At 45.4% G+C, this 42,995-nt stretch carries 45 protein-coding genes (1 of these 45 cut by a window edge); 27 read left to right on the top strand and 18 right to left on the bottom strand.

Annotated elements, in window-relative coordinates; genetic code table 11:
* Window positions 1-254 precede the first annotated feature (254 nt).
* A complete protein-coding gene (gene prmB, locus BMX05_RS02320) occupies window positions 255-1,190 on the bottom strand; it encodes a 50S ribosomal protein L3 N(5)-glutamine methyltransferase (protein ID WP_093308327.1) in 936 nt (311 codons plus the stop codon).
* A gap of 162 nt (window positions 1,191-1,352) precedes the next feature.
* Between prmB and BMX05_RS02315 the strand changes: the two genes are divergently transcribed.
* The 4 genes from BMX05_RS02315 to BMX05_RS02300 all read left to right on the top strand — a co-directional run bounded on the left by BMX05_RS02315 (window position 1,353) and on the right by BMX05_RS02300 (window position 5,440).
* Window positions 1,353-1,976, top strand: coding sequence for a Smr/MutS family protein (locus tag BMX05_RS02315; protein WP_093308326.1), 624 nt, complete (start codon window positions 1,353-1,355; stop codon window positions 1,974-1,976).
* 12 nt (window positions 1,977-1,988) lie between these two features.
* Window positions 1,989-2,831, top strand: coding sequence for an AAA family ATPase (locus BMX05_RS02310; protein ID WP_093308325.1), 843 nt, complete (start codon window positions 1,989-1,991; stop codon window positions 2,829-2,831).
* A gap of 56 nt (window positions 2,832-2,887) precedes the next feature.
* Entirely contained in the window at window positions 2,888-4,063 is a 1,176-nt protein-coding gene (locus BMX05_RS02305; RefSeq protein ID WP_093308324.1) for a vWA domain-containing protein, read from the top strand.
* Window positions 4,064-4,252: 189 nt separating this feature from the next.
* On the top strand, window positions 4,253-5,440 hold the full coding sequence (locus BMX05_RS02300; RefSeq protein WP_177166748.1) for a 7TMR-DISM family protein: 1,188 nt from the start codon (window positions 4,253-4,255) through the stop codon (window positions 5,438-5,440).
* Window positions 5,441-5,588: 148 nt separating this feature from the next.
* Here BMX05_RS02300 and purH read toward each other — a convergent pair whose 3' ends face one another.
* From purH to aroQ, 8 genes are all read right to left on the bottom strand, one after another.
* Entirely contained in the window at window positions 5,589-7,202 is a 1,614-nt protein-coding gene (gene purH / locus BMX05_RS02295; protein WP_177166747.1) for a bifunctional phosphoribosylaminoimidazolecarboxamide formyltransferase/IMP cyclohydrolase, read from the bottom strand.
* Between the two features lie 74 nt (window positions 7,203-7,276).
* The gene (gene fis, locus BMX05_RS02290) at window positions 7,277-7,534 is read right to left on the bottom strand and encodes a DNA-binding transcriptional regulator Fis (RefSeq protein ID WP_093308322.1); all 258 of its coding nucleotides are present in this window, start codon (window positions 7,532-7,534) and stop codon (window positions 7,277-7,279) included.
* A 45-nt stretch (window positions 7,535-7,579) separates the two neighbouring features.
* Window positions 7,580-8,581 (bottom strand): tRNA dihydrouridine synthase DusB, encoded by a 1,002-nt coding sequence (gene dusB / locus BMX05_RS02285; RefSeq protein WP_093308321.1) that lies wholly within the window; start codon window positions 8,579-8,581, stop codon window positions 7,580-7,582.
* Between the two features lie 6 nt (window positions 8,582-8,587).
* Window positions 8,588-10,153, bottom strand: coding sequence for a DUF3426 domain-containing protein (locus tag BMX05_RS02280; protein WP_093308320.1), 1,566 nt, complete (start codon window positions 10,151-10,153; stop codon window positions 8,588-8,590).
* Window positions 10,154-10,294: 141 nt separating this feature from the next.
* Window positions 10,295-11,191 (bottom strand): 50S ribosomal protein L11 methyltransferase, encoded by an 897-nt coding sequence (prmA, locus tag BMX05_RS02275; RefSeq protein WP_093308319.1) that lies wholly within the window; start codon window positions 11,189-11,191, stop codon window positions 10,295-10,297.
* A 125-nt stretch (window positions 11,192-11,316) separates the two neighbouring features.
* Window positions 11,317-12,654 carry an acetyl-CoA carboxylase biotin carboxylase subunit gene (accC, locus tag BMX05_RS02270; protein WP_093308318.1) on the bottom strand — a complete coding sequence of 446 codons (1,338 nt, stop codon included), beginning with the start codon at window positions 12,652-12,654 and terminating at the stop codon, window positions 11,317-11,319.
* Window positions 12,655-12,713: 59 nt separating this feature from the next.
* Window positions 12,714-13,187, bottom strand: coding sequence for an acetyl-CoA carboxylase biotin carboxyl carrier protein (gene accB / locus BMX05_RS02265; RefSeq protein ID WP_093308317.1), 474 nt, complete (start codon window positions 13,185-13,187; stop codon window positions 12,714-12,716).
* A 156-nt stretch (window positions 13,188-13,343) separates the two neighbouring features.
* Window positions 13,344-13,811: a type II 3-dehydroquinate dehydratase gene (aroQ, locus tag BMX05_RS02260; protein WP_093308363.1), complete on the bottom strand. Its 468-nt coding sequence runs from the start codon at window positions 13,809-13,811 to the stop codon at window positions 13,344-13,346.
* Window positions 13,812-14,198: 387 nt separating this feature from the next.
* Here aroQ and BMX05_RS02255 point away from each other — a divergent pair, with 387 nt between their 5' ends.
* The 10 genes from BMX05_RS02255 (at window position 14,199) to sufT (ending at window position 23,288) form a co-directional block, all read left to right on the top strand.
* Window positions 14,199-14,900 carry an Hpt domain-containing protein gene (locus BMX05_RS02255; RefSeq protein WP_093308316.1) on the top strand — a complete coding sequence of 234 codons (702 nt, stop codon included), beginning with the start codon at window positions 14,199-14,201 and terminating at the stop codon, window positions 14,898-14,900.
* Window positions 14,901-14,935: 35 nt separating this feature from the next.
* Entirely contained in the window at window positions 14,936-16,120 is a 1,185-nt protein-coding gene (locus tag BMX05_RS02250) for a response regulator (RefSeq protein ID WP_093308315.1), read from the top strand.
* A gap of 206 nt (window positions 16,121-16,326) precedes the next feature.
* Window positions 16,327-16,881: a GTP cyclohydrolase I FolE gene (gene folE / locus BMX05_RS02245; protein ID WP_093308314.1), complete on the top strand. Its 555-nt coding sequence runs from the start codon at window positions 16,327-16,329 to the stop codon at window positions 16,879-16,881.
* Between the two features lie 20 nt (window positions 16,882-16,901).
* Entirely contained in the window at window positions 16,902-17,273 is a 372-nt protein-coding gene (gene folX / locus BMX05_RS02240; RefSeq protein ID WP_093308313.1) for a dihydroneopterin triphosphate 2'-epimerase, read from the top strand.
* A gap of 127 nt (window positions 17,274-17,400) precedes the next feature.
* Complete coding sequence (locus BMX05_RS02235) at window positions 17,401-17,853, top strand: SUF system Fe-S cluster assembly regulator (protein ID WP_093308312.1); 453 nt, start codon at window positions 17,401-17,403, stop codon at window positions 17,851-17,853.
* A gap of 91 nt (window positions 17,854-17,944) precedes the next feature.
* Complete coding sequence (gene sufB, locus BMX05_RS02230) at window positions 17,945-19,390, top strand: Fe-S cluster assembly protein SufB (RefSeq protein WP_093308311.1); 1,446 nt, start codon at window positions 17,945-17,947, stop codon at window positions 19,388-19,390.
* A gap of 30 nt (window positions 19,391-19,420) precedes the next feature.
* On the top strand, window positions 19,421-20,170 hold the full coding sequence (sufC, locus tag BMX05_RS02225) for a Fe-S cluster assembly ATPase SufC (protein WP_093308310.1): 750 nt from the start codon (window positions 19,421-19,423) through the stop codon (window positions 20,168-20,170).
* Window positions 20,170-21,489, top strand: coding sequence for a Fe-S cluster assembly protein SufD (sufD, locus tag BMX05_RS02220; RefSeq protein WP_093308309.1), 1,320 nt, complete (start codon window positions 20,170-20,172; stop codon window positions 21,487-21,489). The genes sufC and sufD overlap by 1 nt, the downstream gene beginning before the upstream one ends.
* Complete coding sequence (locus BMX05_RS02215; protein ID WP_093308308.1) at window positions 21,489-22,721, top strand: cysteine desulfurase; 1,233 nt, start codon at window positions 21,489-21,491, stop codon at window positions 22,719-22,721. Before sufD ends, BMX05_RS02215 begins: the two co-directional genes overlap by 1 nt.
* 3 nt (window positions 22,722-22,724) lie before the next feature.
* Window positions 22,725-23,288, top strand: a complete 564-nt coding sequence (sufT, locus tag BMX05_RS02210; protein ID WP_093308307.1) for a putative Fe-S cluster assembly protein SufT — start codon at window positions 22,725-22,727, stop codon at window positions 23,286-23,288.
* Window positions 23,289-23,513: 225 nt separating this feature from the next.
* Here the strand turns inward: sufT and BMX05_RS02205 are convergent, their stop codons facing one another.
* On the bottom strand, window positions 23,514-24,275 hold the full coding sequence (locus tag BMX05_RS02205; RefSeq protein ID WP_143051926.1) for a hypothetical protein: 762 nt from the start codon (window positions 24,273-24,275) through the stop codon (window positions 23,514-23,516).
* A gap of 289 nt (window positions 24,276-24,564) precedes the next feature.
* Between BMX05_RS02205 and BMX05_RS02200 the strand changes: the two genes are divergently transcribed.
* From BMX05_RS02200 to BMX05_RS02175, 6 genes are all read left to right on the top strand, one after another.
* Entirely contained in the window at window positions 24,565-26,184 is a 1,620-nt protein-coding gene (locus BMX05_RS02200; protein ID WP_093308305.1) for a methyl-accepting chemotaxis protein, read from the top strand.
* Between the two features lie 114 nt (window positions 26,185-26,298).
* Window positions 26,299-28,020: a bifunctional protein-serine/threonine kinase/phosphatase gene (locus tag BMX05_RS02195; protein ID WP_093308304.1), complete on the top strand. Its 1,722-nt coding sequence runs from the start codon at window positions 26,299-26,301 to the stop codon at window positions 28,018-28,020.
* A gap of 63 nt (window positions 28,021-28,083) precedes the next feature.
* The gene (locus tag BMX05_RS02190; RefSeq protein ID WP_093308303.1) at window positions 28,084-29,055 is read left to right on the top strand and encodes a hypothetical protein; all 972 of its coding nucleotides are present in this window, start codon (window positions 28,084-28,086) and stop codon (window positions 29,053-29,055) included.
* A gap of 18 nt (window positions 29,056-29,073) precedes the next feature.
* Entirely contained in the window at window positions 29,074-29,820 is a 747-nt protein-coding gene (locus BMX05_RS02185; protein WP_093308302.1) for a hypothetical protein, read from the top strand.
* Between the two features lie 27 nt (window positions 29,821-29,847).
* Window positions 29,848-30,588, top strand: a complete 741-nt coding sequence (locus tag BMX05_RS02180; protein ID WP_093308301.1) for a hypothetical protein — start codon at window positions 29,848-29,850, stop codon at window positions 30,586-30,588.
* Window positions 30,589-30,750: 162 nt separating this feature from the next.
* The gene (locus BMX05_RS02175; RefSeq protein WP_218138959.1) at window positions 30,751-31,449 is read left to right on the top strand and encodes a hypothetical protein; all 699 of its coding nucleotides are present in this window, start codon (window positions 30,751-30,753) and stop codon (window positions 31,447-31,449) included.
* A 691-nt stretch (window positions 31,450-32,140) separates the two neighbouring features.
* On the opposite strand, the gene BMX05_RS02160 is transcribed toward BMX05_RS02175, so the two are convergent.
* Window positions 32,141-32,410 (bottom strand): type II toxin-antitoxin system YafQ family toxin, encoded by a 270-nt coding sequence (locus BMX05_RS02160; protein ID WP_093308299.1) that lies wholly within the window; start codon window positions 32,408-32,410, stop codon window positions 32,141-32,143.
* Window positions 32,403-32,681, bottom strand: a complete 279-nt coding sequence (locus BMX05_RS02155) for a type II toxin-antitoxin system RelB/DinJ family antitoxin (protein WP_093308298.1) — start codon at window positions 32,679-32,681, stop codon at window positions 32,403-32,405. The genes BMX05_RS02160 and BMX05_RS02155 overlap by 8 nt, the downstream gene beginning before the upstream one ends.
* Window positions 32,682-33,014: 333 nt before the next feature.
* On the opposite strand from BMX05_RS02155, the gene BMX05_RS02150 reads away from it, so the two are divergent.
* The 3 genes from BMX05_RS02150 (at window position 33,015) to BMX05_RS02140 (ending at window position 36,117) form a co-directional block, all read left to right on the top strand.
* Entirely contained in the window at window positions 33,015-33,668 is a 654-nt protein-coding gene (locus tag BMX05_RS02150; protein WP_093308297.1) for a DCL family protein, read from the top strand.
* Window positions 33,669-33,733: 65 nt separating this feature from the next.
* Complete coding sequence (locus tag BMX05_RS02145) at window positions 33,734-34,153, top strand: GFA family protein (protein ID WP_093308296.1); 420 nt, start codon at window positions 33,734-33,736, stop codon at window positions 34,151-34,153.
* Window positions 34,154-34,311: 158 nt separating this feature from the next.
* Entirely contained in the window at window positions 34,312-36,117 is a 1,806-nt protein-coding gene (locus tag BMX05_RS02140; protein WP_093308295.1) for an acyl-CoA dehydrogenase C-terminal domain-containing protein, read from the top strand.
* Between the two features lie 64 nt (window positions 36,118-36,181).
* On the opposite strand, the gene tnpA is transcribed toward BMX05_RS02140, so the two are convergent.
* Entirely contained in the window at window positions 36,182-36,616 is a 435-nt protein-coding gene (gene tnpA, locus BMX05_RS02135) for an IS200/IS605 family transposase (RefSeq protein ID WP_093308294.1), read from the bottom strand.
* 55 nt (window positions 36,617-36,671) lie between these two features.
* Between tnpA and BMX05_RS12655 the strand changes: the two genes are divergently transcribed.
* Window positions 36,672-36,935 (top strand): helix-turn-helix domain-containing protein, encoded by a 264-nt coding sequence (locus BMX05_RS12655; RefSeq protein ID WP_245710374.1) that lies wholly within the window; start codon window positions 36,672-36,674, stop codon window positions 36,933-36,935.
* Entirely contained in the window at window positions 36,889-37,845 is a 957-nt protein-coding gene (locus BMX05_RS02130) for an RNA-guided endonuclease InsQ/TnpB family protein (protein WP_245710372.1), read from the top strand. The genes BMX05_RS12655 and BMX05_RS02130 overlap by 47 nt, the downstream gene beginning before the upstream one ends.
* 95 nt (window positions 37,846-37,940) lie before the next feature.
* Here the strand turns inward: BMX05_RS02130 and BMX05_RS02125 are convergent, their stop codons facing one another.
* From BMX05_RS02125 to BMX05_RS02115, 3 genes are read right to left on the bottom strand one after another with little or no spacing between them, the layout of a single operon-like run.
* On the bottom strand, window positions 37,941-38,381 hold the full coding sequence (locus BMX05_RS02125) for a DUF411 domain-containing protein (protein ID WP_093308293.1): 441 nt from the start codon (window positions 38,379-38,381) through the stop codon (window positions 37,941-37,943).
* 23 nt (window positions 38,382-38,404) lie between these two features.
* Window positions 38,405-38,680: a hypothetical protein gene (locus BMX05_RS02120; protein WP_093308292.1), complete on the bottom strand. Its 276-nt coding sequence runs from the start codon at window positions 38,678-38,680 to the stop codon at window positions 38,405-38,407.
* Between the two features lie 19 nt (window positions 38,681-38,699).
* Window positions 38,700-39,407 carry a CBS domain-containing protein gene (locus tag BMX05_RS02115; protein ID WP_093308291.1) on the bottom strand — a complete coding sequence of 236 codons (708 nt, stop codon included), beginning with the start codon at window positions 39,405-39,407 and terminating at the stop codon, window positions 38,700-38,702.
* 316 nt (window positions 39,408-39,723) lie between these two features.
* On the opposite strand from BMX05_RS02115, the gene BMX05_RS12445 reads away from it, so the two are divergent.
* Window positions 39,724-39,864: a hypothetical protein gene (locus BMX05_RS12445; RefSeq protein WP_177166746.1), complete on the top strand. Its 141-nt coding sequence runs from the start codon at window positions 39,724-39,726 to the stop codon at window positions 39,862-39,864.
* Window positions 39,865-39,918: 54 nt separating this feature from the next.
* Here the strand turns inward: BMX05_RS12445 and BMX05_RS02110 are convergent, their stop codons facing one another.
* Window positions 39,919-40,455, bottom strand: coding sequence for a DUF2489 domain-containing protein (locus BMX05_RS02110; protein WP_177166745.1), 537 nt, complete (start codon window positions 40,453-40,455; stop codon window positions 39,919-39,921).
* 216 nt (window positions 40,456-40,671) lie between these two features.
* Between BMX05_RS02110 and BMX05_RS12440 the strand changes: the two genes are divergently transcribed.
* Complete coding sequence (locus BMX05_RS12440) at window positions 40,672-41,976, top strand: hypothetical protein (protein ID WP_093308289.1); 1,305 nt, start codon at window positions 40,672-40,674, stop codon at window positions 41,974-41,976.
* An 83-nt stretch (window positions 41,977-42,059) separates the two neighbouring features.
* On the opposite strand, the gene pmbA is transcribed toward BMX05_RS12440, so the two are convergent.
* On the bottom strand, window positions 42,060-42,995 hold the 3' portion of the coding sequence (gene pmbA, locus BMX05_RS02100; RefSeq protein WP_093308288.1) for a metalloprotease PmbA. The gene runs 444 nt beyond the window's last position; the window shows 936 of its 1,380 coding nt (coding positions 445-1,380); the start codon falls outside the window, past its right edge; its stop codon occupies window positions 42,060-42,062.

Genomic DNA, 42,995 nt, shown 5'->3' with positions numbered 1-42,995 from the left:
TGGGATAAAACCGCTCTTTGTAGGCTCGTTTTGTCATGCTGGATAAATTAGCAGCTCAGCGAGATCCTGGCAAGAGGGCACCGCTACGCGGTGCGCGCTTGTATCACCGCCCGATTGGGCGATGCTTTACGCGCTTTTTGGTAAACGGGGGAAGAAGCTTGTGTATACAGAAAGCGCTCCCTCCCCTAAGTTTAGTTAGTGGTACTTTATAGCCTCCCCCTTGGCAGGGGGAGGAAATTTCTTCTGTACTTAGGTTAGCCTTTTGCACCTTGGATAAAATCCGCTTGATAGGTGCGTACTTGCTCTGCGGTTAATAAGAAAACGCCCTGCCCCCCTTCAGCAAATTCTAGCCACAAGAAAGGCACTTCTGGATACGCGGCTTCTAAATGGCTTTCACTATTGCCTACTTCTACAATTAATAACCCTGTCTCGGTCAAGTGCTGACCTGCCTGTGCCAAAATAATGCGCACCAGATCCAGGCCATCCTCTCCAGCTGCCAGCGCAAGTTCGGGTTCTTGTTGGTATTCCATCGGCATAGTGGCTAAGTCATGTGTGTCCACATAGGGTGGATTACTGACAATCAAATCATATTTTTGTCCATCCAACCCAGCAAATAAATCCGCATGCAAAGCACGTACTCGGGTGCTGAGCCCATGACGCTCAATATTGGTTTGCGCAACTGCCAGAGCATCGGTTGAAATATCTGATAAATCCACTTGCGCACCTGAAAAGGCGTGCGCACAGGCAATTCCAATACAGCCACTGCCTGTACATAAATCCAAGATGCGCTGTGGTGGTTCAGTTAGCCAAGGTTGAAATCCTTCTTGGATCAATTCCCCAATGGGGGAGCGCGGAATGAGTACGCGTGGGTCCACATTAAAAGGTAAACCGGCAAACCAAGCCTCGCCTAGTAAATAGGGCAAGGGCATACGCTCTTCACAGCGCCGGCGAATTAATTGCACTATGCGTTCGCGTTCTTCTTGGGTCAAACGTGCATCCAACAAGGAAGCATCCGTATTCCACGGTAAATGCACGGCACCTAATACCAATTGAACGGCCTCATCCCAAGGGTTATCCGTCCCATGACCAAAGTACACTTGGTGTTTATTGAATTGGCTTAGTGTCCAACGAATGTAGTCTCGTAACGTGTGTAACTCTTGCACTAAAGCAGTTAAAGATTGATGTTTCACAGGCAAGAAACTCCCTCAAATCCTAAAATTTAGCAATTGCCGCAGCGGCTTTACTCTGGATTATGCGCATATTAACGCGCAGATGCGAGATTTTCCGTTATACTTCAGCGCCAACCAACTTGTATTGATTGATTTTCAAGTGATAGAAAGAGGCTTTTTTTGATGAAAACAAGCACTTCATCAACGAGCAAGCGCGCCTCGAAAGTGGCCACCTGTGATGAGTTGGCTTTATTTCGTCAAGCCTTGGATGGTGTGAAACCTCACAAGGAGACACGGGCCGATGTGCACTCACAGGGACGCGCGCGTGTCCAGCAGAAGCAACAAGACCCTAATTACCAGCAAAGACGCCAAGCAGCACAGGCAACTTTTGAGCAACAAGTACAAAGCCAACTCAATGAAGGCGAGGTCCCTGCGGTCACCCCAAGCGAATACCTTTCTTTTAGTGTGCCTGATTTACCCTATCGCACCCTACAGCAGCTTAAACGCGGGCAAATTGCTTGGGAGCAAGGGTTAGACTTACATGGTTACACCTTAGAAAGCGCACGCCAAGAAGTGGATGCTTTCTTGCAGGATGCCAAACGTTATAAATACCGCTGTGTTCTGATTGTGCATGGTAAATCTTATAGCGATGGCATGGAGCGTAGTCCGGTGATTAAAGCCCATGTGAATACTTGGTTACGCCAATGTCCACAAGTGTTAGCCTTCACCTCGGCACAAGCACGCGATGGCGGCACAGGTGCGGTTTATGTACTCTTACGGACTCGTCAAGATCAAACTCAGTATTAAAAGGTGATTTGTATGCAGTTTACTAGTACTCAAGAATATGTGGCGACCCAAGCCCTGCAAGTGGCTGTGAATGCTGCCATTCGCTTACAGCGTCCGCTATTAATTAAGGGGGAGCCAGGAACAGGTAAAACCATGCTGGCGGAGCAAGTCGCTGCAAGTTTAAATTTAAATTTAATTCCTTGGCATATTAAATCAACGACCAAAGCCCAACAGGGTTTATATGAATATGATGCAGTGTCACGCTTACGGGATTCTCAATTAGGAGATCCTAAAGTAAAAGACATCAGCAATTATATTATTAAAGGTAAATTGTGGGAGGCTTTCGAGTCTGAACAACCTGCAGTCTTGCTGATTGACGAAATTGATAAAGCAGATATTGAGTTTCCCAACGATTTATTATTAGAACTGGATCGGATGGAATTTTATGTTTACGAAACTCAACAACGGATTCAAGCGCGTCACCGTCCGATTATTATTATTACCTCTAATAATGAAAAAGAGCTCCCAGACGCCTTTTTGCGTCGTTGCTTCTTTCATTATATTAATTTCCCAGATAAAGGCACCATGCGCCAAATTATTGATGTCCATTTCCCTAATATCCAAAATGATTTGGTCATTCGCGCCCTCGAAGTATTTTACGAACTACGCACGGTGACAGGACTGAAGAAAAAGCCCTCGACCTCTGAACTAGTCGATTGGCTGAAATTATTAATGGCAGATGATATCTCGCGCGAACTTCTGTTAAATAAGGAAGCCCACGAAGCCATCCCACCTTTATGCGGTGCTTTAGTGAAAAACGAGCAAGACGCTTCCTTGCTAGAGCGCCTCGCGTTTATGCATCGCCGCAAAGCCTAATTCTTACCTCCACAGGCTCGCTCAGCACTGTGGAGTTTTTATCTCAAGGGGGCACTATGCTGATCGATTTTTTTAGCCAAGTCCGTGACGCCGGCGTGCCTGCCACGGTGCGCGAATTACTAGATCTTATTGCTGCTTTAAATCAGAATCTTGCCTTTGCTGATTGGGACGAATTTTATTTATTGGCGCGTACTTGTTTAGTGAAAGACGAAAAATATTATGATCGTTTTGATTTAGCTTTTAGCCATTATTTTCAAGGGGTTGCACAATTAGATGTTGCCCTTGATCAGTTGATTCCTGAAGACTGGTTGCGCCAAGAATTTGAACGCTTGCTTACCCCAGAAGAGCGCGAACAACTCAAAACGCTTGGCAGCTTGCAAGAACTGTTAGATACCTTACAAAAACGTCTGCAAGAACAAAAAGGCCGTCATGCAGGCGGCAGCAAATGGGTGGGTACGGGCGGGACCTCGCCTTTTGGGCATGGTGGTTATCATCCAGAGGGCATCCGTATTGGCGGCGAATCACGGCATAAACGTGCGGTGAAAGTGTGGGAAAAACGTGAATTTCGCAATCTTGATGATTCGGTGGAATTAGGCACCCGCAATATTAAGGTAGCACTTAAACGTTTACGCCAATTTGCCCGTACAGGTGCGCATCAGGAATTGGATCTTGATAGGACAATTCGTGCCACTGCGCGTAATGCTGGGCACCTAGATTTAAAGATGGTGCCCGAACGTCATAATGCAGTAAAAGTCCTTTTGTTTTTGGACGTGGGCGGTTCTATGGATCCCCATGTGCAAGTATGTGAGGAGCTTTTTTCTGCCTGCCGCAGTGAATTCAAACACCTAGAATATTTCTATTTTCACAATTTTGTTTATGAATCTGTCTGGCAAGACAATCTACGCCGCTATCAAGAACGTATCCCCACTTTGGAGGTATTGCATAAATATGGCGATGATTACAAAGTGATTTTTGTCGGTGATGCTTCTATGGCCCCTTATGAAATTGCCTTGGCTGGCGGCAGTGTTGAGCATTGGAACGAGGAAGCCGGTGCTGTGTGGATGCGACGGATTCGGCAAACATGGAAAAAAACCCTGTGGTTAAATCCAGTGGCACCCCGTTATTGGGATTACACCCATTCCATTCAGATGGTACGTGACTTGATGGAAGACCAAATGTATCCGATGACGTTAGAAGGGCTTGATCAAGCCATGCGCTGGCTAAGTAAATAAACGTGCTCTACTTGCACCAAGACATATGCCTGTAAACTTTGTTATCGCCTGCGCTTACTGGATACTAGGTATTCTTTGGGGTATCTCAGTTAGCGCAAGCAGTTCACCTGATGTATGTAACCCAAATCGATTTCACCGCTACCGCTTGCCTATCGCTTGAGAATTGACCAAAAACCGATGAAATATCCCTTGTTCTTATGGTTGACTTGGCTTCTGCCTTGTTACTTTTTACTAGGAACTCATGCAGCCTTAGCGGTCGAGACGGCATCTTTTAGCCTACAAGTGAAAGATCAAGCACAACAAAAGCTGACAGGTTATGTACTGGCCTGTGTCTCGTCGTCTTCTGTGTTGCCGCAAATTTCTGGCAAAGATTGCGACTATCAAAGGAGTCATACCCAAGCTTTATACCGTGGTTTTAGTCAGCAAACCCACTGGCTCCATGTACGCTTACACAATCCAAGTTCGCAGCCTTTGATGCGTTGGTTAGAGGTTGGGCATCCTAGAATGCAATTGGTACGCTTTTATCAGTGGGATGCACAGCAAGGCTGGCAAACTTTTGCGACCGGCCAAAGTATACCACCGCACGAACGACCATTAAGATCCTCACGCTTATTGCTACCGATTGAGCTACCTGCACAAACTGAAGTAGCTTTTTATCTACAAATTAACGCGCAAACCCATGTTGATCAAAGTATGACGCTCTGGCGGCCAGATGATTATGTTGTCCAGCAAAGCAAAAGTCAGATTATTCAAGCTTTGTCTATGGGGGGGCTTGTGTTGGCAGCTGTGTTTGCATCCATGCTATATCTACACCATCAAGCAATAACCAGCCTCTGGCTCAGCTTAACTTTTTTGTCTCAAGTCGTACTTGATGCCAGCTATACAGGCCTGCTCTCTGCCTATTTTTGGCCACCTGATCTTCCCTATAACATTCGCTTCCATGGCGTTCTAGTGGGATTAATGGTGCTGTTTTTTATGCAATTTGTACGCAGCTTTCTCAAGACCTCGGTAGAAACTCCCCCTTTAGCTTTTCTGATTCGAGTTGGGCAAATCGCTATTTTTCTTAATATGATAGCGCTTATATTCTGGCAATATGCGATTCCCATACGCACAATGAGCATTTTGGCATTAATTTTCATGCTGGTGAGTATCTGGCTGTTTTTTCGTGCTTGGCAACAAGGTTCTAATCCTGCAGGCTATTTGCTGATGAGTTATATTTTACTGCTACTCATGGTTGCCTATCGTGCTGCGAGTGCTTTTGGTTGGCTAGGACATGTTCCTTTACAAGAGTATGGCTTTTCTTGGTATTTCGTGCTGATTACGCCCACAAGCTTGCAAGCTGTATTGCGTCCTTCTAGTGCTCGAACATCGCATTGATAACAAGATAATTTTTGTGGGTAATGCGCCTATAGCGCCTGATGAAAAACGAACTAGATCACTTCCCACACGGTGGGTGTGCGGGAAGTATCCAGCAAGTGTATTTTGTTGGCAGGGGTATCAAAGACAAATATACCCAAGATGCAAATTAATGACGGAAATGACGCATTCCTGTAAAGACCATCGCCATGTGGTGTTCGTTTGCAGCAGCAATCACTTCATCATCGCGTACAGAACCGCCTGGCTGAATCACCGCGGTAATACCAGCCGCTGCGGCCGCATCAATCCCATCGCGGAAAGGGAAGAAGGCATCCGAGGCCATCACAGACCCTTGTACCTCTAAGTTTTCATCTGCAGCCTTAATGCCTGCAATTTTTGCTGAATATACTCGGCTCATCTGTCCTGCACCAACACCAATGGTCATGCCTGCTTGTGCGTACACAATGGCATTAGATTTCACATACTTAGCCACCTTCCATGCAAAGGCTAAATCTTTCAGCTCTTGCTCTGTGGGCACACGATCAGAAACGACTTTAAAATCATCACGTGTGACCATGCCAAGATCGCGTTCTTGGACTAAAAGGCCACCAGTGACACGTTTATAATCAAAGGCAAGCTCGCGCTCGCCTGGCCAAAAGTCGCCTACATCTAACAAGCGTACATTCTGCTTTTGTGCGATCACAGCTTGCGCTTGGGCACTGATGCCAGGGGCAATGATGACTTCTACGAACTGGCGCTCGATGATGGCTTGGGCAGTTGCGGCATCAAGCTCACGGTTGAAAGCGATAATCCCGCCAAAGGCGCTGGTTGGATCCGTTTGGTAGGCCTTGTTATAGGCTTCTAATAAGCTCGCACCTAAAGCAACTCCACAAGGGTTAGCATGTTTAACGATGACACAAGCTGGGGTACTAAAGGCTTTGACACATTCGAAGGCAGCATCCGTATCAGCCACATTATTATAAGATAGGGCTTTGCCTTGAAGCATACGTGCGGTGGCAACACTGGCTTCTTGTGTGTTGGCTTCTACATAAAAAGCCGCTTGCTGATGAGGGTTTTCCCCATAGCGCATATCCTGTTTTTTAATAAATTGGGTGTTGAATGTCCGTGGGAAGGTTTGAGGTTCAGCTTCTTCTTGCGCTGGAAGCTCGCTTGCTGCAACGCGGGCGCCTAAGTAATTGGCAATTGCTGCATCATAAGCTGCTGTGTGCTCAAAAGCTTTTACTGCTAGATCAAAACGCAATTCATAAGGAATGTGTTGTTCGTTAGTATCTAAGGCATTTAAAACACGCGCATAGTCCGCTGTATCCACGACAATACTGGTAAATGCATGATTTTTAGCACAAGAGCGTACCATAGTGGGGCCACCAATATCGATATTTTCGATGGCTAATTCCAGTGTGCAATCATCGCGAGCGACCGTTTGTGTAAAGGGGTAAAGATTGACCACCACCATATCAATGGCTTGAATGTGGTGTTCAGCCATGACGGCATCATCTTGACCACGACGACCTAAAATTCCGCCATGAATTTTAGGGTGTAAGGTTTTCACGCGGCCATCCATCATTTCTGGAAAGCCTGTGTAATCAGAAACCTCAGTCACAGGGATTTGGGCTTCCTGTAGTAGTTTATAAGTGCCTCCGGTTGATAAAAGTTCTACTCCGCGTTGTTGAAGTTCGCGGGCAAAATCAACAATACCGCTTTTATCAGACACACTGATAAGGGCGCGTTTCACTGGCATACAAGCTTGAACGGGCGCTGGCATAAGCATAAATACCTGGTTTATAAGGCCAATAAAAAGAGGCAAGTAGCAACTTGCCCAAGGTGAAAATACATGTCTTAGAGTTTAGTGTCATGCAGCAGGCCATACTGACGTAGTTTTTTACGTAGGGTGCCTCGGTTTAATCCCAAAATTTCTGATGCTTGGCTCTGGTTATTGTGTGTGTATTGCATCACAGTGGCTAACAAAGGCGCTTCTACTTCCTGCAATACCTTGTCATATAAGGCGGTGACAGGCTCACCTTCAAGATGGGCAAGATAGTGTTCTAAAGCGGCTTGTACGGTATCACGTAAGGAAGGAGGTAACTCAGGCTGCATAGAAGGATACTAATTCTCAAAGTAAGAGGTCACAATCTTGGGGTATTAGGCTGGTTGATGAAAGGCATGTAACCAGTCAAGTTGGGCTGCTGCATTTTCTAAATGATTGAAGGTCGCACGCGCTGCCTGCATTTGCTCAGTAGCATAGGTCTGCAAGTACCAACCCACATGTTTGCGTGCGATGCGTACACCAAGGTATTCACCATAGAAAGCATGCACCGCTTGTAAATGTTCGGTTATCCAAGTCCGTTTTTGCATTAAGCTAGGCTCGGTTAAGTGCTCACCTGTACGTAAAAAGTGGGCCATATTCTGGAAGATCCAGGGTTGCCCTTGGGCTGCACGTCCGATCATCAAAGCATCGGCTTGCGTGTATTGCAAAACTTCAGCCGCTTTATGGGCACAAGTAATATCACCATTAGCAATCACGGGAATTTGCAAGGCTTGCTTGACTTCGGCTAGGGTATCATATTCTGCCTGCCCTAAAAATTTATCTGCCCGAGTGCGTCCGTGAATAGTCAGTGCTTGGATACCAGCTTCTTGGGCGAGATACCCGATGCGGCGCGCATTGCGTGTTTGCGTGCACCAGCCTGTGCGTATTTTTAAGGTGACAGGGAGATCAACCGCTTGCACCACAGCTTCTAAAATCTGTGCAACCAAGGTTTCATCGCGTAATAACGCGGATCCTGCTGCTTTTTTACACACTTTTTTCGCAGGGCACCCCATATTAATATCAATGATTTGTGCACCTAAAGCCTGATTCGCTTGGGCCGCTTGGGCCATTTGTTGTGGATCAGCCCCAGCAATTTGCACCATTCTAGGCTCAGCTTCATCTTGGTGGATCAGGCGCTGTTGGGATTTACGCGTATGCCACAAAGAAAGATCAGAGGTGACCATTTCAGAAACCGCCAAGCCTGCGCCAAGTTTAAGGCAAAGTTGGCGAAAAGGGCGATCTGTGACGCCTGCCATAGGTGCAAGGACCAAAGGGGTCTGGATACAGTAGGGGCCAAGGTGTAATGGCTTAAACAAAGCAGCAGTTTTGGTATTCATGAGGATTTAAGGCGCCTTTATTGAAGCAGTGCTTAAACGAGCGCGATAACTGCCGACTAAAGCGCTTGGCTTAGGAACAGCGACCGTCAAGCTAATGCGCCCGTGTTCAGGAATAAATTTTTGCAAATGTGTAGGGAGATAATCCGTAGGAGCAAAGTAATAGGTATCTATCATGCGCTGGTTGAGATTAAATAAGATCACTTCCAAACGTGGTGCAGGCGCGATGCGTTCGGCGAGGTTTTGTAATTCTAACTCAACTAACAGTAAATTATCTTGGCTAGGGTGCTGGCCCAAAGCAACTTCTTTTACCACTAATGCCGTTTGACAACCGGCCCCTTGGCATTCTTGGCTAGGTTCTGGCCAAAACCAGATCACAAAGACTAAAAGTAACGAAATCAGGCTACCGGCAATTAAAGGCCACATTAACGTGCGCCACCAAGGCTGGGCTTCTTTCGTGCGTGGGCGCTTACGTGCTTGGCGTTGGGTTTTGGTTTTCAGCTGATTGTGACCTGATGCTTGAGCGCTGATGGCTTCCCATTCGGTGCCTTCTTCATCACGCCCTGCCACCAAAGGTTGCGGCGCGATTTGATCCTCGTCCACAGGTGATCCCAACATTTCTTCGACCGCCTCTTCTTCTAGGCGATACGCGCTAGGATGGCGATAGCTTTGGTCTTCAGCTCGTTGTTCTACATGTTGGTAGTAATCTTGTACATTCTGTGTATCAAGAGGATCCGGTGACCTTTTCGTTGGTACTTCATCAAATAAAGGATCTAAATCTGTATATTCAGGTGTTGGTGCAGATTCTAAAGGGGGCTTTTGTGCTTGATGACGCGCTGCCGCTAATGAGCGTGTTAGTTCAGCTTCTTGCCGAGATGCAGGCGCAGCATAGTCTACCTCAGTCGCGTCTATGGCCGTAGCTAAGGAATCCACAGGTGATTCTTGTTGTGGATAAGTATCTGGCGACACCTTTGGCAAAGACGCCGGAGGATCTTCTGCAAGTGGCTTAGGTGCTTGCTCTGTAATCGGTGCCCATTGAACGCTGGTATCTAGGGTTTTACGTGGTGGTGCTTGTGTTTGCGGTTCCTCTTCTTCCAAGGGCAGATCACGCCAAGATTCATCTGCCAAGGCAGCGTCTAAGCTCGCCTCATCTAAGGCTTGCTCATTAGCACGAATATTGTCTGGTAAATCATACCCTTCCACCTCAGTGCGTGCGTTTGGGTCCGGCGCAAGCCAATGCATCACTATTTTGTGATCATGGGTTTTGGTGGCGGGTTCTGCCGCAGGTTCTGTCACTGAAGGCGCTGGTGTTGTCGCCTCTGGTGTAGTTTTAGGGTCGGCAAGATCTTGCTTAGTTGACTGTTTGAGCGCCGGCGGCAAGGCATAAAAAGTACGTATGGTAGGGATAGGCGTTTCTTGATCCTGCGCGTGTTCTAACTCAAACAAGTGGTGTTTGGCATTGAAAATTTGCCCACAAAATCCACAACGCACCGCCCCATGACCTGAGTCTAACTCTTCCTCACTTAGCTCAAAGGAGGCTTGGCAGCGTGGACATCGGGTTAGCAATAAGCTCATCAGGGGCTCACTCACAAGATGGATTATTAGTTGGCCGGAAGTTTTCCGCTTCCAAGGTTACTGACTAGATTAAAGCACTTGCTTGGATCAAGAAGATGCGCCCAAGTTTAATGCAATTGGCTGAAAAAAACCAAAATCACCTCAGCGGGTTTTACGTGCACACAAGCGCACCCAGTCTTCTTGGATTGCTGGTGGCTCAAAATCAAACCAAGTCTGATAGGCTTGAATGACGGCGTGTGCCTGATGCTGTAAAATTCCAGAGAGCACCAAATGCCCTTGTGGCTTTACATAAGCAGCAATCTGTGGTGCTAAATCAATCAGAGGACCGGCCAAAATGTTAGCAAGTACAATATCAACTTCAACTTGAGGACAAGCATGCGGATAGTAAACAGGAAAACGTGCGGGATCTAGATGATTACGACGTGCATTTTCTTGGCTGGCTTGCAGAGCTTGTGGGTCTATATCTGTGCCCCAAGCTTGGCGTGCACCTAATAATAAAGCAGCAATCCCTAAAATACCTGAGCCACAACCGTAATCAATCACAGTGGCATCGGTTAAATCCATGCTATCAAGCCATTGTAAACATAAGGCAGTTGTAGGATGGGTTCCTGTACCGAAGGCCAATCCTGGATCTAAAGTCAAGTTAACCGCATCGGTTTGAGGTGCGCTGAGCCAAGAAGGGACGATCCATAGTCTTTGCCCCATACACAAAGGCTGAAAGCTGGCCATCCATTCGCGTACCCAGTCTTTATCTTCTAATATCTCCACTTTTACTGGTAGAGCCTGTGCTGCTGGGAAGGCTTGCTGCCATTGTTGTTGTAGAGCGATCAACATGCGATCAACATCCGCATGACCATCATAAAGACCTGTCAGCAAGGTATCTTGCCATAAAGGTGTTGTGCCACGAATCGGCTCAAAAACGGGTGTGTCTTGGGCATCCGTTAAGGTCAGGGCACAAGCGCCTAACTCCAGTAAAATGTCCTCTAAAAACTCAGCTTGTTCAGGGAGAACTGGAATTTTGATTTGCAACCAAGACATAACAGCAGTGCCTCTTTGACAAAATGAAAGAAGGGATAAACCCGAAAACAAAGCCCCTAACTGATCAGCTAGGGGCGGGCTGATATGTATATCAGCAAACGCTTGATTTAGAAAGCGGTGCCAGATTAGGCCAGCTTTTTCTCTAAATAGTGGATATTAATACCACCTTGTTGGAAATTAGTATCTCGGACTAAATCCTTGTGCAGGTCGATATTGGTCTTAATCCCTTCTACCAAGATTTCATCTAAGGCATTGCGCATTCTAGTCAGGGCAATTTCCCGATCACTACCATGCGTAATAAGTTTGCCAATCAGGGAATCATAATATGGCGGCACTGTGTAGCCACTATAAAGGTGTGAATCCATCCGCACTCCTAGCCCACCTGGCGCATGGAACATAGTAACCTGACCGGGAGAGGGCAAGAAGCTTTTCGGGTCTTCGGCATTAATGCGACACTCGAACGCGTGGCCACGTATTTGAATATCTTGCTGGCAGATAGATAAAGGCAAGCCAGAAGCAATACGAAGTTGCTCTTTCACAATATCAACACCTGTGACCATTTCTGTCACCGGGTGCTCGACCTGAACCCGAGTGTTCATTTCGATAAAATAAAAACCACCGTCTTCATACAAGAACTCGAAGGTGCCTGCACCACGATAGCCAATCTCGATACACGCATCGACGCAAGATTGTAGGACTTGCGCACGTGCTTCAGGATCTAGCAAGGGAGCGGGTGCTTCTTCTAGCACTTTTTGGTGACGGCGTTGTAAAGAACAGTCCCTATCATACAGGTGTACAGCGTTGCCTTGGCCATCGGCTAAGACTTGTACTTCCACATGGCGCGGGTTTTCTAGGAATTTTTCCATATAAACTGTATCGTCACCAAAGGCTGATTTGGCTTCAGATTTAGTCACATGGACGGCATTGAGCAAGTGGGCTTCTGAATGCACTACGCGCATACCGCGGCCACCACCGCCTGCAGCGGCTTTGATAATCACAGGAAAACCAATGCGGCGAGCCGTTGCGAGAATCTCGTCGCCATCTTCAGGTAAAGGGCCATCAGAACCTGGAACAGTAGGCACCCCTGCTTTTTTCATGGCAGCAATTGCAGAAACCTTGTCCCCCATTAAACGGATCACATCCGCTGTCGGACCGATAAAAATAAAGCCTGATTTTTCGGCTTGTTCTGCAAAATCAGCATTTTCTGCTAAAAAGCCATAGCCAGGGTGGATGCCTGTGGCATCTGTGACTTCAGCTGCAGAAATAATCGCAGGAATATTTAAATAACTTTGTCCAGAAGGTGCAGGGCCAATACAAACAGCTTCATCAGCAAGACGCACATGCATCAAATCACGGTCTGCTTTTGAGTGCACTGCCACTGTACCTAGGCCTAATTCTTTACAAGCGCGCAGGATGCGTAGTGCAATTTCGCCGCGGTTGGCAATAACAACTTTATCCAGCATGAGAATACAATCCTTAGGTTAAGCGCAAAGGAGAAAATCCGAGCCTAGCTCAAGGCAGCTTAACTCAGGATGATCAGGGGTTGATCAAACTCAACCGGTTGGCCATCTTCAACTAAAATTGCCTCGACAACACCATCGCGATCAGCTTCGATTTGGTTCATCATTTTCATCGCTTCTACGATACAAATGCTGTCACCTTTTTTCACTTTTTTGCCTATTTCAATAAAAGGCTTAGCACCAGGTGCAGGTGCACGGTAGAAAGTACCCACCATAGGAGAACAAACAGCATGGCCGGCAGGCTCAGCTGTTGCCGTTTCTTGCACAGGCGCTGGGGCGCTTGCTGGTGTAGGCATATTAGGCATTTGGGTAGGCGCAGCAAACACATGTTGCACTTGAGGTGCTTGCATTGGCATCACGCCGCCACTGGGATAACGGCTGATACGTACAGATTCCTCACCTTCTTGAATTTCAATCTCGCTAATGTTGGATTCTTCAAGTAATTCAATCAGTTTTTTTACTTTGCGAATATCCATAGTTAAGGTATCTCTGTCTGTTAGGCGTGGCTAATTAAGGGTAACCAAACGCATACGGGTGGAAGCTCACTTTGAAGGATAGGCGCATCACCTATTCTTAAAGCGCCTGTATTAAAGCAGTGCCATGATCAACACTGCTTTTAAAATTTGATGCCGCTAGGCAAAGTAAGGATCTGTGGGGGTTGTGATCCCCAAATGTCGGCAAGCTGCCATTAATGCCAGTTGATAGCCTTGCGCACCTAGGCCACAAATCACCCCAACAGCGATATCTGCCAAATACGAATGATGGCGGAAAGGCTCACGTGCATGGACGTTAGAAAGGTGAATCTCAATAAAAGGAATTTTTACCCCTAACAAAGCATCACGCAAGGCAATGCTAGTATGTGTCCAAGCGGCAGGATTAATTAAAATAAAATCAACTTGTTCATCCTGTGCTTGATGAATCCTAGTGATGAGTTCGGCTTCTGCATTCGTCTGCCAGCAAGTGAGTTGGCACCCATAATCGCATGCTTGCTGTATCAAGCCTTGATGGACTTGCTCTAGCGTTAATGCGCCATAGATATGCGGCTCCCGACGCCCAAGTAAGTTTAAGTTAGGACCCTGTAGCAGCAAAATATTAGCCATGAGCAAAGGATTCCAGATGGCAGGTGGTTCAAGAGAGGAAAACAAGGTATAAAACCTTACTTAAGCGACAAGTTTGCCGAAAATAGGCGCTTTTGTCTAGCATTTGCTTGGTGATTGTCTGATCTTTATCAAAAGTGCCGATCGAAAAAGTGTCCGCTTACAGGAGAGCTTCATCAGTAAAGTAAAATAGGAGGATACTGATAAAAAGCTTTTTACTATCAATACATTATTTTTAATAGCGTGTTATTTGTATTTTATTATTTTCTTGCTAGAAAAATTTTTTTTGTCTAAAAGTTAAATGCATCATAAAATTTTCTGTAGCGCAAAAATATATTGTTTAAGCGCTACACATATACAAGGTAACATTTAACTTGGGATGCTAAAAAGGTGTTTGATCGTGATGGACAACAAAAAAATAGCGGTTTAGAAGGCTATAAAACCCTAGATATATTTGCTGACCTGCAGCAGGTCATTGATATTAATGATGGTTTTGAGCGTTTGCAAGCTAATGAAAAAGCCTACCAAAATGTACTTCTAGGCTTTTATCACCAGCATAAGACAACAAGGCTCACAATGATGGAATATGTACGTACCCAAGATTGGCAAGCCTTAGCTAGGTTGGCACATACTTTAAAAGGTAGTGGAGCGAACTTAGGAGCTAAAAAATTAGCAAGCTGTGCAGCTGAGTTGGAATATAGAATCAAAGCTTCTTGCAAATGCATGGACTTGTCATATTTGCAGCAGGAAATTAAATCTTTGGATACCGCTGTTGATGATATCATAATGGCCTTGTCACTTTGGAAAGAGAAAGTAGCACTCAAGTCAGGGCGCCTATCTAAAGAAATATCGACGAAGCCCTTGGATCAACAGGCATTAATTCAAGGAGTCACACAGATTAAAAAAATTTTATGGATAGATTATGTGCAAGCAATAAATTTAATAGAGGAATTATTGTTAAACACACAAGCAGGTGCTTATAAAAGTCGATTGGAAACATGCTTTGCTATTTTGAATCAGTTTGACATAGAAGCAGCCGCCGAGCATTTGGATGCCTTAATGTTAGATCTTGAAAGCAGCCGTGCTAATTAATTGAGTCTTGTCTAGTGATAAGGGAGGAATGTCGAATGAATGTCAATCATGTGGATAAGCCAAGTGTGATGATTGTAGATGATTCAGCTGCAGATATTAGCTTTTTGTTCAATGCACTAGCAGAAAAATATAGGGTACAAATTGCAAATGATGGCAAAAGAGCTTTAGAAATTGCCCAAGGCCCTTATCGGCCTGATGTAATTTTAATGGATGTGATGATGCCGGAAATGGATGGCTATCAAACTTGCCGACAAATAAAAGAAAATACACACACACAAGATATTTGTGTCATTTTTATATCTGCACATCATTCAACAGAAGAAAAACTTAAAGGCTATGATGCTGGTGGGGTCGATTATTTAACGAAGCCTGTGCAGCCATTAGAATTGCATCAAAAGATCCGCCTAGCCATTGAGGCAAAACAGCGGCAAAATTTGATAATACAAGAAAAAAATCAAGCTTTTAGTACTGCAATGACGGCAATTACTTCTGCGGGTGAGTTAGGAGTAGTGCTGAATTTTACTCGAGCTTTGCACTCAGTGCGCCATATTCAAGATCTCGCCAAACGTCTTATCCAAGCGATGAATGAATATCAGCTCAACGCCTTAGTACAAATACGCACACCAAATCATGATTATTATGCGTCTAGTTGCCAAGATATTACCCCTTTGGAAAAAGATTTGCTTTATAAACTCAACCAAAATGGGCGTATTTTAGAGTATAAACAGCGTAGTATTTTTAACTTTGGTGATATTTCTCTACTAATTAAATGTATGCCAGAGGGTATGGATGTGCGTGGGCGCTATCGAGATACTTTAGCCTTGATTTTGGAAACTGCAGTAGAAAAACTAAAAGCTTTACATTATGAACAAGCACTAGCAACACTAGTGGAAGATGCGAAAGAGGTTTTACATCAAGTAGATCAGCAACAATTAGCCCATAGGAAAAAAACGCAAATCCTTATGGATGATCTGCTGAAGAATTTAGAACAAACCTTTGATTCTTGGGGGCTTTCGGAGGAGCAAGAAAATATTTTGATTCATTTGGTAGGTAGCTCCAATGATGAGTATCAAACCCATTTTGAACAAGGGGAAAGGATTGATTATCAAATGCGCGTATTATTGAAACGTTTATTGAGTATCCCCAATCCTTATGTGCAAGAAGAAACACACAATCAGCCTTGTTTGAACCAACAAGAAGATACCATTGTTTTATTTTAGGTTCGCTGATGTAGCATCAATCTGTGCTTGAAAGGGTGGGCAGTAGTTACTCAGTTGAAGCCAGCCGTTTTGTTTGAGGGGGTGGCTAAACTTGACTAAATCACTGGGTTAAATTAAGGTGTTCTGGATCTTTGTTATACAAAGAGTTTACATGATATATTTTTTGTATAAATATTGAGCTGTCCTACGCTTGAGGAGCTGCACGCATGACCGAAGAACTTACCCAGCTTTATAGCCAAGTCATTAGCCTACTTGGTGAAGATGTAGAACGCGAAGGGTTAAAAGATACCCCAAAACGTACTGCTAAAGCGATGCAGTTTCTGACCCAAGGTTACCAGCAATCACTAGAAGCCGTAGTTAATGGGGCTGTGTTTAGCTCAGAAAATGATGAGATGGTGATTGTCAAGGATATAGAACTCTATTCTTTGTGTGAACACCATATTTTACCTTTTATTGGTAAATGTCATATTGGTTATCTGCCAAATGGTCAAGTTTTGGGTCTATCCAAGTTCGCACGGATTGTAGATATGTATGCACGCCGTTTGCAAATTCAAGAAAACTTAACGCGTGAAATTGCTCAAGCTGTGCAAGAAGTGACAGGTGCAAAAGGGGTGGCGGTCATTATCGAAGCCCAGCACATGTGTATGATGATGCGTGGGGTAGAAAAGCAAAACTCTTGGATGCAAAGCTCGGTGATGTTAGGGGCTTTCCGTAATTCGCAAAACACGCGCCAAGAATTTTTGCAACTCTTACAGCGTTAACTTTTAGGTAGGATTTGCGTATGCAAGCAGCGCCCAATTTAGCCACGATACGGATTAAAAACCTCAGATTGCGCACCTTTATTGGCATCAAAGAAGAAGAAATTAGTAATCGCCAAGATGTGATTGTTAATGTGGTGCTTCAATATCCTGCTGACCGCGCGGTGGCTTTTAATCATATTGATGAAGCTTTAAATTACCGTACGATTACTAAGCACATTATTCGACATGTGGAAGAAGGGAGGTTTCAACTTTTGGAACGTCTCACACGAGAAATCCTAGATATTGTGATGTCGTATCGCCAAGTGTTGCATGCACAAGTTGAGATTGATAAGCCGCATGCATTGCGTTTCTCCGATTCTGTATCTATTACCTTGAGTGAAAGTCGCGCTTAAACCGAGATAGCCTGCACTTGCAGGCTTCCCTTTGAGTTTAAAACAGACTAAAATAGTATGATATTGACATGCGGATGGATAAGGATACAAATACCATCAACCTACGAGCATTGATTTTCGTTGTATTATGCTAAAACTCAGTAAATTAACGGATTATGCTGTGGTCTTGATGGCGCAACTAGCGCAAGAAGCACACCATACCTGCTCTAGCAAGCAGTTGGCAGTTGCAACAGGTATTCCACAACCTACAGTGGTCAAGCTAGTTAAAATGCTAGTGCATGCACACTTGCTGAAATCACAACGTGGTGCACAAGGTGGTTACCAGCTAGCGCGTCCTGCAAGCAAGATTGCCGTAACCGACATTATTGTTGCCATTGAAGGCCCAGTAGCGATGACCGCTTGTAGCCATGGTCGTGATGCCTGTGATTTGCTTGCTTCTTGCCAGGTTGCAGGTAATTGGCAAAAAGTAACCCAAGCAATACAGCAATTACTCGCTGGAATTAGCCTTGCACAGTTGGCAGATCGCCAAGCGATTCGTTTGCCTTTAGTGCCTATTCCCGTATACCAAGAATCTAACTAATTGATTTTTAGATCTTTTAAGATTTGTTCGCCATCCTGACCTAAGGTGAACCGATCTCAGCCCTAGATAGCCGATGTAGGAGACCCTGACTATGGCAAGTGAACGTATGGAGCAGCTTGTACGTACTGAGTATAAGCAAGGCTTCTACACAGATATTGAAAGCGATACCCTGCCGCCTGGTCTCAATGAAGAGGTCATTCGTCATATTTCTATGAAGAAACAGGAACCTGAATGGTTGCTGGCATGGCGGCTAGAAGCGTATCGTCATTGGTTAACCATGCAAGAACCGCATCATTGGGCGCACCTTGAGTATCCTCGTGTAGATTATCAAAGCATTTCGTATTACTCCGCGCCTAAATCCAAAAAAGACGGCCCTAAAAGTTTGGATGAGGTGGATCCTAAGTTATTAGAAACTTATGAAAAGCTGGGGATCCCTTTGCATGAACGTGCCGCCTTGGCCGGTGTTGCCGTGGATGTGGTGTTTGATTCTGTTTCTGTAACCACCACCTTTAAAGAAAAGCTGGCAGAAGCCGGTGTGATTTTCTGTTCTATTTCTGAAGCCGTGCGCGAACATCCAGAACTGGTACGTCAATATTTAGGCACGGTTGTCCCTCGTGAAGATAACTTTTTTGCGGCCCTGAATTCTGCCGTGTTTACCGATGGCTCCTTTGTTTATGTGCCCAAAGGCGTGACTTGTCCGATGGAGCTATCCACTTATTTCCGTATTAATCAAGCCAACACCGGCCAGTTTGAGCGTACCTTGATTGTGTGTGCTGAAGGGGCGCAAGTTTCTTATCTGGAAGGTTGTACCGCGCCACAACGTGACGAAAATCAACTCCATGCCGCTGTTGTTGAGCTGGTTGCATTAGATGATGCCAACATCAAATATTCTACTGTACAAAACTGGTACCCAGGAGACGAAGAAGGCAAAGGCGGCATTTATAACTTTGTCACCAAACGCGGTGAATGTCGTGGAGATCGTGCCAAAATCAGCTGGACGCAAGTCGAAACAGGCTCAGCAGTGACTTGGAAATATCCTTCCTGTGTGTTGCGTGGTCGAGATTCTGTAGGGGAATTCTACTCGGTTGCGGTGACTAACCATCATCAGCAAGCGGATACGGGCACCAAGATGATTCACATTGGTGCAGGGAGCCGTTCTACGATTATTTCAAAAGGGATTTCTGCAGGGCGTAGCCAACAAACCTACCGAGGCTTGGTGAAAGTCCTTGCAGGTGCTCAAGGGGCACGTAATTTTACCCAATGTGACTCCTTACTGATTGGTGATCAATGCGGTGCACATACTTTTCCTTATCAAGAAATTGCCAATAGCAGTGCCCAAGTAGAACACGAGGCGACCACTTCAAAAATCGGCGAAGATCAACTTTTTTACTGCCAACAGCGTGGCATTTCTGAAGAAGATGCGGTGAATATGATCGTCAACGGCTTTTGTAAAGATGTGTTTAAAGAGTTGCCAATGGAATTTGCAGTAGAAGCTGAAGCCTTGTTGAACGTGTCCTTAGAAGGTGCTGTGGGTTAAGTTTTTCCAGAATATTTAGGATGTCCAGTCATGTTAGAAATTCAAGATTTACATGTTCGTGTTGATGATAAACCGATTTTAAAGGGATTAAACTTGCATCTAGGTGCTGGTGAAGTCCATGCCATTATGGGCCCAAATGGTGCGGGTAAATCAACCCTATCTGCTGTATTGGCAGGGCGTGAAGGTTACGAAATTACTTCTGGCAGTGTTCAATATCAGGGACAAGATTTATTGGCGATGAGCGTCGAAGAGCGCGCTTGTGCTGGGGTGATGTTGGGTTTCCAATATCCTGTGGAAATTCCTGGAGTAAAAAACGTCTACTTACTCAAAGCGGCTTTAAATGCACAACGTAAAGCGCGCGGTGAAGCAGAAATTGATGCCCCTAGCTTTATGAAGTTGGTGCGTGAGCACTTAGCTTTTATGAAAATGGATAACAGCTTTTTACATCGTGCAGTGAACGAAGGGTTTTCCGGCGGTGAGAAAAAGCGTAACGAAATCCTGCAAATGTTAATTTTGCAGCCGCATCTAGCCATTTTGGATGAGATAGATTCTGGGCTAGATATTGACGCGCTGAAAATTGTTGCCGAAGGGGTCAACTCCTTACGCAGTGCATCTCGCTCCATGTTGATGATTACCCACTATCAGCGTTTGCTGGATTATATTGTGCCAGATCATATTCACGTGCTGGCAGATGGCCAGATTATTAAATCAGGTGATAAAGGCTTGGCATTAGAGTTGGAGGCCCGTGGTTACGACTGGTTATTGGAGGATGCTGGCTAATGAATCAAATCGAACGTCTGGGAGATTTGCCTAGCTTGCTGGCAGATCCACAGCAGCAAGCCAAGCTAACACCGCAACAAGCGCAAGCTGCACAAGAGTTTTGTCGTTTAGGTTGGCCAACGACTCGAGATGAAAACTGGAAATATGCCGATTTAAAAGCCTTGCTAAAGCAGGGTTTTCAATGGGATCCATCCTTAGTAAAACTTGAGGATACCCAGCTAGAAGCCGCTTGGTTGCCTTTGGCAACAGCAGCCATTCGCTTAGTCTTTGTCAATGGTGTGTTTGCCCCTGAGCATTCACAGCAAACCGCTCACGCACAAGTGAGCTATCAAGTGACGACACCGGCGGAGCACCCTTTAACCGCCGCTTATCCAGCGCAGGTGGCTCAAGATAAAAAAGCGAATGCACAGGCTGCTTTTTGTGCGCTTAACCAAGCATTAGGAAAAACCCAGCTTCAACTCAAGGTGCAAGGTTGTTTGGATACGCCAATTTATTTGGTGTATCTCTCTACACAAGCGAGCGAGCAAGCTTACCTGAGCTTAAGCCAACTGAAGGTCGAAGTGGCATCGGGTGCGCAAGCCACCTTGATTGAGCATCACCTAAGCCTAGGTAGCCCGAACAACTGTAGCCATCGCCAAGCACAAATTCAGCTTGATGCGGGTGCGCAGCTTAAGCATTACTATATACAAGAATTAGCAAATACAGATCAGCATCTTTCCCAGTTAGATGTGTATCAAACGCGTGATAGCCATTTCACCAGTCAGCATATTAATCTGGGGGGGAAGTGGGTACGTCATGATTTAGATGTGGTGTTGGCAGAACCAGGGGCTCATGTTGAGCTGGATGGGCTTTTCTTTGCTGCGGGACGTCAGTTTATTGATACTCATACCCGTATTAATCATGCGGCAGGCCATACGTACAGCCAAGAAAACTACAAGGGTATTTTAAATGCCAAAGCCCAAGGGGTATTTAATGGGCGTGTCCTTGTGCAGCCGCAAAGTCAAAAAATTGAAGCGCATCAGAACAACGCGAACTTGCTGCTTGCCGATGGTGCACAAATCAATACCAAGCCTGAGCTAGAAATTTATGCGGATGATGTTAAATGTTCGCATGGCGCGACGACTGGACGTTTGAACGAGGAAGCAGTTTTTGCCCTGCGTTCGCGTGGTATTGATGAAACCCAAGCACGTGGCTTGCTCACTTTGGCTTTCGCAAATGAAATTCTCGATAACATAGAAATCTTGGCGATTCACCAGCGGATCGAAGAAGCCATCGCAGGGCGTTTGCCGGCAGCCTACAACTTGAAAGGGGTGCTCTAATGAGTATAGATACCAATTTAGATCCTTGGGCATTGCGTGAGGATTTCCCCATTTTGGCACGCCAAGTACACGAGCAGCCTTTAATTTATTTAGATAATGCAGCGACCACGCAAAAGCCGCAGCCTGTAATTGAAGCTTTGAATCATTATTATCGTGATTACAATGCAAATATTCATCGTGGCTTGCACCAATTAGCCGAGTTAGCAACCGAAGCTTATGAAGGGGCTCGGGTTAAGCTGCAGCATTATATTCATGCGGCAAGTCATAAAGAGATGATTTTTGTCCGCGGTACCACAGAAGCAATTAACCTCGTGGCGCAAACTTGGGGGCGTACCCATTTACGTGCGGGTGATGAAGTGCTTGTCTCTATGATGGAGCATCATGCCAATATTGTGCCTTGGCAACTTTTGCGTGATCAGCTAGGGATTCAAATTAAAGTCATTCCTGTCAATGCGCTAGGTGAACTGGATTTAGATGCCTATCAGCAGATGTTTACCCCGCAAACGCGTTTAGTCGCTGTGACTCATGTTTCTAATGCCTTGGGTACGATTAACCCAGTACGTGAAATGACTGCTATTGCCCATGATTTTAATGTGCCTATTTTAGTTGATGGTGCTCAAGCTGTGCCGCATTTACAGGTTGATGTGCAAGCCTTAGATTGCGACTTTTATGCGTTTTCAGGCCATAAGATGTATGGTCCCACAGGGATTGGCATTTTATACGCCAAGCAAGCTTTGCTAGAGCAAATGCCCCCTTGGCAAGGGGGCGGCGAGATGATCAAACAAGTGAGTTTTGCGCAAACCACCTATGCAGATTTACCCCACCGTTTTGAAGCCGGTACGCCTGCCATTGCACAGGCGATAGGTCTAGGGGTTGCTGCGGATTATCTCACCCATGTCGGCTTAGAAAATATCCAAGCCTGGGAGCATGAGCTGCTAACCTATGCCACTGAACAAATGTCTGCCATTGAAGGTTTACGCATTATCGGCCAAGCACCAAATAAAGCTGGGGTGATTTCTTTTGTGATGCAGGATGTGCACGCACAAGATTTAGGCTTATTGCTAGACCAACTCGGGATTGCGATCCGTACAGGACACCATTGTGCTATGCCTGTGCTGCATCATTTTGGAGTTAATGCAACAGCACGTGCGTCCTTTGCTTTATATAATACCTTCGAAGAAATCGACGCCTTGGTGGCTGGGATTCACAAAGTTCGTCAAATGATGAGTTAGCCTATGAGTAACCAGCCAGAGTTAACGCGCGGCCAGGTCTTAGATTTGCAGCGCGATTTGGATGTGATTTCGATTCCTTTTGGTAAAACACTCACTTTACCTGCAGGGACGCAGGTCAGTGTGATGCAAGCGAAAGGCACCAGTATTAGCGTGAGCTTTGAAGGGCGTTTGTATCTGGTTGAAAGCCATCATTTAGACGCTTTAGGTTTGCCGCCAACACAAAGGCCTTATCTTGCTGCAGGTGCCAGTGCTGCGGATCTAGAAGCCTTTATTTGGGCACAATTGCGTACCTGTTTCGATCCAGAAATTCCGGTCAATATTGTTGATTTAGGTTTAGTCTATGCTTGCAAACTCGTGCACTTGCTTGATGGGCGTACCCTAGCACAAATTAAGATGACTTTAACCGCGCCTGGGTGTGGTATGGGAGAGGTCATTGCGCAAGATGCTAAGCGTAAAATTCTAGGTGCAGAAGATTTAGATGCAGTGAATATTGAAATTGTGTTTGATCCTCCTTGGAATCGTGAAATGATGTCTGAGGATGCGCGTTTAGAATTAGGGATGTTTTAACAGATAGTGCAAAAGTGTCCTTCTAATAGCACAGATCTCAAGCAGATGTTTTAGTGAAAAATGAATAACACAGCCAACGCCACGTTGGCCTATCTCAATGTTCAAATAGGGTGTATTGCTAAAATATAACCTATAAAAAAGTCCGGCCACGCTACAACCCTTAAAGTCTGAATCCGTGATAAGTATCAGCTGGCGATTGCTCAACGTGCAGGTCATAAAAAAGGGTCAAGGCGTTAACATATGCTCGCTGGCTTGAAACCAAGCCGGCGCAACTTCTAATAAAGCAGCTTCCAATGCAGGAATTTCTGCTTGGTGACATTGATGAATCAAAGGATATAAGGCTTCAACTGCTAAAGGCGGTGAGCGCAAAACATGTAAGCGTAAAGGCCAAGTGAAATTGGCTAAGACGCTTTCAGCCGTGAGACGATCCATCACTAACGCTTGTAAATCTCCTTTCAATAATAGGCGAAATAAAGTTTCTGGATTCAAAGAGACATAAGCCTGCGGCAGTTGAAATTGCAATAAACGTACTCCTTTGCGTACGCCAACGGCTGTTTGTCTTAACTGTGCCCAATGCGCCTTTACTAATTCTGGTTGCAAACTGTAAATGATAAACTCAAGCCGAGTCACGGGGACTTTGAGCTGGCGTAAATGTGTTAAATGTTGTGCAGGAACTAACTGATGAATATGTCGCACGCGGGCGGCGTCCCCATCCCCCTCCTGATTGGCTTTAATTAGTGCCCGCTGACTATTGAGCGGAATCACATCGAGCGCACGGCCAATTTTACGACCAGCAAATTCTAAACGTTGTTTTACTTCTAAAAAATGTACAGGCTCCAGCCCTGTGTATAAGGTGAGCGGGCTTGCTGGATATACGCGTGTACATAGGGGCGCTCCTTGGCTGGGATGCGGATTGACTTGATAGGCGCTGGCATCAGCAAAGCTAGATGCTAATAAAAAAAATCCGCATATAAAAAGATCTTTCATGCTTATAAGCGCATCTAGCCGCATAATGTTTGCCTTTGTGATCAGGAAAATGGGGGGCGGCTAGTATAAAGCAAAATAGGTAATTTTTTGTATCTTCTAGCTAGGATATGGTATTTTGCTGTTAGTTGCTTTCCAACAATAAAAACCCCTGCAAAGCCTTGAAGTCTATGGATGGGCTGACTGTGTATGTCATGTATTGACGCTTATCTTTGATAAAAACACGCTTTATATCCGTAAATTCTTATTTACTCCCGTCTTTTGTGTGCCTAATTAAGGAGGCTGACGCCTTATGAGCTTCAAGCATCTTGCGATCCGTTGGAAGTTATCTCTTATCGTATGGGTATTCGTTCTGGGCGTTGTGCTAACTCAGGGGGTTTCCTTGCGTAACCTGCATGAAGAGCTTTTAAATGCGCGCAAAGAGAAAGTGCAGGAAATGGTCGAAGGCGCTTACACCTTAGCAGAATATTATTATCAGCAAAGAGATCAACTTGGAGAGGAGGGTGCACGCCTTGCTGCGATGGAAGCGATTCGCGCGATTCGTTATGGTAAATCAGGCTACTTATGGATCAATGACCAAAAGCACCGTTTGATTATGCACCCGATGAAGCCGCAAAGTGAGGGCAAGGATATGACTCAAGTCAAAGATGCTTCAGGGAAGTTCCACTGGCAGGAAATGGTGCAAGTGGTACAGCAAAAAGGTGCAGGTTTTGTTGATTATACTTATATTGGCCCGCAATTTGATCAGCCCCAGGACAAGGTATCTTATGTACAAGGCTTCCAACCTTGGGGTTGGGTGCTTGGTAGCGGGGTGTTTTTGCAGGATGTGAACGATATTTTTTATGCCAACTTAATACAAAATCTGCTGGCTTTGTCTGTGGTGGTCGTGCTGGTCATGCTGATTGTACAAGCGATCGCACGCCATATTAGCCAGCCTTTAGAATCTATGGTGTTGCAAATGGAAGAAATTGCCCAAGGGGATTTAACCCATACCTTGCATTTAGGGCGTCGTGATGAGTTAGGGCGTTTAGCCGATGCCGCTGATCAAATGATGACCAGCTTGCGGCAGATTCTTTCTAAAGTCGAACAGACATCCGATCATTTGTATCAGCAAACAGAAAGCCTCAGTAGTACGGTTGAGCAAACCCGTTCAGGGATGCAACACCAGTTTGAACAAGTTGATACGCTTGCTAGTGCCATGCAAGAAATGTCCGCGACGATTCAAGAAGTTGCCCAAAGTGCGGCTTCAACTGCCACTTCAACGGAAGAGGCCAATACCGATATGCAACATGGCCAAGAAGTCATGCGAACGACTATTACCACGATTGCACAGCTGGCAACCCAAAACCAAGATTCTGGGCAGGCGATGCAGGATTTACATCAACAAACCCAGCGCATTGGTCAAGTGATTGAAGTGATTCAAACCATTTCTGAGCAAACCAACTTATTAGCCTTAAATGCCGCGATTGAAGCAGCGCGGGCCGGTGAAAATGGTCGGGGGTTTGCCGTGGTTGCCGATGAGGTGCGTTCACTGGCACAACGGACGCAAGAGGCCACTTTAGAAATTCAAACCATGATAGAAGCTTTGCAAACCAGTGCGCACCAGGTTGCGGATAAAATGGCTCTGAGTTATCAAAACTCTCAACAGAGTGTGCAACATGTCCAAGCGGTTGGAGAAGATTTACAAAAGGTCGTACAACAGGTGATGCGCATTAATCAAATGAGCGGACATATTGCCTCCGCTGCGCATCAGCAAGGCAGTGTTGCTGAAGATATTAGCCAGAGCTTGACTTCTATCCGTCAAGTTTCCGAAGAAACTTTACAATCAACGCAAGCAGTGAGTTCGGCAAGCCATCAGTTGCACCAAGTCGCCCTGAACTTGCAATCGAGCTTGCATACTTTCCGGTTTTAGTTGGCAGAGTTCTTGCAGGAGTATCGCCAAAAGCGTAACGGCAGCTAAGAGAAGTCTTGTGTATGATACTTATAAAGTCGCGGTATTTATCAGACACAAGAGGAACTGGCAAGCATGCAAGTCGGCCAACTTAAGGTGAATTATGGGCAAGCCTATATTGCCCCCGATCGTCGTAGTGTGCGCTCGTCGATGGCCACAGCGATTCCTTCTGGGTCACAACTGGCGACTAAGGGTGTTGCTGCGGTTATTGCCGATTCGACATGGCGCAATGCGATTGCCAAACAAGCCGGTGAAACTTGTGTGAAAGGCTTTTTGGCAGATTATTTTGCGACCCCTGATAATTGGGATGTGAAAACCTCAGTCAAACGGGTGCTCAGTGCGTTAAATACTTGGATGTTTAGCCAAAGCCGTAGTGTGGCTAATGGTAGCTATGTGAGTTCCTTTAGTAGCATCATTCTGCGCGCACGCACGGCCTACTTATTCCATTTGGGCGATACCTTGGTGTTTCGTCTTCGTGGTTTAGAGTTTGAACAAATCAACCGTGAACACACGACCTACTTAGGCGGATACAGATATCCCTCGCGTGCTTTAGGGATGGACCCTAGCTTGGATATAGACTTTCAATCTTTCGCGTTAAAACAAGGGGATATCTTTTTGCTGACCACGCAAGCTGCGCGTGGCACCTTAACCCCAAGCGATTATGTACGCCTGATTCGTGAATATAAGCATAATCTGCATCAAGCTTGTGATCAGATTTTAAAACTCGCTATCGAAAAAGCAGGGGCACGTGGTTATTCTAGCTCTAATTTTTGTTTTCAATTGGTGCAAGTAGAAACCTTACCCTTACATCATGATGAAACTTTAGGTGATGCCTACAGTGTTTTGCCGGTAGCGCCTCGGCTGGAAGTAGGGGATACTTTAGATGCTTATCAGGTTGACGCGATTATTGAACAAAGTGCCCGCAGCCATTTGTATTTAGTGCGCGATCAGCAAACTGCCCAAGTGGCTGTATTGAAAACACCCCCAGAAGAAAAAGCACAGCAAGCCCGCTTTTTACAGCATTTTATGATGCAACAATGGGTGATGGAGCGTGTGAACTCGCCGCATGTTGTCCGAGTACTTACTAGTTCCAAACCAAGGAACTATTTGTATTATTTGCTTGAATATGTGCAAGGTGAGCGTTTAAGTGATTATAACCAGCGTCTCCCCTTAGCTGATTTGCATCAAAAAATTGTACTGATAGAAAAAATTGCTAAAGGGTTGCGTGCGTTACATCGGCGAGAAATCTTGCATCAACATCTGACCCCAGAAAATATTCTGGTTGATGCACAAGGACAAGTGAAACTGGTCGATTTTGCAGCTTGTTGCCTAAAAAATCCGCAAGAAGGTCTTTCTGCATTGGCCTTAGCGCGCGAAGTAGGTTTTACGCCTTACACAGCACCTGAGTATTATTTAAACCGTGAACCCAATGAAACCAGTGATCAATTTTCATTAGCTGCTGTGGCGTATGAGTTATTGACAGGTCAAGTGCCCTATGCAGATCAGGTACACACAGGGCATACACAACTTGACTTTGCACGCCTTGAGTACCGCCCTAGCTTCCAGTTAAATCCTATTATTCCTGTGTGGATGGATGCGGCTTTGCGGCGCGCACTCCAGCCTAATCCTGAATTAAGATACGCACGTTTATCTGAGTTTATTTACGACTTGAAAAAGCCAAACCCGCGTTATACACAAGAAACCCAAGCACCTTTAATGCAGCGTAACCCTTTGGCTTTCTGGCAAGGCTTATCTGGTCTGTTACTTTTGTTATTAATTTTAAGCTTAATGTATTAAATTCCCTTAAGGTGCTTGGCATACTCAAGTGGAAAGATCAATCAACCAAGAGGGGTGATTAAGGTGCGTTTTGTCACTGCATTATCTTTATGTTGCTTAGGGGGCTTGGTGCCTGTATTTGCGAGTGCAAATAACCAAGCGACCACATCGGAAGCAACACCTGCCCCAAGTTGGTTGGATAGTTCGCGTGCTTATATGTATCAACAACTCAATGATCCTATTTTGGGCTTTGATCGTTTTTTTGCTAACCAGCGTAGTGACGAATATGAATACACCAATAAAAATTATTTCCGCTGGCGTAATGAGATCGATTGGTCTGAACGTGATGACTGGCGCTTTCGTACGCGCTTATATGCCAGTGTACGCCTACCGCATCTTTCTGAAAGAGTACGTTTGCTGACCACACGTGATGAAGATATTCGGGGTGAGTTTACGGAAGATGATCCTTCCGGTAAGAGCTCTAGTGTGACGCGAACACGTCTTGCTTTGCGTTGGCTGGCGGCGCAAACAGAACGCAGTGAAACCACCCTTGAAGGTGGGTTAGAAGCACGTTTCCCGCCAGATCCTTATGCAATTGCGCGTCACAGATATCAATTGCCTTTAACTGATACCCAGTTAACACGTTGGACACAAAGTCTTTTTTGGCGCTTGGATGAAAAATTAGGCACACAAACCCGCTTGGATTGGGAATGGCAATGGCATCCACAACACTTGCTGCGTTTAACAGGGACGGGGACCTATTACGATGAAGATGAACGTTTTGAATGGGCAAGTAGCCTAGGTGCTTACACCCGACATGGGCCACAGGAAGGGGTAGGCTTGGAGTTAGGCGCTTTTGGTAGTGATGAGCCCCAATGGGTTGCAGAAGAATATTATGTCCATGTGAAGTACCGGCGTAGCTTTTTGCGTCCTTGGTTGTTTTACGAACTCCAACCTGAATATGCTTGGGTTGCAGAAGATCGTAGTGCGGCTGATGTGGTCTATGATGGGGATTGGCGTTTTACACTAAAATTAGAAGTGCATCTTTATCGTTGATTACGTAAGGGGCTGATTGTGTTAAAACACTGGATGTTAGGTATGCTATTGGGGTTGAGCTCTGTCTGTGCGAGTGCACAATACCCAGAGTTTGAAGCGCATTATCAAGTGGATATTAAGCACCCTTTAATCCCCAAAGTCTCTGTGCGGCATGATGTGAAATATCATCAACAGGGACAGGGGCAAGCCTATTATCAAGCGACCATGCAAGCGGATATGCAGGTCGCTTCTTGGTTAGAATACGGGCGTTTTATTTTGGAAGGTACGCAGCCTGTCAGCCAAAAATTTCGGATGCGTAGCCGTTTACTCACATCGAAAAAAGATCGCGCATTAGATGCCGCTGCCTTTATCACACCCATCACAGACGTTGATACGCACTTGCAACCGGCTGCCCAAGATCTGCCTTATATGGATCGACAAAGCGCTTTATTATGGCTGGGGCAGCATCTGGCAGATAAACCCTTGGGTTATCAAGCGCATTTAAGTTTACTGGATTCGAAGGCGCGTCTTAAGCCTTTGGTCTATCAAAAGTATGCTGATTATCATCACTTGGATGATTTAGCAAGCTTGCAAATCCTCGCTGACCCTCGGCTGATCCCTATCTTAGAATTTGGTTTTTGGTTTGCAGATAAACCAGAACAAAAAGTGCTGATGTGGATGTCAGCCGCTTATCCGGGGCTGATTTTAAAAGCACAAGCTTACGATCAACAAGAAGAAGTCGTGTCGATTCGTTTAGCGCGTTGGCATGTACGCACCACAAACTAGCTGATCAATACATAGAAGGCCATGATGATGCGAACGAATTTTCTTTCCGCTTGGGCTTGCTTGCTGATTTGTTTATTCGTAGCAGCAATAAGCCAAGCATCCTCACTAGAAATTTATCGTGCACAAGCCTTGCCAGCGGCAGCCTTGGCGCAGGCATTAGCACCGCATTTAGGGCAGGTACAATTGAGCCAGCAGGGACAAAACTTGATTTTAAGTGGTGATCCACAAGCGGTAGCGCCTTTATTGGATTTATTAGCCCGTTTAGATCAAGTGCCTGCAAGCTACCGTTTGTATTTTAGCTATGGATTACGTGACTTAACGCGTAATGTGCAAATGTATACAACGCAACAAAATCAGGTCTTTTCTGTGGAGGTGGCACCAGGGACACCGGCACAAGTGCAGCAAGATTTTATTTTTGCACAACACAGGTATTTTTACCGTATGACGCGCGGTTTTCAGGTTGATATTACCCCTTTAGACGAATATGTTCAGGTTGATTTTATTGGTCAGGTGCAAGCGTATGGACAGGAAAATACGCCTGCACCCTATGAAAAAGATCAAGCCATTTCAGGTCCACAAGAAGTTGCCAGCCGCTTTCGTTTGCGCTTGGGCCAATGGCAAAAGGTGGCACATTTAGGACAAACAACCCAAGCAGGCCAACAAGATACTCCCTCAGTGACCACATACGGAACGCAAAAAACCTACGGACAAGCCTATTTTTTGTGCATTCAAGCGCTTACTGAAAACGCACCTCAGTGTCATTTTTAGCCGTGTCTGTATGATATTTGTGTTTCCTGATTAAACATACAGTGTATTTTTGATATCGCGCATGCGTGTTTAGCAAGGAAGCGGCCAGACCAGAAGATATTCTAATCAGAATATTATTTCCAAAGTTGCCGGTATATTGAAATTGGCGAAATGAGCACGCCTATGATTAAAGTGTTAGGTTATAAAAAAGGAATCAGCATGAGCCACAAAATCTCTCAGCGCTTCACAGTTCTTATGGAAGAGATTGACTCCATAGAAGCAGCAAAGACCAGAACCTCTGGACATTTTGGTGATGGCTGGACAATTGATAGCAATGCATTTCTTGCATGGCGCGTTAAAGCAAAGAACATCATAGTCCAGGTTTGCGGAGAAGAATCCCAGCACTTCATCGCATTCACTCAGGCTGAGAAACTCTCCGGCCTAGATGACAGCCACCACGGCTCATTAAAGCGAACAAGAGCCGTTTTTAGCGCCGCAAAAGATGACTTTGAAGGTGGCTATTTAACATCCATAAAGTCCTTAGTGCAGGCAGAAGTTTTTGATAGCGAACTGCAGCAAGCAGGAGAGCTTCTTTCAAACGGCTACCATGTAGCTGCAGCTGTTATTGCTGGGGTGGTGCTTGAAACTGGGCTGAGAGAGCTTTGTGACAGAAACGGAATAGCCTACGGCAAGCTAGACAAAATGAATGCTGATCTAGCAAAGAATGGCACATACAACAAGCTGCAGCAGAAAAGAATCACGGCACTCGCTGATATCAGAAATAGCGCCGCACACGGAAAGCCTGAAGAATTCTCAGCGAACGATGTAAAAACAATGATAAACGAAGTAGAGCAATTCTTGGCTCACCACCTAGACCAATGAGTTTGCAACCTAACAAGCAAAGGCAGCATCGTCCCGCGGGCTGTACGCGCTAACGCGCGCCACTGCTTTGGGCGTTAGCTTTCTCGGAGAGAATGGATGTATTCCACGAAATATGGAAAAACAATTAAATTATTTCTAATAGATGCTGAGCCTGATGGAAGAATGGCTTGTGAGCTATCGAACTGGAATGGCAAGGAATTAAAATCCGTCGAGGAATCAGAAATATCAAAAGCTAACAAGTCAATGCAACCGGCCACTAACGTATCGGCTGATTGAGGTGTGATACTGCAATCAATCATCTAATCTTTGCATCGCTGCACGGTAGACATGGCTACGTTCGTGTTCTCCGACTGCTAAGACGGTTACAATGATGACATCATCGTCAACTTTGTAGACGAGACGGTAGCCCGATTTGACGCAGCTTAATTTTATACATGTTGTCAGCTCCAGAAAGTTTTGCAGCCGGAACATGCAGGTTATCTAAGCGCTCGATTAGCTTTTTCTTAAGAGTGATTCGCGACGTGTTAGCTTTCCTATGCATGGATTTGGTGGGCATATCTATTGCCGATGCAAACACTGAGCAGGAATTAATGAGGTTATCTGCACTACACGTAATAAAAGTATTTTACTTAATCTTGAAAATCCAAGTGAAAGCGAGATGATATTACCTATATACACATTCTGGAATTCATCAGAATAAATCACTGTGCGCGCCAATTCTAGCTAATTGGAGTTGGCTATCAAAAATGCGATAAATAAGTACTAAATCTGGTTTAATGTGACAGTCTCGAAATCCAATCCATCCGCCATTTAAAGGGTGATCAACATTTTTAGGATCGAGTTTTTCGCCTCTTTGTAGCTTTGATATGATATTACCGACTTCAATGATGTCCGAAATTGGCATTTTGGTGATTTTTTTAAAGTCTTTTTTGAATTGTGTTGAGTACTCTAGGCTATACATTCTTAACTTTGCCTTCAGTTAGCTCAGTCAGCATAGTTTCAATCGATTCAGCTTTATGCCCATGACCTTGAACAAGTTCATTCATTGCTGAAATCGTTGTTTCATTTGGTTGAGGTACGCGCAAGTCAAATGGTATACCACCATGATTAATCACGGCTTTTGCAAAAATTTTAATAGCTTGTGATGTACTAAGCCCCATTTCGTCACAGATGCTAGTAAAAGCAACTTTAGTGTCATGGTCTATGCGAGTACTTAGCATTTCTGTTTTCATAATAGCACCTTTTGTTATACGATGTATTACATAGTTAGACATCAGTATAGTGGCACATTACAAAGGCTTCAAGAAAAATAGCTAACGCACGGCATTGCAACCAATAACAAATGTGTCGGCAAACGTCAGGCGTTAAGGTAAGGGAAGATGTCAATGTCTATGTCCAGTTTTTACCAGCAATTGGAACTAGTGCATCTAGTATGATGTTTTTCTCTATCAGAAAACGGATTTTTTCTTATTAATCAAATTTTTAATTCCAGAATTGCCAGTATATCGAAATTGGCAAAACGTGCATGTCTGATATTAAAATGTTAACTTTTTAAGGAGAGTAACGTGGCAAAACCGATAGCATTTGGAACATATCAGTTTAAGACCAAAAAAAGAGCCACTGAAGAGGCTAGGAATAGAATTAACCGATATGAAGCAGGTGAACGACTTCAGTTGGAAGATGAGCAATTTTTCGTTTCATTATTTACTTTGCACTCTGAGTACTCAGAAAAGAAGGGTGCTGGAATAGATTACATATCTGTAGAAAGGGACTTTCACAATAATCGTTGTCTTTATATTCACAGAGTAGATGGAACGAGCATAGATTGTAGCTGGGTTCATTGTATACGGCCTGCTTCTCAGAAAACTGTTGTTTCTATGGCTTTTCGGAGAGCGGCAAAAGAAATTATTATGGCATATAAATCTGCCTCCTTGGATCAAGTAGATATATGCCCAGTTCTTGGAACTAAATTAACTTATGAAAATAGTCATGTATCTTACCTATCACCTTCATTTGATGATCTGTTAATGGAGTTTTTGCAGCAGCGTCCCATAGATATTGAGTCTGTTGCTTTAACAAACCCTAAACCAGTTGATACTGATCAGAGAGGTCAGATTACGGATCAAGAATTGCTTGATGATTGGTGTTCTTTTCACCAAAAGAAAGCAAATTTACAACTGCTAAGTGCAGAAGCGAATTTGCCTAGGTTAAAAAGCTAACAAGTCAAGCAACTGGCCGCTAACGCATCGGCTGATTGAGATATTAATTATCAAAGGACTCATCGATGAAAGGTAAATGTCTCTGCGGAAACGTAAAGTTTGAAATTGAGGAAGAGATTCGAAACCTCTATCAATGCCATTGTTCGTTGTGCCGCAAAGCCACTGGAGCAGCAGCTAATGCAGCTACCTTTGTGCGGGCCACTGCTTTTCGCTGGGTATCAGGTGAAAGTGATATTAGGTCTTACAGCAAGCCCAGTGGTTTCCGAAGTGATTTTTGCTCAGTATGCGGGAGTCCTGTTCCCAACAGCCTGAAAGACAGCGGAATGGTTTGGGTGCCTGCCGGTTTGCTTGATGAACCGGTCGCATCGAAGGTTTCCGTCCATCTCTATACGAAATCCGCTGCCACTTGGGAGCAAGAATCTACCGAATGTGTTCGTCTTGATGGTGGGCCTGAGAGCTTGGAATCACTTAACAAGTTGTTGTAGTTCGTTGAAGAAAGCGATACAGACATGATCTTAAATTTTTTGTATCAAGAACGCATATAACAAAAAAGATTGACATCCCTCAAGCTTGTATCTAAATTTCAAACATACGTTTGATCTTTGCGGAAATCATAATAACAACAAGCAAGAAGAGGTGTCCTATGCCAAGCTACCAAGCCCCTTTACGTGATATACGCTTTGTCACTCAAGAAGTATTAGGCTTTACCCAGCATTATCAAGCCTTGCCGAACGCGCAAGAAGCACACGAATTACAAGATGCGATTTTGCAAGAAGGAGCCAAGTTTGCCGAGCAGGTACTGGCACCTCTCAATCAAGTGGGCGATCAGCAAGGTTGTCAGCGGGATGCTGCTGGACAAGTGAGCACGCCAGCAGGTTTTAAAGCAGCGTATCAGGCTTATGTTGATGGCGGTTGGCCAAGCTTGGCACAAGATCCCGAATATGGTGGTCAAGGGTTGCCGCCCTCATTAGGCATGATACTTAATGAAATGATATGTTCCGCGAACTTAGCATGGGGTATGTACCCTGGATTATCGCATGGAGCTATGGATGCTTTGCGTCATCATGGCAATGCAGAGCAAAAATCCACTTACCTTAAACCTTTAATTGAAGGGCGCTGGACCGGGACCATGTGCTTAACGGAGCCGCATTGCGGCACGGATTTGGGGTTAATTAAAACCAAAGCACAGCCTCAAGCTGATGGCAGTTATCACATTAGTGGTACCAAAATTTTTATTTCTGCAGGTGACCATGATTTAGCAGAGAATATTATTCACCTTGTACTCGCTAAATTGCCAGATGCCCCTGAGGGAACGCGTGGTATTTCTTTATTTATCGTGCCTAAATATGTACCGGATGCGCAAGGTCAGGTGGGTGCAGCAAATACGGTCACGTGTGGCGCTTTAGAGCACAAAATGGGGATTCATGGGAATTCGACTTGTGTGATGAATTTTGATGCTGCCCAAGGCTGGTTGGTGGGTGAACCTCATAAAGGTTTGAAATGTATGTTCACCATGATGAATGCGGCACGGATTGGTGTTGGCATTCAAGGTCTAGGTTTAACTGAAGTCGCCTATCAAAATGCACTTGCATATGCGCGTGAGCGTTTACAAATGCGCGCTTTAACCGGTGCGAAAGCCCCTGAGCAGGTCGCAGATCCTATTATTGTGCATCCAGATGTACGTCGTATGCTGCTGACACAAAAAGCCTTTGCTGAGGGTGGGCGGGCGCTGATTTATTACACGGCACAACTGGTTGATACTGTGGAGGCACAAGGAGAATATGCGCAAGAAGCAGATAAGTTATTAGGCTTGCTCACCCCGATTGTGAAAGCCTTTTTAACTGAGGTGGCTTTTGAATCCACCAATGAAGGTTTGCAGGTCTTTGGGGGGCATGGCTTTATTCAAGAATGGGGTATGGAACAGTTTGTTCGTGATGCGCGTATTACCCGTTTATATGAAGGCACAACAGGTATCCAGGCACTAGATTTATTAGGGCGTAAAGTCCTATTGGATCAAGGGCAAACCCTACGCAGCTTTACTAAACAAATCCATCTCTTTTGTCAGGCGCAAGAAGACAAGCCTGATATGCGGATCTTTATTGAGCCGCTGAGCCAACTCAACAAAGAGTGGGGCGAGCTCACCATGCAAATTGGGATGCGTGCTTTACAAGATAAGGAAGAGGTGGGTGCAGCGGCAGTCGATTATTTGATGTATTCGGGTTATGTCTGTTTAGCTTATTTTTGGGCGCAAATGGCTGCACGCGCTTTACAAGCATTAGAAGCTGGTACCCAAGAGGCCGATTTCTATCAAGCGAAACTGCACACAGCGACCTTTTATTATCAACGTTTGTTACCGCGCACCCGTACTCATGCACATATCTTGCAGCAAGATGCACAATCTCTGATGCAAATGTCAGCGCAGGATTTTGATCTAGGTTTCGCAATTTAGCAAAAACTCCGCGTAAACCCTCGCCCAATCGGGCGGGGATACAAGCGGGAACCGCGCAGCGGTTCTAATCAGGCGTTGTCTGACTTTGCACATACTCTTTCAGTGTTTCGATCGTTGCCCCGCCTGCACTGCAGGCAAAGTAAGAACGTGACCAGAGCGCTGCACTTTTGCTTTGCCGGGGGATATGGGTATTGAGTATGCGTATCCGGCGTGATGAAACCGATTTCAGGTTGTTCACCATGACGCTGATCGCCAGCTTCGGCGGATAAGCTATCAGTAGGCGAACATGGTCTGATTCACCGTCCATTTCCAGCAGGTCGCATTCCAGCTTTTCACAAGCCGACTCAAACGCTTCGCGCAGTTGCTGAATCATAGAACCATCAAACAGTTTTCGTCGGTACTTGGTGGTAAAGACCAGATGTACAATCAGTTTGGTGACACTGTGGCGTTTTCGGAGGTAACCTGATAACAACTCTTTATCTTTATGATGCACACTCACTTGAATTATGACCTTGGTAGTTTATAATTGCTTGATCATATCAATGAGCACTGAAATGTTAAAGGCCACAAAAGTACGCATCTACCCGACTCCCGAGCAGGCGGATTTTTTAAACCGTCAGTTCGGTGCTACGCGGTTCGTGTACAACAAGGCGCTGCATATCATCAGCTCGCAATACAAACGCCACGGCCTGAAGCTTAAGGCCAAGAAAGACCTTAAGCCGTTGTTGGCGGTGGCGAAAAAGTCCCGCAAGTATCACTGGCTCAAGGGTTTTGATTCGATTGCACTTCAGCAAGCGTGCATGCATCAACCTCGATAAAGCCTTCCAGAATTTTTTTGACCCAAAGCTGCCTTCCCGTTATCCCAAGCTCAAACGTAAACACGGTAAACAATCCAGCTACCACTGCATGAGCGTCAGTGCGGGTGATCGCTGGATCAAGGTGCCGAAGATGAAGCCGATCAAAGCACGGGTTCACCGTGCGCTGGTCGGAAAGCTCAAGAGCATCACGTTGTCGCGCACGGCAACAGGAAAATACTATGCCTCGCTGTTGGTCGAAGATAACGTAGCAGCACCGACACCCGTGCAGAGCGTTGATACCGTGCTGGGCGTCGATATGGGGCTTACCCATTTGGCTATCGACTCGAACGGTAACAAGACCGCCAACCCGCGGTTCCTGAGGCGTGCCGCTGCCAATCTTCGACACAAACAAAAAGCCTTGTCCCGCTGTCAGAAAGGCAGCAAAGGACGGGCAAAAGCGCGTCTTAAACTGGCCAAGGCGCATGAGCGTCTGGCGAATGCCCGTGCTGACTTTCAGCACAAGCTGTCCCGACAACTGATTGACGAAAACCAAGCGGTGGTTGTTGAGACGCTAAAAGTAAAAAACCTGCTTAAGAACCGGAAATTAGCGAAGCATATTGCCGATGCCAGCTGGTTCGGGTTAATCCAGAAGTTGGAGTACAAGGCCAAAGCGCAAGGTAAGCATCTGGTTAAAATCGACCCGTGGTTCGCCAGCTCCAAGACCTGTTCTTGCTGCGGACACAAGATAGACATCCTGCCGTTGTCGGTTCGCACCTGGGCTTGTCCGGCTTGTTCGGTAGTGAGAGACCGCGACATCAACGCCGCGATCAATATCCGCCAGCAGGGTGTTATGAAACTACGGGCCGAAGGACTGTCGGTTCCTGCCAATGGAGGCTTGCGTAAATCCGGTCACGCGCCGGTTGCGGCCTGAGAAGTTGGAAGCCTCGCCCGACAGGGCGGGGAGCAGTCACTGATATTCTCTAAGAAAAGCACAAGGCCCTGAATTGGGCCTTGTTATTATGAAAATTACTCTGCATGGCTAACCTGACGCCATAAACGAACTTGGCCTTGGTGGTTAAAACCAACAATGGTATAAGGATCAAAACGCCCTGTTTCCATCCCTGGCGAGCCATGCGGCATACCAGGGACACTCAAACCTGCAATTTTTGGTTGTTGTGCAAGCAAAGTCCGTACATCTTGCGCAGGTACATGGCCTTCAATCAAATAATCACCAATTTGTGCTGTATGACAGGAAGCTAACTGATCTGGGATGCCTAACGCCTGCTTTTTGGCGGACATTTCGGTTAAATTCTGTACGTCTAATTCAAAACCCGCAGTACGCATATGCTCGATCCAATCTTCACAACAGCCACATTGGGGATGTTTATAGACAATCCCATCCGCCGCCAAGCTTAAACTCGGTGTGAACACAGCAAGAAGCGGCAGTAAATAAGCTTTAACAGACATAAACAATACCTATCGAGTCACAGTTAAGAGGAGGGTTTTGTCGGGCGATACAAAGCAAACACGCACATCAGTAAGCCGAGTAAAGAAGCCAATAAGCTAGTATTAACGAGCCAAGGGTAACGGGCACTAAAAGGAATAAACTCAGATTGTGCGCCTGCTTCATAAAGACAAAGGTGCTCCCGATAGTCATAGGCACCACCTGCTTGTAAGCAGGTATCGACCTGCTGAAACTCTTGCCAAAATACCAGCATAAGCCCAAGCAAAGGCAAAATCAGTACAGCTAATCCTAAACGTAGCACGTGTGGCTTCTCCTTCGTGTTAAGTCATTAAATCGAGTGCTTCGTTGACTAAGCCCAGTAATAAATCCTTGCGTGTGATAATCCCAACAAGCTTTTCATCATCTAAAATGGGCATCACTGCGATGTGACGTTCTAGCATCAAACGCGCAATATCACGAATATCTGTGTTAGGTACAGCACTGATCAGAGGTTCAATAATAAAATCACCTAACTTTAGATCTTTTGCTTGGCTGGCGTTATCACGCGTGAGTAAACGACCTACGCCAGCGGCCTCACGTAGTAAATCGACCTCACTGATCACGCCTACCACGCGCTCCTCTTGATCAAGCAAAGGCAAAAAACTTACTTGGTTATCCTGCATCAAACGCCAGCCTTGGTTAAGGCTTGTTGCTGTAGAAGCAAACACAACTGGGGAATGCATGACTTGATAGGCAGGAATGCGTTTTTGATCTGAGGTATGAGTGTCCAAAGCTTCCTCGGCTTTGGCATACGCTTTTATGGCTTCTTGCCCATGATTAGGATTGTGTTCTTCACGCTCTTTTAAAGAAGGGTTGAGACGGAAAAAAGGCTGCTCTGCCATTTGCTGCAGATGATCCATATCACTGGCTTCATCAGCCAAACGTCTTTGCGCACTAATAGCTGCTGCGGCTTGGATTTCTGGACGATTAAGCATTTTATCGGCAGGCGTATGAATACGCATCCCCTGTTCATAGACTGCAAAGACCATAAAATTTCCTCCTGCCAAAGTGCGCTAACTACTTGTTTAGATTAACGGCGTCTAAACAAGTTTCTAGATAGGCCTTTACAGATTAAGACTTTGGTCTAGTATTATAGTGGGAAGAGACCTTAAACCTGTGCTTTTGACGTGAGCGTCATTAAAAAATCACTAAGCTGTCATTAAAAAATGACAATCTTAAGTGTCCCTTCCTAAAAAAATAGCTATTGAGGGATAAGTACCTAGCCCATGTAAAAGCGAGAGATTCTTGTCATAACAAACAGTGTTGGGTACGGCAAAAATAGCCAAACTGGCAGAGGGTGTATTTATGTGTGCAACGCAAGAAACTTTGACACTGATGGGTGAAGAAATGCAGCACCAGCAAGCGATGCTGGATGCTTGGTATCCAGAAGATACCTTGATGTCTGCAGAAGAAACGCATCGACAAGATGACACTGAAACTCAGTAAAGTCATCTGATCATAAAGCCGCTTTCTATTGAAAGCGGCTTTTTTTTGCACAAACTATTGCTGCGTGCTTGGGGTGGCTTGCTTGGGCGGTGTAAAACTTTGTACTTGAGATTTCACAATCTGATGTTGTTGGCGTTGTGTGTGGATAAATTGCAGCACATCGTGATTGGCTTGGAGAATTTCCTCTTCGAGCTGTTCTTCAAGTGCACGTCGTGCCTTATCTTGCTGATATTTTTCCTTACTATCTAAAGCTTCACGCGCTTGATGGGTAGCCCAAGCTTGGGCGGCTTGATGAACTCTTTGAAAAACTTGCCAACTCGCTTGTTGTGACCAATGCGCGCCTTCTTCATATAAGTCTAATAATACATAAATCCGTAGGCAGGCTTCTGTTAAATTGATTTGCCCCTCCTTCAATGCGCGCGCCACAACTTCTAGGTTCTCTAAAATATGGATACGTGCTTGTTGTGCTTCATACGCGCGAAATTTTTCTACACGTGCTACCTTGCGCCACAAATGTAAGGCATAGGCGCTAAGCGCACAGATAATTAAAAGGGCCAATGCCAGCAGTAGATAAGCTAACCAAGCAGTCATAAGTATGGACCTGTGTAAATGAATGGAAAGGGTTTGCAGCCAATCTTTTGCAATCAAAGTCAATATCATACAAGCTAATGGCTTCCTTGATAAAAAGTACTTATAAAGTTGAAGTTTTTAGCAAAAGTTGACGATAACCTAGGTAAGTTGTTTTTATATGGGCCAGTTCACCTACATGAGATAACTGCCTAGCCTTGGCGTATAAGAGGAAAAATTATGGCCAATCCAGATCAAATCAACAAAGAAAAAGATCCGTTTCAAGAGCTGTTAGAGCAGGACCTCAATGCGGATTTCGGGCATACCAACTCAGATATTAGCGATCTGGGCAATTTTGAGCCAGTGGATGGACAAGGAACTGAATTTGATGAGGAATTTGATTTTTCATCAGAAGCGTCCCAAGAATTTACCCCTACAGCACCGGCTGAAGATGCAGATTTAGGTGAGGATATTCAAGCTTTGTCATTAGATGAGCTAGAAGATATGCCTGATTTACAATTCCCTGAAGAAATCAATGAAGAAGATCACGCCGCTTTGGAAGAAGACTTGCGTTTAGAAATTGAAGATGAAGATGCTTCGCTTGAAGATGTGGAGCAAGAACTGCAAAAATTGTCTTCTGTAGAAGATGATTTACAAGCGGCTTTAGATGATCAAGAAGAGCTTGTTTTAGAACCTGAGGAAGATTTAAGCCTCGACCCTGAAAATGACCTTGCTGAATTACCAGACTATCCAAATGTCACGCCTGAGTTAATGGAAGAAGCCCAAGCGGAAGAAATTCAAGCCGAAGAAGTTCAAGCGGAAGAAGTTCAAGCCGAAGAAGTTCAAGCCGAAGAAGTTCAAGCCGAAGAAGTTCAAGCCGAAGAAGTTCAAGCCGAAGAAGTTCAAGCCGAAGAAGTTCAAGCCGAAGAAGTTCAAGCCGAAGAAGTTCAAGCCGAAGAAGTTCAAGCCGAAGAAGCTCAAGCCGAAGAAGCTCAAGCCGAAGAAGTTCAAGCCGAAGAAGCTCAAGCCGAAGAAGTTCAAGCCGAAGAAGCTCAAGCCGAAGAAGCTCAAGCCGAAGAAGCTCAAGCCGAAGAAGCTCAAGCCGAAGAAGCTCAAGCCGAAGAAGTTCAAGCGGAAGAAGTTCAAGCGGAAGAAATTCAAGCCGAAGAAGTTCAAGCGGAAGAAGCCCCAATCGCTGACATGGCTGCCACCGCTGCAGCAGGTTTAGCCGCAAGTGAAACGACAGCACCAGAGGAAATGCCACTATCTGAGCATGATCGTGTGCAAACGCTGGTGGCTGCGATTCAAAAAGAATCTGAGCTTAAAGAAGAAATCCAAGCCTTGCGCAAGCAGGTAGAAGCCTTATCCGGCGAGTTGAAAGAAACTCAAGCAGAAGCAACCACGCAAGTGGGAGAGTATCAGCAGTGGTTGCGTGATCAGCCTTACTATGCTGAACAAACAGATGTGCAGCTGGTCACCTATATTGTACGTAAAATCATCAGTGAGTTAAGCCAAGCGCGTAAAAACTCGGACAATGATGCATAAGATATAGGCACCCTGAGTATCAAAAAAGGCGCTGTAATGACGGCGCCTTTTATTTTGGTGGCTTTTTGGTACTTTAGTGATTATTAATTGGTTTGTCCTGCCACTGTCATACCTTCGATCAGCCAAGCGCCTGTGTGGATGCTGCTTCTTGGGTCTGTTTCTGCGCCAATCGCTTGTACTTGTTGGAACATGTCGGTGAGATTGCCAGCAAGGGTGAGGCCTTCCACTGGATAGGCAATTTGGCCATTTTTAATCCAGAAGCCCGCAGCACCGCGTGAATAATCACCAGTGACTAGGTTGACGCCACTTCCCATCAGGCTGGTCACCCAGAGACCTTCTTGGATGCTAGAGATCAGTGTTTGGGTACTTTGACCTGTGTCTGAGATATGCAGGTTATGCAAACCATCTGCATTAGCTGTGGTGGCAAAGATTTCTCCTTGGAGATTCCGTTTCCCCATGCGATTTAGGCGGCGTGCTGAATAGCTGGACAAGACATAGGATACAAGCTGTCCTTGGTCGATAAAAATGTTATTACGGGTGGCAACCCCTTCGCTATCTGCATTTGCACTTCTTAACCCACCTTGCAGTTTGGGGCGTTCATCAATACGTACAAACTCAGGGAATAAGGTTTCCCCTAAGCGATCTAGCAAAAAAGATGATTCACGGTAAAGGTTGCGTCCACTGATAGCGGAAACCAAGCTAGACAATAAGGAAGCGGCCATACTTGGATCAAATAACACAGGGTAACGTCCCGTGGGAATGCGCGCATGAGCGCCTAAACGTGCGAGGGTACGCTCAGCCGCTTGCTGACCAATAGATTCTGGGCTGGCTAAATCAGTGGCAGCGCGTTTGAGATCGTACCAATAATCACGTTTCATTTGGCTGCCACTGCCTGCAATCAGGCTGCAGCTCAAAGAATGAAGACTGCTTGCTTCAAGATCAAAAAAACCATGTGAATTTGCATATAACACCTGACTGCGTCGGGTACTGCAGGAAGCACCTTCTGAATTGTTAATTCC

Source organism: Allopseudospirillum japonicum, from assembly GCF_900108915.1.
Classification (GTDB): Bacteria; Pseudomonadota; Gammaproteobacteria; order Pseudomonadales; family Halomonadaceae; genus Pseudospirillum; species Pseudospirillum japonicum.
The sequence above is the reverse complement of the archived record's forward strand: the minus strand, read 5'-3'. Positions and strand labels throughout refer to the sequence as shown.

Excerpts from the sequence above, each read along its gene's own strand:
- BMX05_RS02315 (WP_093308326.1), top strand. The coding sequence starts at position 1,353 with ATGAAAACAAGCACTTCATCAACGAGCAAGCGCGCCTCGAAAGTGGCC.
- BMX05_RS02310 (WP_093308325.1), top strand. The coding sequence starts at position 1,989 with ATGCAGTTTACTAGTACTCAAGAATATGTGGCGACCCAAGCCCTGCAA.
- BMX05_RS02305 (WP_093308324.1), top strand. The coding sequence starts at position 2,888 with ATGCTGATCGATTTTTTTAGCCAAGTCCGTGACGCCGGCGTGCCTGCC.
- purH (WP_177166747.1), bottom strand. The coding sequence starts at position 7,202 with ATGCCAGCGCCCGTTCAAGCTTGTATGCCAGTGAAACGCGCCCTTATC.
- fis (WP_093308322.1), bottom strand. The coding sequence starts at position 7,534 with ATGCAGCCTGAGTTACCTCCTTCCTTACGTGATACCGTACAAGCCGCT.
- dusB (WP_093308321.1), bottom strand. The coding sequence starts at position 8,581 with ATGAATACCAAAACTGCTGCTTTGTTTAAGCCATTACACCTTGGCCCC.
- BMX05_RS02280 (WP_093308320.1), bottom strand. The coding sequence starts at position 10,153 with ATGAGCTTATTGCTAACCCGATGTCCACGCTGCCAAGCCTCCTTTGAG.
- prmA (WP_093308319.1), bottom strand. The coding sequence starts at position 11,191 with ATGTCTTGGTTGCAAATCAAAATTCCAGTTCTCCCTGAACAAGCTGAG.
- accC (WP_093308318.1), bottom strand. The coding sequence starts at position 12,654 with ATGCTGGATAAAGTTGTTATTGCCAACCGCGGCGAAATTGCACTACGC.
- accB (WP_093308317.1), bottom strand. The coding sequence starts at position 13,187 with ATGGATATTCGCAAAGTAAAAAAACTGATTGAATTACTTGAAGAATCC.
- aroQ (WP_093308363.1), bottom strand. The coding sequence starts at position 13,811 with ATGGCTAATATTTTGCTGCTACAGGGTCCTAACTTAAACTTACTTGGG.
- BMX05_RS02250 (WP_093308315.1), top strand. The coding sequence starts at position 14,936 with ATGAATGTCAATCATGTGGATAAGCCAAGTGTGATGATTGTAGATGAT.
- folE (WP_093308314.1), top strand. The coding sequence starts at position 16,327 with ATGACCGAAGAACTTACCCAGCTTTATAGCCAAGTCATTAGCCTACTT.
- folX (WP_093308313.1), top strand. The coding sequence starts at position 16,902 with ATGCAAGCAGCGCCCAATTTAGCCACGATACGGATTAAAAACCTCAGA.
- BMX05_RS02235 (WP_093308312.1), top strand. The coding sequence starts at position 17,401 with ATGCTAAAACTCAGTAAATTAACGGATTATGCTGTGGTCTTGATGGCG.
- sufB (WP_093308311.1), top strand. The coding sequence starts at position 17,945 with ATGGCAAGTGAACGTATGGAGCAGCTTGTACGTACTGAGTATAAGCAA.
- sufC (WP_093308310.1), top strand. The coding sequence starts at position 19,421 with ATGTTAGAAATTCAAGATTTACATGTTCGTGTTGATGATAAACCGATT.
- sufD (WP_093308309.1), top strand. The coding sequence starts at position 20,170 with ATGAATCAAATCGAACGTCTGGGAGATTTGCCTAGCTTGCTGGCAGAT.
- BMX05_RS02215 (WP_093308308.1), top strand. The coding sequence starts at position 21,489 with ATGAGTATAGATACCAATTTAGATCCTTGGGCATTGCGTGAGGATTTC.
- sufT (WP_093308307.1), top strand. The coding sequence starts at position 22,725 with ATGAGTAACCAGCCAGAGTTAACGCGCGGCCAGGTCTTAGATTTGCAG.
- BMX05_RS02205 (WP_143051926.1), bottom strand. The coding sequence starts at position 24,275 with ATGAAAGATCTTTTTATATGCGGATTTTTTTTATTAGCATCTAGCTTT.
- BMX05_RS02200 (WP_093308305.1), top strand. The coding sequence starts at position 24,565 with ATGAGCTTCAAGCATCTTGCGATCCGTTGGAAGTTATCTCTTATCGTA.
- BMX05_RS02195 (WP_093308304.1), top strand. The coding sequence starts at position 26,299 with ATGCAAGTCGGCCAACTTAAGGTGAATTATGGGCAAGCCTATATTGCC.
- BMX05_RS02180 (WP_093308301.1), top strand. The coding sequence starts at position 29,848 with ATGCGAACGAATTTTCTTTCCGCTTGGGCTTGCTTGCTGATTTGTTTA.
- BMX05_RS02175 (WP_218138959.1), top strand. The coding sequence starts at position 30,751 with ATGATTAAAGTGTTAGGTTATAAAAAAGGAATCAGCATGAGCCACAAA.
- BMX05_RS02160 (WP_093308299.1), bottom strand. The coding sequence starts at position 32,410 with ATGTATAGCCTAGAGTACTCAACACAATTCAAAAAAGACTTTAAAAAA.
- BMX05_RS02155 (WP_093308298.1), bottom strand. The coding sequence starts at position 32,681 with ATGAAAACAGAAATGCTAAGTACTCGCATAGACCATGACACTAAAGTT.
- BMX05_RS02145 (WP_093308296.1), top strand. The coding sequence starts at position 33,734 with ATGAAAGGTAAATGTCTCTGCGGAAACGTAAAGTTTGAAATTGAGGAA.
- BMX05_RS02140 (WP_093308295.1), top strand. The coding sequence starts at position 34,312 with ATGCCAAGCTACCAAGCCCCTTTACGTGATATACGCTTTGTCACTCAA.
- BMX05_RS12655 (WP_245710374.1), top strand. The coding sequence starts at position 36,672 with ATGTTAAAGGCCACAAAAGTACGCATCTACCCGACTCCCGAGCAGGCG.
- BMX05_RS02125 (WP_093308293.1), bottom strand. The coding sequence starts at position 38,381 with ATGTCTGTTAAAGCTTATTTACTGCCGCTTCTTGCTGTGTTCACACCG.
- BMX05_RS02115 (WP_093308291.1), bottom strand. The coding sequence starts at position 39,407 with ATGGTCTTTGCAGTCTATGAACAGGGGATGCGTATTCATACGCCTGCC.
- BMX05_RS12445 (WP_177166746.1), top strand. The coding sequence starts at position 39,724 with ATGTGTGCAACGCAAGAAACTTTGACACTGATGGGTGAAGAAATGCAG.
- BMX05_RS02110 (WP_177166745.1), bottom strand. The coding sequence starts at position 40,455 with ATGACTGCTTGGTTAGCTTATCTACTGCTGGCATTGGCCCTTTTAATT.
- BMX05_RS12440 (WP_093308289.1), top strand. The coding sequence starts at position 40,672 with ATGGCCAATCCAGATCAAATCAACAAAGAAAAAGATCCGTTTCAAGAG.